General features: G+C 69.2%; 53 protein-coding genes and 1 pseudogene (1 of these 54 cut by a window edge). 31 read left to right on the top strand and 23 right to left on the bottom strand.

Translation table 11 applies throughout. From position 1 onward, the window contains the following. The first annotated feature begins 48 nt into the window (after positions 1–48). On the top strand, positions 49–960 hold the full coding sequence (locus tag ACGF8A_RS28495; protein WP_393113054.1) for a hypothetical protein: 912 nt from the start codon (positions 49–51) through the stop codon (positions 958–960). Positions 961–1245: 285 nt separating this feature from the next. Here the strand turns inward: ACGF8A_RS28495 and ACGF8A_RS28490 are convergent, their stop codons facing one another. From ACGF8A_RS28490 to ACGF8A_RS28460, 7 genes are all read right to left on the bottom strand, one after another. Further along, positions 1246–3015 carry a DUF2326 domain-containing protein gene (locus ACGF8A_RS28490; protein ID WP_393113052.1) on the bottom strand — a complete coding sequence of 590 codons (1770 nt, stop codon included), beginning with the start codon at positions 3013–3015 and terminating at the stop codon, positions 1246–1248. Further along, entirely contained in the window at positions 3003–3227 is a 225-nt protein-coding gene (locus ACGF8A_RS28485) for an ABC-three component system middle component 6 (protein WP_393113050.1), read from the bottom strand. Before ACGF8A_RS28485 ends, ACGF8A_RS28490 begins: the two co-directional genes overlap by 13 nt. Further along, positions 3224–3988, bottom strand: a complete 765-nt coding sequence (locus ACGF8A_RS28480) for a hypothetical protein (protein ID WP_393113048.1) — start codon at positions 3986–3988, stop codon at positions 3224–3226. The genes ACGF8A_RS28485 and ACGF8A_RS28480 overlap by 4 nt, the downstream gene beginning before the upstream one ends. A gap of 520 nt (positions 3989–4508) precedes the next feature. Beyond that, a complete protein-coding gene (locus ACGF8A_RS28475) occupies positions 4509–4886 on the bottom strand; it encodes a hypothetical protein (RefSeq protein ID WP_393113046.1) in 378 nt (125 codons plus the stop codon). Next, the gene (locus tag ACGF8A_RS28470; RefSeq protein WP_393113044.1) at positions 4883–5224 is read right to left on the bottom strand and encodes a hypothetical protein; all 342 of its coding nucleotides are present in this window, start codon (positions 5222–5224) and stop codon (positions 4883–4885) included. The genes ACGF8A_RS28475 and ACGF8A_RS28470 overlap by 4 nt, the downstream gene beginning before the upstream one ends. After that, complete coding sequence (locus ACGF8A_RS28465) at positions 5224–5655, bottom strand: ATP-binding protein (protein ID WP_393113042.1); 432 nt, start codon at positions 5653–5655, stop codon at positions 5224–5226. The genes ACGF8A_RS28470 and ACGF8A_RS28465 overlap by 1 nt, the downstream gene beginning before the upstream one ends. A gap of 46 nt (positions 5656–5701) precedes the next feature. Continuing rightward, positions 5702–6109, bottom strand: coding sequence for an NUDIX hydrolase (locus tag ACGF8A_RS28460; protein WP_393113064.1), 408 nt, complete (start codon positions 6107–6109; stop codon positions 5702–5704). 107 nt (positions 6110–6216) lie between these two features. On the opposite strand from ACGF8A_RS28460, the gene ACGF8A_RS28455 reads away from it, so the two are divergent. The 11 genes from ACGF8A_RS28455 to ACGF8A_RS28405 all read left to right on the top strand — a co-directional run bounded on the left by ACGF8A_RS28455 (position 6217) and on the right by ACGF8A_RS28405 (position 13989). Continuing rightward, positions 6217–7002, top strand: a complete 786-nt coding sequence (locus tag ACGF8A_RS28455) for a GntR family transcriptional regulator (RefSeq protein ID WP_393113040.1) — start codon at positions 6217–6219, stop codon at positions 7000–7002. 155 nt (positions 7003–7157) lie between these two features. Then, on the top strand, positions 7158–7514 hold the full coding sequence (locus ACGF8A_RS28450) for a hypothetical protein (RefSeq protein ID WP_362158382.1): 357 nt from the start codon (positions 7158–7160) through the stop codon (positions 7512–7514). Then, the gene (locus ACGF8A_RS28445) at positions 7514–8893 is read left to right on the top strand and encodes an FtsK/SpoIIIE domain-containing protein (protein WP_393113038.1); all 1380 of its coding nucleotides are present in this window, start codon (positions 7514–7516) and stop codon (positions 8891–8893) included. The genes ACGF8A_RS28450 and ACGF8A_RS28445 overlap by 1 nt, the downstream gene beginning before the upstream one ends. Positions 8894–8981: 88 nt before the next feature. Next, positions 8982–9641, top strand: a complete 660-nt coding sequence (locus tag ACGF8A_RS28440) for a DUF2637 domain-containing protein (RefSeq protein ID WP_393113036.1) — start codon at positions 8982–8984, stop codon at positions 9639–9641. Between the two features lie 12 nt (positions 9642–9653). Continuing rightward, complete coding sequence (locus tag ACGF8A_RS28435; protein WP_393113034.1) at positions 9654–9845, top strand: mobile element transfer protein; 192 nt, start codon at positions 9654–9656, stop codon at positions 9843–9845. Between the two features lie 15 nt (positions 9846–9860). Further along, entirely contained in the window at positions 9861–10055 is a 195-nt protein-coding gene (locus ACGF8A_RS28430) for a hypothetical protein (RefSeq protein WP_393113032.1), read from the top strand. A 25-nt stretch (positions 10056–10080) separates the two neighbouring features. Beyond that, entirely contained in the window at positions 10081–10329 is a 249-nt protein-coding gene (locus ACGF8A_RS28425) for a SpdD protein (protein WP_393113030.1), read from the top strand. Positions 10330–10482: 153 nt separating this feature from the next. After that, positions 10483–11778 carry a replication initiator gene (locus tag ACGF8A_RS28420; protein ID WP_393113028.1) on the top strand — a complete coding sequence of 432 codons (1296 nt, stop codon included), beginning with the start codon at positions 10483–10485 and terminating at the stop codon, positions 11776–11778. Beyond that, positions 11771–12010, top strand: a complete 240-nt coding sequence (locus ACGF8A_RS28415; RefSeq protein WP_073934353.1) for an AlpA family transcriptional regulator — start codon at positions 11771–11773, stop codon at positions 12008–12010. Before ACGF8A_RS28420 ends, ACGF8A_RS28415 begins: the two co-directional genes overlap by 8 nt. Further along, positions 12010–13242, top strand: coding sequence for a tyrosine-type recombinase/integrase (locus tag ACGF8A_RS28410; RefSeq protein ID WP_393113026.1), 1233 nt, complete (start codon positions 12010–12012; stop codon positions 13240–13242). The genes ACGF8A_RS28415 and ACGF8A_RS28410 overlap by 1 nt, the downstream gene beginning before the upstream one ends. 561 nt (positions 13243–13803) lie before the next feature. Further along, positions 13804–13989, top strand: coding sequence for a hypothetical protein (locus ACGF8A_RS28405; RefSeq protein WP_393113024.1), 186 nt, complete (start codon positions 13804–13806; stop codon positions 13987–13989). A gap of 80 nt (positions 13990–14069) precedes the next feature. On the opposite strand, the gene ACGF8A_RS28400 is transcribed toward ACGF8A_RS28405, so the two are convergent. Next, the gene (locus tag ACGF8A_RS28400) at positions 14070–14831 is read right to left on the bottom strand and encodes a phosphoglyceromutase (protein ID WP_393113022.1); all 762 of its coding nucleotides are present in this window, start codon (positions 14829–14831) and stop codon (positions 14070–14072) included. A gap of 203 nt (positions 14832–15034) precedes the next feature. Between ACGF8A_RS28400 and ACGF8A_RS28395 the strand changes: the two genes are divergently transcribed. The 3 genes from ACGF8A_RS28395 to ACGF8A_RS28385 all read left to right on the top strand — a co-directional run bounded on the left by ACGF8A_RS28395 (position 15035) and on the right by ACGF8A_RS28385 (position 19995). Further along, positions 15035–16885 carry a stealth family protein gene (locus tag ACGF8A_RS28395; RefSeq protein ID WP_393113020.1) on the top strand — a complete coding sequence of 617 codons (1851 nt, stop codon included), beginning with the start codon at positions 15035–15037 and terminating at the stop codon, positions 16883–16885. A gap of 13 nt (positions 16886–16898) precedes the next feature. Next, positions 16899–18665, top strand: coding sequence for a stealth conserved region 3 domain-containing protein (locus ACGF8A_RS28390; RefSeq protein WP_393113018.1), 1767 nt, complete (start codon positions 16899–16901; stop codon positions 18663–18665). A 73-nt stretch (positions 18666–18738) separates the two neighbouring features. Continuing rightward, positions 18739–19995: an MDR family MFS transporter gene (locus ACGF8A_RS28385; protein ID WP_393113016.1), complete on the top strand. Its 1257-nt coding sequence runs from the start codon at positions 18739–18741 to the stop codon at positions 19993–19995. Positions 19996–20004: 9 nt separating this feature from the next. Here ACGF8A_RS28385 and ACGF8A_RS28380 read toward each other — a convergent pair whose 3' ends face one another. Beyond that, the gene (locus tag ACGF8A_RS28380) at positions 20005–20460 is read right to left on the bottom strand and encodes a DUF2000 family protein (RefSeq protein WP_393113014.1); all 456 of its coding nucleotides are present in this window, start codon (positions 20458–20460) and stop codon (positions 20005–20007) included. Positions 20461–20509: 49 nt separating this feature from the next. On the opposite strand from ACGF8A_RS28380, the gene ACGF8A_RS28375 reads away from it, so the two are divergent. Further along, positions 20510–21325: an AraC family transcriptional regulator gene (locus ACGF8A_RS28375; RefSeq protein ID WP_393113012.1), complete on the top strand. Its 816-nt coding sequence runs from the start codon at positions 20510–20512 to the stop codon at positions 21323–21325. Here ACGF8A_RS28375 and ACGF8A_RS28370 read toward each other — a convergent pair. Together ACGF8A_RS28370 and mshA are read right to left on the bottom strand one after the other, a co-directional pair. Then, the gene (locus tag ACGF8A_RS28370; protein WP_393113010.1) at positions 21286–21810 is read right to left on the bottom strand and encodes a YbjN domain-containing protein; all 525 of its coding nucleotides are present in this window, start codon (positions 21808–21810) and stop codon (positions 21286–21288) included. The two genes, ACGF8A_RS28375 and ACGF8A_RS28370, sit on opposite strands and share 40 nt — an antisense overlap. Positions 21811–21824: 14 nt before the next feature. Continuing rightward, positions 21825–23165 carry a D-inositol-3-phosphate glycosyltransferase gene (gene mshA, locus ACGF8A_RS28365; protein WP_393113008.1) on the bottom strand — a complete coding sequence of 447 codons (1341 nt, stop codon included), beginning with the start codon at positions 23163–23165 and terminating at the stop codon, positions 21825–21827. 320 nt (positions 23166–23485) lie between these two features. Here mshA and ACGF8A_RS28360 point away from each other — a divergent pair, with 320 nt between their 5' ends. The 3 genes from ACGF8A_RS28360 (at position 23486) to ACGF8A_RS28350 (ending at position 27300) form a co-directional block, all read left to right on the top strand. Further along, a complete protein-coding gene (locus tag ACGF8A_RS28360; protein ID WP_393113062.1) occupies positions 23486–24277 on the top strand; it encodes a class I SAM-dependent methyltransferase in 792 nt (263 codons plus the stop codon). A 298-nt stretch (positions 24278–24575) separates the two neighbouring features. Beyond that, entirely contained in the window at positions 24576–25661 is a 1086-nt protein-coding gene (locus ACGF8A_RS28355) for an NlpC/P60 family protein (RefSeq protein ID WP_393113006.1), read from the top strand. A gap of 286 nt (positions 25662–25947) precedes the next feature. Further along, a complete protein-coding gene (locus tag ACGF8A_RS28350; RefSeq protein WP_393113004.1) occupies positions 25948–27300 on the top strand; it encodes a PP2C family protein-serine/threonine phosphatase in 1353 nt (450 codons plus the stop codon). Between the two features lie 77 nt (positions 27301–27377). Here the strand turns inward: ACGF8A_RS28350 and ACGF8A_RS28345 are convergent, their stop codons facing one another. The 4 genes from ACGF8A_RS28345 to ACGF8A_RS28330 form a co-directional block, all read right to left on the bottom strand. Further along, entirely contained in the window at positions 27378–27710 is a 333-nt protein-coding gene (locus ACGF8A_RS28345) for a DUF2516 family protein (RefSeq protein WP_393113060.1), read from the bottom strand. Positions 27711–27879: 169 nt separating this feature from the next. Further along, positions 27880–28473 carry a hypothetical protein gene (locus ACGF8A_RS28340; protein ID WP_393113002.1) on the bottom strand — a complete coding sequence of 198 codons (594 nt, stop codon included), beginning with the start codon at positions 28471–28473 and terminating at the stop codon, positions 27880–27882. Between the two features lie 61 nt (positions 28474–28534). Continuing rightward, complete coding sequence (locus ACGF8A_RS28335) at positions 28535–29086, bottom strand: helix-turn-helix domain-containing protein (protein WP_393113000.1); 552 nt, start codon at positions 29084–29086, stop codon at positions 28535–28537. Between the two features lie 202 nt (positions 29087–29288). Beyond that, complete coding sequence (locus ACGF8A_RS28330) at positions 29289–30014, bottom strand: class I SAM-dependent methyltransferase (protein WP_393112998.1); 726 nt, start codon at positions 30012–30014, stop codon at positions 29289–29291. Between the two features lie 202 nt (positions 30015–30216). On the opposite strand from ACGF8A_RS28330, the gene ACGF8A_RS28325 reads away from it, so the two are divergent. The 9 genes from ACGF8A_RS28325 (at position 30217) to ACGF8A_RS28285 (ending at position 41685) form a co-directional block, all read left to right on the top strand. Then, positions 30217–30930 (top strand): TnsA-like heteromeric transposase endonuclease subunit, encoded by a 714-nt coding sequence (locus ACGF8A_RS28325; RefSeq protein ID WP_393112996.1) that lies wholly within the window; start codon positions 30217–30219, stop codon positions 30928–30930. A gap of 347 nt (positions 30931–31277) precedes the next feature. Next, complete coding sequence (locus ACGF8A_RS28320; RefSeq protein WP_393112994.1) at positions 31278–32987, top strand: Mu transposase C-terminal domain-containing protein; 1710 nt, start codon at positions 31278–31280, stop codon at positions 32985–32987. A 71-nt stretch (positions 32988–33058) separates the two neighbouring features. Then, positions 33059–34030 (top strand): AAA family ATPase, encoded by a 972-nt coding sequence (locus ACGF8A_RS28315; protein ID WP_393112992.1) that lies wholly within the window; start codon positions 33059–33061, stop codon positions 34028–34030. Between the two features lie 3 nt (positions 34031–34033). After that, on the top strand, positions 34034–34972 hold the full coding sequence (locus ACGF8A_RS28310) for a TniQ family protein (RefSeq protein WP_393112990.1): 939 nt from the start codon (positions 34034–34036) through the stop codon (positions 34970–34972). Between the two features lie 235 nt (positions 34973–35207). Then, positions 35208–35801, top strand: coding sequence for a DinB family protein (locus ACGF8A_RS28305; RefSeq protein WP_393112989.1), 594 nt, complete (start codon positions 35208–35210; stop codon positions 35799–35801). Positions 35802–36245: 444 nt separating this feature from the next. Then, positions 36246–36881 carry a TnsA-like heteromeric transposase endonuclease subunit gene (locus ACGF8A_RS28300; RefSeq protein WP_393112987.1) on the top strand — a complete coding sequence of 212 codons (636 nt, stop codon included), beginning with the start codon at positions 36246–36248 and terminating at the stop codon, positions 36879–36881. Then, positions 36881–39148 (top strand): transposase, encoded by a 2268-nt coding sequence (locus ACGF8A_RS28295; RefSeq protein WP_393112985.1) that lies wholly within the window; start codon positions 36881–36883, stop codon positions 39146–39148. Before ACGF8A_RS28300 ends, ACGF8A_RS28295 begins: the two co-directional genes overlap by 1 nt. Continuing rightward, a complete protein-coding gene (locus ACGF8A_RS28290) occupies positions 39120–40385 on the top strand; it encodes an AAA family ATPase (RefSeq protein WP_393112983.1) in 1266 nt (421 codons plus the stop codon). Before ACGF8A_RS28295 ends, ACGF8A_RS28290 begins: the two co-directional genes overlap by 29 nt. Beyond that, complete coding sequence (locus ACGF8A_RS28285; RefSeq protein WP_393112981.1) at positions 40378–41685, top strand: TniQ family protein; 1308 nt, start codon at positions 40378–40380, stop codon at positions 41683–41685. Before ACGF8A_RS28290 ends, ACGF8A_RS28285 begins: the two co-directional genes overlap by 8 nt. A gap of 106 nt (positions 41686–41791) precedes the next feature. Here the strand turns inward: ACGF8A_RS28285 and ACGF8A_RS28280 are convergent, their stop codons facing one another. Together ACGF8A_RS28280 and ACGF8A_RS28275 are read right to left on the bottom strand one after the other, a co-directional pair. After that, complete coding sequence (locus ACGF8A_RS28280) at positions 41792–42532, bottom strand: VOC family protein (RefSeq protein WP_393112979.1); 741 nt, start codon at positions 42530–42532, stop codon at positions 41792–41794. Between the two features lie 163 nt (positions 42533–42695). After that, complete coding sequence (locus ACGF8A_RS28275; protein WP_393113058.1) at positions 42696–43274, bottom strand: DinB family protein; 579 nt, start codon at positions 43272–43274, stop codon at positions 42696–42698. Between the two features lie 101 nt (positions 43275–43375). Between ACGF8A_RS28275 and ACGF8A_RS28270 the strand changes: the two are divergent. Beyond that, positions 43376–43632: pseudogene (locus ACGF8A_RS28270) on the top strand (helix-turn-helix transcriptional regulator); the annotation flags it as partial. A gap of 17 nt (positions 43633–43649) precedes the next feature. Here ACGF8A_RS28270 and ACGF8A_RS28265 read toward each other — a convergent pair. Further along, the gene (locus tag ACGF8A_RS28265) at positions 43650–44120 is read right to left on the bottom strand and encodes an HAD domain-containing protein (RefSeq protein WP_393112977.1); all 471 of its coding nucleotides are present in this window, start codon (positions 44118–44120) and stop codon (positions 43650–43652) included. Between the two features lie 256 nt (positions 44121–44376). Here ACGF8A_RS28265 and ACGF8A_RS28260 point away from each other — a divergent pair, with 256 nt between their 5' ends. Next, positions 44377–45225, top strand: a complete 849-nt coding sequence (locus tag ACGF8A_RS28260) for a nitroreductase/quinone reductase family protein (protein ID WP_393112975.1) — start codon at positions 44377–44379, stop codon at positions 45223–45225. A 156-nt stretch (positions 45226–45381) separates the two neighbouring features. Here the strand turns inward: ACGF8A_RS28260 and ACGF8A_RS28255 are convergent, their stop codons facing one another. From ACGF8A_RS28255 to ACGF8A_RS28245, 3 genes are all read right to left on the bottom strand, one after another. Further along, a complete protein-coding gene (locus ACGF8A_RS28255; protein ID WP_393112973.1) occupies positions 45382–47670 on the bottom strand; it encodes a phosphotransferase family protein in 2289 nt (762 codons plus the stop codon). 274 nt (positions 47671–47944) lie between these two features. Continuing rightward, positions 47945–48667, bottom strand: a complete 723-nt coding sequence (locus ACGF8A_RS28250) for an HAD family hydrolase (protein WP_393112971.1) — start codon at positions 48665–48667, stop codon at positions 47945–47947. Between the two features lie 26 nt (positions 48668–48693). Next, entirely contained in the window at positions 48694–49575 is an 882-nt protein-coding gene (locus tag ACGF8A_RS28245; RefSeq protein ID WP_393112969.1) for a GntR family transcriptional regulator, read from the bottom strand. A 160-nt stretch (positions 49576–49735) separates the two neighbouring features. Between ACGF8A_RS28245 and ACGF8A_RS28240 the strand changes: the two genes are divergently transcribed. Further along, positions 49736–49924: a hypothetical protein gene (locus ACGF8A_RS28240; RefSeq protein ID WP_393112967.1), complete on the top strand. Its 189-nt coding sequence runs from the start codon at positions 49736–49738 to the stop codon at positions 49922–49924. A gap of 22 nt (positions 49925–49946) precedes the next feature. Here ACGF8A_RS28240 and ACGF8A_RS28235 read toward each other — a convergent pair whose 3' ends face one another. Together ACGF8A_RS28235 and ACGF8A_RS28230 are read right to left on the bottom strand one after the other, a co-directional pair. Continuing rightward, on the bottom strand, positions 49947–50861 hold the full coding sequence (locus ACGF8A_RS28235; protein WP_393112965.1) for a winged helix-turn-helix domain-containing protein: 915 nt from the start codon (positions 50859–50861) through the stop codon (positions 49947–49949). Between the two features lie 404 nt (positions 50862–51265). Beyond that, on the bottom strand, positions 51266–52106 hold the 3' portion of the coding sequence (locus ACGF8A_RS28230) for a GNAT family N-acetyltransferase (protein WP_393112963.1). 410 nt of this gene lie beyond the right edge of the window; the window shows 841 of its 1251 coding nt (coding positions 411–1251); its start codon lies off the right edge, out of view; the stop codon is at positions 51266–51268.

The raw sequence follows: 52106 nt of genomic DNA, 5'->3' as shown, positions 1-52106 counted from the left end.
CGTACAGTGCGGTCACGAGGGTGTTCAAGTTCGTCGTCACAAACGATCATGAACACCCTCTCTTGGCGCCCGCAGGCATTCGGAAAGACTCGTCTAGCCCAGACCAGTTCAGATTTGCTGCGCGCGTTCCGAGAGCACGCCAGCCGCGCGGTAGAGCTGCCGGCCGGGGTAGTGCCGGGCGGTGTTTGGGCCCAGGAAGCCGAAGCTCTCAGTGCCATGCCTGAGGGGCCAGAGCGGGATGCCCGATGGAATCTCCACCAACTGTTGGTCGACGCATGTCGGCTGGTCTGGGCACATGTGCTCGACCACGTTCGTGCGCTGGAGCACGATTTGATGATGTCGCCGCCTCCGGTGTGGTCGCCGCTGACGTTGTGCCGCGCGACTCTGGAGGGCGCGGCATTCGTCGGTTACCTAAGCAACCCGGCTGTGTCGGTGGGGCAGAGGATTGCTCGGGCGGCCAGTCTGCGGGTGAAGGAGGCTCAGAACCAGAGCGGTGCGGCTGCGGTGCTCGGCCCGGAGGAGCAGGCCGCAGCCGTACGTGACATCGCGGAGGCCGAGCAGCTGGTAACCGCTGCGGGGGCTGTACAGCAGGTCAACCGGCGTGGGCGGCTGACCGGGTACACGGTGGACGGGGAGTCTGCGCCTCTCGACCACAGCATCTCTGCGGAGATCAAGGCGTTCCTGCCGCCGTGGAGCACGAGTTCGTATCCCTTGGTTTCCGGTGCAGCGCATGGACGTCCGTGGATGATCGCGCGAGGGCGCTCGGCAGACGGTTCCTGGGCTGGTGAGGCCGCTACTGTGCTGGCTGCGCTGATCACCGTCATGGGTGCGTTGGAGGCAGGCGTCGACGTGTGGGGGGCCTACCTGGGGCGGGACGTCAGTGCCGTCCTTGTCGCGATGGAGGAGGCGCGGATGTCGTTCCTGACGGACTCGTTCGGCCTGGCGTACGCGCTGTCCTGAGCGGTCGGGCGGACAGCGCCCGGACCAGGGGCGGGGCTCGGGCTGTGGCGGTCAGCGCGAAAAAATAAGACAGGACGGGGCTCCGTGAAACTGGGCTGGATTCGGACCTGTGCACACGGCTCCGGAGCCCTCTTTGTTTTCAAGTAACGTTGCTGTTCACAGCCTCACTGACACAAAAGTTCGTGACAGATGAGCGCCCCTACAGTCACCGTGGGCGCGGAGGGCCCTGGAGTGCATGTCGTAACGGCATCTCAGCCATAGATCTCAGAAGGTGCCACTAGCCTATTAGGAAACCGTCTGACCAAACCGGAATCCCAGCAGGGCGTCTTCTGGTCGCGCGTCTCCGAGCTGTAGCCTTACATAGTTCTCCCATTGGAGGCCGATCTCGTGGAGATCTGAGATTGGCAAGTTATCGCTGTTGATGAGCGCAATGTACTGGAAATCGAGTTGTTCGCACGCCTGCTTTCCAAAGTCCAACGCAAGGGCGATCTGACGCTCATCGACACCTTCGAAAAGTAGACTGTCATGCAATAGGAATCCGGGACTAACCATTGCCCTCTGCCACACCTGAGCGAGCGCAATATCGTAGGAGTAGATACTCATCAGATCCACTCCATTTGAGCCGCGGCGTTGCATCTTAGTCTCGAAAACAAAGCCATTATCATTCAGGCCAAAATTAATTTCCCCAGGTTGGCCGTAGAGATACTGCGTCACTTCCACAAACTTTGATGTAACGGACGACCATTTTGGACGCCGCTCTGCGCGATCCAGCAGCGCTCGACTGAGCAAAGCTTGACGACCCGAGGCGACTGTCGCTTCTTCGGCTGCGGAGCTCTCTAGTTCGGCGATCCTCTTTCCGATTTCTTCGAGGCGTTCCTGGGTCCTACCCAGGCGGAACTGCAACTGTCCGAGATCCTCGACTGCTCCACCCTCGTTGAGCATGCGAATCAAGTCTGCCCGCTGACTATCCAGATCGTTTAGGGTGGTTGAGATTTCACTAGCACGTGCCCGCAGGCGCGCTACCTCATTTTGCAAGTATTCTCGCCGGTGTCCCGTTACCTCGTTATGGAATCGGATAACATCGGTCAATTCTCTGCTTACGTTGTCGGGAAACAGGAGGCCTGCTTCACTGTAGATGTCCTTTACCCGATTAAGGTCGCCCGGTGACTCGGCTGACATCTGTTCCTCATATCGGGCAATCTTCTGTTTCAAGATAGATGACTCGTTCACGAGTTCACGCATCTCGGTCGTCAAATGCTGTGTCTGTTCCTGAACTGCTGCATATTCAGGAACGACACGAAAGTGGGCTACCTGATTGCGTAGACGTTGCTGGTCGGCAAGCAGTCTTACTTGTTCGTTCTCCAAAGCGGCCAGAGTGGAGCGTTTGTGAACTGTTGAGTCCTGTGAAGGTACGCGAACCTTCTTTTCCTGATCCTTGAGCACCTGCCATTCGGATGCATGGCGCCAGTTGAGTCCCACAAGGAACGCGTTATAGACCTGCTTCTGGTAACTGCGAATCTGGCGTGATGTGGTGAACGGATCAAGATACGCATCTCGTCCCGATCGAGCGAAATACGAAATGAGCGCACGAAACGTTGGTGAGTATTTTTCTGCTGTCGTCTCCTCGGATAGATTGAAGCAGATTTCTCCCAAGATTTCTTTCCAGCTCTTGACGGAGATTTCAATGTCCCCATTCAGGGACACTTTAGCTGCATCCATCGAGGGCAGGTCGCGAGCAGAGTTGGTTAGGGTAACGACGGTCGGCTTATCCAACGAGCGTCGTACGGTGAAACTTGAAAAACCGTACTCTAGATCGAGGGAAAACTCCCATTCATCCCCCCGTAGTTGATGGATTACGTTCTTCTGGGTTACAGAAGAGCCGAGGCAAAAATGGATGATCTCAACGAGGGTGCTTTTTCCTACGCCATTCCGTGAGTCGCGATCGCTAGAGGCCGCACTACGCTCGGCCACGATCAGATTCAAGCCATCCTCGAATGACACCTCGCGGAAGGAGTCCTTATTTGCCCCTACCTTCCTAATCTTTAGCGACGCCATGAGAGAGTTCCCTTGTCTAGTTCGACAATTCCGACTGTGTACAAAAAGTCAAGACAAAGGATGAACCTCTCGTACGAGATGTCGAATCCACCCTCGCGAATTTCATCCCACAAGGAGGAAACGGTTGTGCTGTCCTTACGCAATGCCAGGATTGAACTTGCCTGACCTAAGATAGAATTTTTGGTGTTTACGTACTTGTTTGGCGCAATCATGATGTGGTCTCAAAGATGTCGCATACCTGAAATAGGTGGGCTAACACAGCTAGGCCTGCCGCATGGCGCTCGAAGTCCGCTGAACCGCCAGCGGCGAAGCTTTCCATTAGCAGAAAGAGTCCATCGCCTTTGATTCCCGTGTTTCGGTGCCTGTCATATTCGTACCTGAATCCCGCGATCAGCCTCGGCGGAAAGTCCGGGTCTACATGGGTGACCATACTTTGCAGGTACTCCGCCACGAGTGGAGCTTGCATTAGCCCCATTGTGATCTTCTTAGAGCTGCTAGGGCCAAGATCGTTGAGACTAATCTTTTCGCGAGGCGGTAGCGAGTTAAAGGCTGTCGAATCGGCGAGTTCGCTCGAAATAAGTCGACTGCAGACGACCTCAAGTTCAGGAAACTTGATATCGCTCATTTTGTTCTCAAGATTCCCATCCACCCAATCAAGATGCTCCTTCTTCATCGCCCTTAGCACCTCATCGGGGTAGTCGGCCGGCTGGCCGTCCACGAGTCTGTGGCAGGCCGCACATAACAGCAATAGGTTCTCGAAACTGTTCCGTTGTGTATCGGATACAGTCGAGTCGGCGCGCGGCCCGTCGTTCGAGAATGCCACGATATGCGCAATATCGCCCACAATCGTGGTGCTGCTCTGTTTCGTGGCTGGATAGATGAGCTTTCTCCGGCACGATGGAAAGGCGCAGCGACCAGCGGCAGAGCCGAACAGCTGCTTGATCGTCTGCTCTGTGTAGGACCTTGATGCCATGCTCCCCCCAACTTCTCTGCTACCAGGCTATGTTCATGTGCCGACCAGTGCTAGATCCACGCTGGCTCATCGCTCTGGCCGGTCCTGCAGAGCTGGGCGGCGGCTTGGGAACCAGCCAGTCTTAGCAACGCTCCGAGTGCGCTGCCGGTCACTTGTGGACTGAGGTCGGCGGAGCGGGTTTGGCCGGTGGCCTGCCCGGTCTGGGGTCGAGCATGATCAGGGGGCCGTACGCTGGTTGGCAACTCGGGCAGGCTTTGGGCCTGACCGCAATTAGCACGAGTGGCCCCCTGGTCTTGCTCGACGCGGGACCCTGACCGGGGAGGTGGCTAAAGCCGTGGAGCCGACCGCCCCCGCCACGGCGTACCCCTTCTCTGGCATCAGGTGGCTGCATGCTTTGAGCGCGGCACGGGCGCTGGCCGGGCTGGAGCGGGACGGAGGCAGGAGCGCAGGCCCGGCCGGGGGCCGGGCCGCGTGCGGGGAGCGAAGCGAGCCGCCTTGAACCCGTAGAGAAAGTTGTAACTCAGTCTGTGCAGTGCGGCTCAAAGCTGTGTGCGCATGCTGGGAGTTCAGCTTCCTGCCGGTGTGCGAGGGGCAGGAAGATCACTGGGCGGATGGTCCAAGTGATGCGGACGTGGGCGTGCGTGATGGTCACCGTGCACGGCTCGGAGCGCAGGAGAGCCCTGCGGGTTTCGGCGCGCTCTTCGTGCAGCCATGTCCACGCTTCGTCCGACGCGTCAGAGTCGAGTGCCGGTGAGATGGTGCGCAGAGCGATGGCGACCCATCGGTCCGCCTGGGGTGCCGAGTACGCGTCGAACGATGCCAGGAGCGCCGGCCCTCCTGCGCCGGTGACGTCTTCGGTCCAACACTCGCACCAGTAGCCGCGGGTGGGCCCGTTCATGAGGTCGCTCCCACCGGGTAGGCCAGCACCACGTAGCGGGTGCTCTCGTCGTAGAGAGTGAGTTGGTAGCCCGTGCCTGTGGTCAGGTAGGCGAGGGCTCGTTCGTGCTCGGCCTCGTCCGTCAGCCAGTGCAGGCCCGGCTGTGCGTGTGCGGTGTCGAGCTGGTCGGCGATGTGCCGCGTGCGCTCTTGTAACCAGCGCAGTGCCAGGCGCGGGCTCGTGGCGTCGTGTGACCCCAGAGGGATGGAGCGGATCTCGTTCAGCGGGTAGGCGACGGCTCGGCACAGGTAGGGACGGCTGCGGCTGCCTGTGCTCAGCGCTACGGAAGGGGCGGACATCAGCACGGGTGCCCTCCTGCCGGTCCGGCCTCGGTGAAGAGTTCCGCGGTGACCGTGTAGCCGCCGTGGCTGTCGTGGACGACGACCCGGTGGGCGAGCGCGCTGACCATGCCCAGGCCCCGGCCGTGCTCGGCCTGCTCGTCCTGGTGCTCGACCTTCGGGGCCGTGCCGGTGTCGCCCTCGTCCGTGACTGACAGGGCGACCACCTGCGGGGAGACCGCGAGTGCCAGGTGGAAGCTGCCCGTCTGCTGGCCGCTGGCGGTGTGGAGGATCGCGTTCGCGCTCAGCTCGCTCACGATCAGCTCTGCGTCCTCGGCCAGAGGAGAGCCGCGCAGGATGTCCCGCGTCCAGCGGCGGGCCCGGCTGACCTCTTCCGGGAAACCTGGGCAAGTCAGTCCCCAGGCCCTCACCGTACTCGTATACTCGTGCATACAAGTTCCTTCATGCTGGTAGGCCGCCATGTGCAGCGGGTTCGGGCTAGACGAGTTTCACGCCGTCGTGGGCGCGGATGGCCGGCGGGGACGCCGCGTCGAGTGCGTCAATGACGCGGATCGCGTACGCCTCGTCGGCAAGTTCGGAGACTTTGTCGCGGGTGACCCAGCGCAGGGCTCGGGTCTCGTCCCCGGTGGTGGGCGTGCCGTCGGCGGCCTCGCAGCGGAAGACCAGCGAGACGATCAAACCCGTCATGTTCTTGTAGACGCCGGTCAGGGTCGCCGGAAGGGCGATTTTGATGCCGGTCTCTTCGAGGACTTCGCGCTGAAGGGCCTCGGGGATGGTTTCCTCGCGTTCGAGGATTCCGCCCGGCGGCTCCCAGTGACCGTTGTCCCGGCGCTGGATCAGGAGGGCCCGGCCCTGGTCGTCGACGACGACTCCGGCCACGCTCACGGAGTGCGGGCGTTCTGTGCTCACGTTCCTCGGCCCTCTCGGCTGACTAGGCTCTCCACCGTAGCAACAAAACTCGCCCACTCGTCTAGATACCTAAAGGAGTACGCATGGCGTCTCTACCAAGCATTCTCGGCGGCCTCGACCCGACCAGTGATCGTGCGGTCTTCCGGCAGATCGCCGACCAGCTGCGCGAGGCCATCGACCGTGGGCGCTTCAAGGAAGGGGAGAAGCTGCCCTCAGAGGCTGAGCTGGTCGAGCACTACGGCGTTTCCCGGATGACCGTCCGGAACTCCTTCTCGATCCTCCAGGGCGAGGGCCTGGTCCACGCCGAGCACGGCAAGGGCGTCTTCGTCCGGCCCCGGCCTCCGGTGCGCCGCCTCGCCTCCGACCGCTTCGCCCGGCGCCACCGCGAGCAGGGGAAGTCCGCGTTCATCGTGGAGGCCGACGCCGCCGGCAGTCACCCGAAGGTCGACAGCCTGGAGGTGAAGGAGGAGAAGGCCAGCCAGGACATCTCCACCCGACTCGGTTCCGTGCGGCGCGTACTCGCCCGGCGTCGCCGGTACCTGCTCGACGGCCGGCCGGTCGAGTTCGCCACGTCGTACCTCCCCCTCGACATCGCCCGCGGTACTCAGATTGCCGAGCCCAACCCTGGCCCCGGCGGCATCTACGCCCGTCTCGAGGAGCTGGGCCACCAGCTCGACCACTTCGAGGAGGAGATCCGGGCCCGGATGCCCTCGCCGTCCGAGGTGAAGACGCTCCAACTGGCCTCCGGCGTGCCGGTGATCCACCTGATCCGCACCGCCTTCGACACTGCGGGGCGGGCCGTGGAGGTCTGCGACACGGTCATGGCCGCGGACGCCTACGTCCTCTCCTACCAGCTTCCGGCGACCTGATCGGCGGTGCGCGAGGCCACTTCTCCGGACTCGTACACCCCGACACGCATACTCGTATAGACGAGTGGGCAAGTTGTGTGGCAAGGTAATCTCGTTCCCGGCGTCGTCGGGTTCGAAGGATGCACCTTGTCTAGACGAGTAGATGGGAAGAAGCCTTGCGCACCATCCGTGTGGAGACCTCGGCCGCGACGATTCTGCTGACCGAGGCGCCCGAGCCCAAGGTCCGCGACCGGCAGTCGGGCGAGATCGCGAAGGACGCCGTCAGCGGTGAGGCGCTGATGACGATCGGCGTCGTGTACATCGAGGAGGGGGAGTCGTCCCTGATCAAGGTGACCGTTCCGGAGAGCGGGGTGTCAGAAGGGCTTGCCCTCGGTGCCCCGGTCTCCCTGCCGGGCCTGGTCGCCCGGCCGTGGGAAAGCGTATTCAACGGCCAGCAGCGGCACGGCATCGCCTTCCGGGCCGCCGCCGTCACTCCGGCCGCCTTCCCGGCCGCCGTGGGGGCCACGGCCTGATGACCGACCTGTCAACGCTTCTGGAGGTGGGTGGTCCCGTCGTCACGCTCGGCGGTGGGGCCGCCTACGCCCGGGCGCGACACCCCGGCGTCTACTGGTCCACGGTCGGCTTACCGATAGCCATGGTCCGGCTGCTCAGCTCCTACGGCTCCGTCATGGAGGCGTGCGGGCTGACCGTGGCCCCCTCCCGGCTGCGGGTCCTGGCGGTCAAGGCCACCACCCGCCGTGAGGTCCGGCCCGTACCGCCGCGTCGGGGGATCATCCGGCCGACGACGACGGGGCTGCGGGTCCGCCTGCGGCTCGCCCCGGGGCAGGAACCCGCCGACGTGGCCGCCTCCGCCGAACGGCTGCGGCACGCCTGGGGCGTCCACGCCGTCTACGTGACCACGCTCAAGCCGGGCGTGGTCGAACTGCGGCTCGTCGGCTTCGACGTGCTGCGGCGGGTGCGCATGCCGCGCAAGCTCCGACCGGGCCTGCTCCGGGTGCCGGTTGCGCTGCGCGAGGACGCCACCCCGTTCGTACGCGACTATCGCACCGTGCCGCACCAACTCGCCCTCGGCGCCACGCTGTCCGGCAAGTCCATGTACCTGCGTCACCTCGTCGCCGGCCTCGCCCATCAACCCGTCGCCCTGGTCGGCATCGACTGCAAGCGGGGTGTGGAACTGGCGCCCTTCGCTCCGCGCCTGTCGGCGCTCGCCACCGACCCGGAGCAGGCCGCTGAGCTGCTGCCCGTGCTGATCAAGGAAATGGAGGACCGGTACGACCTGATCAAGGCCCGGCAGGGCATCGCGCCGAGCACGCCTGACGAGGAGATCACTTCCGACATCTGGGGCCTGCCCGAGCACGAACGTCCGGTGCCCGTCGTGCTGTTCGTCGACGAGGTGGCAGAACTCTTCCTCGTCGCCACGAAGAAGGACGAGGAACGCCGGGACGAGATGGTCACCCAGCTCATCCGGCTCGCCCAGCTCGGCCGGGCCGCCGGCATCTACCTGGAGGTCTGCGGCCAGCGCTTCGGCGCCGAGCTGGGCAAGGGCGCGACCATGCTGCGGGCCCAGTTGACCGGCCGCGTCTGCCACCGCGTCAACGATGCAGCCTCCGCCAAGATGGCACTCGGCGACATCGCCCCCGAGGCGGTCTCCGCCGCCTGCGCCATCGCCCCTGAACGACCCGGCCTCGCCGTGGCCGGCGACACCTCCGGCGGCTGGTTCCGCATCCGAACGCCGTACCTCTCCCTCGGCGACGCGGCCGAGACCTGCCGCGAGTCGGCCCACCTGGTCCCCGACCTGCCCGCGCTCAAGCCCTTCCGGCCCGACGTGCCCGCACGGCCGCCCGCCGAGACACCGGGCCCGGTCGTGCGGCCCCGCCCGGTGACCGACTGACTCGCGTCCGCACTCACCCCCGGTCGGCGTGACCGCCTCACGCCATGTCCCTACCCCTCCCATGCCCGAATCCGGAAGGAGCCGCAGCATGCGCGCCCACCTGGCCCGCGTCGACGCGGTGCTCGTCCAAGCGGTCATCGCCGCCGCGCTGTCCTTCGCCCACCTGCACGACATCGCCTCGGCGGCCGGACAGGACGGGTGGAAGGCGTGGGCCTATCCCGTCTCGGTCGACCTGCTGCTCGTCGCCGCCTGGCGCCGGCTGCGGTCCGGCGACGCAAAAGCGGCCGGGTGGTGCTGGTTCCTGATCGCGCTCGCCGCGTCCCTCGGCGCGAACGTCGCCACGGCCGGACTGCTCGATCTGGAACACGTGCCGGCCTGGCTCCGCATCCTCGTCGCGGGCTGGCCCGCGGTCGCCTTCCTCGGCGGAACCCTCCTTGTCCACTCGCCGCCGACCACGCACGACGGAACCGGTGACGCCGTGGAGCAGGAGGAGCCCGCGGACATCGAGGACCACGAGGACGCGCCCGATCCCGCCCCGGAACCCCCGGCGCTTCCGGCAGTCGAGTCGGCACCAACTCCGGCTCCGGCCTCGCCCCCGGTCGCCGTCCCGGCCGCCCTGGTCGAGCACGCCCGCAAAGTCGCCGCCGAGCACCACGCCCGCACCGGAACGGCCATCGACATCCCGACCCTGCGCGCCCGCCTCGGCGTCCCGCCGCCCATGGCCGACGCCATCGCCGCCCAGCTCTGAAAGGAGACCCAAGTGAGCGCCAACCGCCGCTTCCGCTCCATCACCCGCATCGGCCCCGTGCAGGTCGGCACGTTCTACGACGGCCGCGGCCGGGAGAAACACACCGCCGCCTGTACCGCCCCGCGCTGCGGCTTCTCCGCCGACTACGACAGCCGGGCCGCCGCCGAGTTGGCCGCCCGTACCCACCGCTGCCCCGTCCGATGAAAGGACCCGCACACCGTGACCGTCAGCCTGCCGCTGGTCGTCCTCCTCGGCTTCTTCGCCTGGGGAGCGGTCAAGTTCCTCGGCGTCCGCACGTGGATCGTCGTCCTGATCGCCCTCTTCGGCTTCTGGCTCTCGCACACGTTCATGGCCCCGGCCATCGAGTCCGGAACGCGCTCCGGCGTGGACATCGCCAACGGCTCACATGACTAGACGAGTAGATAAGGAGAGCTGCGCTGTGTTGCTGCCCAAGTACCCCGACAGCCCGACGCCGCCGCCCGCGCACGTCCACCACACCGTGGCCGACCAGGTGCCCGCGCGGCGGCCGGTCCCTCAGATCTCCGTCAGTACCGGAGCGGTCGCGGCCGTCCTCGTCGGCGGCGTCGTGCTGACCGCGCTGCTGGCCGCCGTCGCCGTCTCGGCCATCTCCGTGGCCGTCGCCGCCGTGGTCCTGCGCTCGCTGCTGCGCGACCAGTACCGCCGCTGACGCACCGGACCCCCGGGGCGGCCTCGATACCGCCAAGCATCCGCCGCCCCGGGGGCCGTCTCCCTCCAGCCGGACCAGAAGGAGAAAGCCATCATCACCCGCGCCACTCCACCTCCGCTCCGCGAACTCGGAGAACTGGCCGCAGTCGGCACCATGCCCGCACTCCTGCGACAGCTCGCCGGCCTCGGCGGCTGCACGCACCCGATCCGCCTCGACGGCCACCGCACCGAGTACGACGTGAACACCCGCACCGGCGAGATCGGCAACGTCCTCCACCACCTCGACTCCTCCAGCCTCCCGGCCGGTCACCTCCTAGTCCGCTGCAACAACCGCCGCACGACCCGGTGTGCGGCCTGCGCCGAGGTGTACCGCCGCGACACCTTCCACCTGATCACCTCCGGACTGCGCGGCGGCAAGGGCGTCCCCGAACGCGTCGCCGCACACCCGCGCGTCTTCGCCACCTTCACCGCGCCGAGCTTCGGCCCGGTTCACAACCGCCCCACCGGCCCGGCCGGTTCGGTCCGTCGCTGCCGCTGCGGCATCCGCCACGACGAGGAGGAGCCCGCCCTCGGTACCCCGCTCGACCCGGACACCTACGACTACGAAGCGGCCGTGCTCTGGAACGCGCACGCCGGTCCGCTGTGGCGGCGCTTCTCCATCTACCTGCGCCGCGAAGTCGCCAAGCGTGCTGGCCTCACCCAGCGGGCCTTTCGCGAGTACGCCCGGGTGTCCTTCGCCAAGGTCGCCGAGTACCAGAAGCGCGGGGCCGTCCACTTCCATGCCGTCATCCGCATCGACGGCCCCGAGGGCGGCGACACCCCGCCTCCCGCCTGGGCCACCGCCGAGCTGCTGACCGACGCCATCCGGGCCGCCGCCACTGCCGCTTGCGTGGAGGGCCCGGTCATCGACGGCCGGGCCCACGCCTTCGCCTTCGGCCGTCAGCTCGACGTCCGCACCATCCGCTCGGCCGACTTCGACGGCGGCCAGGAGCTGACCGAGCGGGCCGTCGCCGCGTACATCGCCAAGTACGCCACCAAGGGCGCCGAGACTGCCACGGGAGCTCTGGACCGGCCGCTGAAGTTCCTCGCCGAACTCGCCCAGCTCGACATCAGCGAGCACGCCCGCCGGCTCATCCGCACCGCCTGGACCCTCGGCGCCCGCAAGGACCTCGAACACCTCCGCCTGCGGACCTGGGCCCACATGCTCGGCTTCCGCGGCCACTTCTCCACCAAGTCCCGCCGCTACTCCACCACCCTCGGCGCCCTCCGCGACGCCCGCACCGAATGGCGCCGCGCACAGGCCCGGGCAGCGGCCGAGACCGACCCGGACACGACCCTCGTCCTCGCGCACTGGGTCTACGCCGGGACCGGCCTCACCGACGCCGAAGCCTGGCTCGCCGAAACCCTCGAACCCGCTCCCGGAACGGAAGGAGAGCCCACCCGTGGGTAGCCGTCGCCTCGCTGTCGCGGAAGCGGCCTCCGAGCCGCGTGGACTGCCGTCGCGGTACCTGACTCCTGACGACCTAGTGGCGATGTTCGACCTGCCCAGCGTCGAGACGGTCTACCAGTGGCGCCGCAAGCGCACCGGTCCCCGTGGCTTCCGGGTCGGCCGGCACCTGCGCTACGACCCTGCGGACGTTCAGGCCTGGGTCGAGTCCTTGCGCGAAGGGGCTGCCGCCTGATGGCCGGGCACATCCAGGACCGCTGGTACCGGACCGAGACCGGCCCGGACGGGAAGGTGCGCAAGGTCAAGTCCGAGCGCTACGGGTCGGGTCTCCGCTATCGCGCTCGGTACGTCGGCCCAGACGGCACGGAGAAGTCCAAGAGCTTCCCCGACCGTCAGAAGCGACTCGCTGATCAGTGGCTCGCGCACACCGAGGCGGACATGGCGCGCGGCCAGTACATCGACCCGCGCGCGGCCCGGATCACCTTCCAGCAGTACGCCGAGGAGTGGGTGACCCACGCGCCGGACCCGAACACTCAGGCTTCGATGGAGTCGCAGCTTCGGCTGCACGCCTACCCGTACCTGGGTTCGCGCCCCCTGGGTTCCTTTCAGCCCACTCACATCCGCGATTGGGTGCGGCAGCTTCAGGAGAACGGCGTCCGTGGCTCGTATGCCCGGACGATCTACTCCAACGTGCGTGCCGCTCTGAGCGCGGCCGTGGACGACGGGCACCTTCCCCGGAATCCGTGCGCCGCTCGATCAGTCCGTCCACCGACTGTGGACAACAAGCGCGTCGTGCCCTGGACGCCGGAACGGGTTTTCGCCGTCCGGGCTGGCATGCCCGAGCGCTTCCAAGCCATGGTCGACCTGGGCGGCGGCTGCGGGCTCCGCCAGGGCGAGATCCTGGGCGTGGCCGTCGACGCGATCGACTTCGAGTCGGACACCCTCCACGTGGTCCAGCAACTGAAGCTGAGCCGCAGCAAGGCCGTGTTCGCACCGCCGAAGGGCGGCAAGCTGCGGGACGTGCCGCTTCCCGGCCCCGTCGCCGATGCGCTCCGGGCGCACATGAAGCGGTTCCCGCCGGTCGAGATCACCTTGCCGTGGAAGGTGGCGGACGGCCCTCCGGTGACCAAGCGGCTGATCTTCACCGGGCCGCGCGGGGGGCACGTCTGGCGTACGTCGCTCAACGAGGAGGCGTGGAAGCCGGCGCTCGCCGCGGCGGGCGTCATCCCCGTGCCCGAGCGGGGCCGTCCATACGCGGAGTCCCGCGAGAACGGCATGCACGCCCTCCGCCACTTCTACGCCTCGCTGCTCCTGGACGCCGGCGAGAACATCAAGGCCCTCGCCGAGTACCTCGGCCACTCGGACCCAGGCTTGACGCTCCGCGTGTACGCGCACCTGATGCCGTCGAGCCAGGAACGGGCCCGGAAAGCCGTAGGTGCAGTGTTCTCGAATAAGTTCACGCAATAAGAGTCCTGTAACAGGCTTCCGCTGTAGATACAGACGTGACAGTTAAACGCAGAGCGATAACCTTAAACAAGAGAGCCGAATAGCAGCGACTAAATAGCTTCACCAATAGATGGCGGATTAGATCGGCGCAATAGTTAACGGACTAGGTTCCCGGGAGTGGGCGTGTAGAGCCCTCCCCGGCCCCTTCGGCGGACCCTTGAGGGCCGCAACATGCAGGAAGAACCGCTGATAACCCATCAAGAGCCGTCTGCCGGGCTATGCTTGACCGCGTCGCGGTCAAGCATAGCCCGGCAGACGGCTCTTCCCTCGGCGTACTGGGCACGCTGGCGCCACTGTCGTTGAATGCCTCGCGACCGACATCCCGCACCACGTTCACGGCGCTTCAATCAAGAAGCTCACCCACCCCAGACGGGGAATTCACTGGTCCACACCACCCCCAAACGCAATTTGCGCTGCGGCGGTTTTCCTCAATAAGGTGCGCATGCATTTCGGGCCGCTCCCGGCCAGGGGAGCGGCCCATCCCATCGATGCGTTTCGGTAGAGCACTCAACGGGAGGAACCATGCTCGCACGTCCGCTTCTCACCATCACCATCGCCCCGAACCCGGCGTCACTGCCGCTGCTCGGCGGTTCCGTGGCCTCGCTGCCCCTCTGGTCGCCCGTCCCGCAGACCGCCGCCTGGGCCGTGGGCTTCCTGGTCGCCTTCCGGGTGCGCGTCCGACTGATGCGCCGCACCACCGAGGTCTGACGGCCCAGAGGCGGCCCGGGCGCAGCAACAGGCCCCCTACCCGCGAGAGAGTCGCAGGTAGGGGGCCTGGAGGGCGAAGGTTACTTCTTCTTGCCCTGGTTCCTGACCGCCTCGATCGCCGCCGCGGCCGCCTCCGGGTCGAGGTAGGTGCCGCCGGGGACGACCGGCTTGAAGTCGGCGTCGAGTTCGTAGGACAGGGGGATGCCCGTGGGGATGTTCAGGCCCGCGATGTCGGCGTCCGAGATGCCGTCGAGGTGCTTGACCAGGGCGCGCAGGGAGTTGCCGTGGGCGGCGACCAGGACCGTGCGGCCGGTGAGGAGGTCGGGGACGATCGCGTCGAACCAGTACGGGAGCATGCGGACGACGACGTCCTTCAGGCACTCCGTCTGCGGGCGGATCTCCGGCGGGAGGGTCGCGTAGCGCGGGTCGGAGAACTGGGAGTACTCGGCGTCGCGGTCCAGCGCGGGCGGCGGGGTGTCGTAGGAGCGGCGCCACAGCATGAACTGCTCCTCGCCGAACTCGGCGAGGGTCTGGGCCTTGTCCTTGCCCTGCAGGGCGCCGTAGTGGCGCTCGTTCAGACGCCACGAGCGGTGGACCGGGATCCAGAGGCGGTCGGCGGACTCCAGTGCCAGCTGTGCCGTGCGGATGGCGCGCTTCTGGAGGGACGTGTGGACCACGTCGGGCAGCAGGCCGGCGTCCTTCAGCAGCTCACCGCCGCGCGTCGCCTCCTTCTCGCCCTTCGGGGTGAGGTTGACGTCCACCCAGCCGGTGAACAGGTTCTTCTCGTTCCACTCGCTCTCGCCGTGGCGGAGGAGGATCAGCTTGTACGGTGCGTCGGCCATGGCTTCGAGCCTACCTAAGCCGGAGCGGCCCGAGGGGCCCGAGGGGCGGCGGCCCGAAAGGGCCCGTGTGGCCCGGAGCACGCACCCGCCGTGTCCACCTTCCGGCTGAATATTTGGTTAACTCCTACGCAACCCTCCCCCACAGTCGACTGTCTGTTCATCGCAGGACCGGTATGGGGGTACACGAAAAGGAGCTCTGAAACGTGACCGTGCGTTCCTTTGCGCGGCGGATGAAACCGCGAGTCGAGCGGAAGGCCGCCGAGCGGGTGTGGCAGCTGCGTACCATGCGGCGGCGCCGCAGAGCAGCGGTCGGCGATCCGGTTCTGCGCCCGGTGGCGGTGCGAGGCCAGAAGCTGTACGGCCGGGTCGTGACCCGGTTCACCGCCGCCGAGGCGGCCGCCGCCAACCTCGACCTGGTGGTCTCCGCGCTGGAGCAGGAGGGGATCTCGTACTTCCTCGTGCCGGCCTCCCGGGTCCGTCACACCGTGGGTGTGAACGCCGGGGACCGGGAGCGGTTCCTGGCCGCCCTGGAGGCGCGGAACAGCGGAAAGGCCGTGTTCATCGGCAGGCCGGTGTCCGGCGGCCAGCTCAAGCACCCCGCGCTGTTCCTGGACGGCGTGCTGCCCGCCAAGCTGCGTACGGCCCCCGTGCTGCGGATCGGCGAGAACCACCTCGGTCCCGCCGGCCAGCTGCTCGCCGGGCCCGAGCTGGCCTGCGACGTCGAGTTCTGGGAGGACGGGGCCGAGCTGCTCGCGACCGAGCAGGGGGAGCAGCGCCTGGCGAAGGTGCAGCCGCAGGCGTCGGAGGACGTCTTCCGCGAGTCCCTGATCACGCCGCGCAACAACGGCGTCACGGACGTGCTCCCGGCGGCCGAGCAGCAGCCCGCCACGGTGCGGGTCGGCGACCGGGAGCTGCCGAGCTTCGCCCCGCTCACCCTGCCGACCGTGAATCGCGTCACTTTCCCGGTGGACGTCGTCTACACCTGGGTCGACGGCGAGGAGCCGGAGATGCGGGCCAAGCGGGCCCGGTACCAGGGCCGCGGCACGGCCGAGATCCTGGCCAAGGAGACCAACGCCTCCCGCTACACGAGCCATGACGAGCTGAAGTACTCGCTGCGCTCGCTGGCGATGTACGCCGACTTCGTCCGGCACATCTACATCGTCACGGACGGCCAGAAGCCGCACTGGCTCGACGACTCGGCCGAGGGCATCACGGTCGTCGACCACCGCGACATCTTCCCCGAGGGCGTGCTGCCCGTCTTCAACTCGCACGCGATCGAGACCCGGCTGCACCACATCCCGGGGCTGTCGGAGCACTACCTGTACTTCAACGACGACGTGTTCGTCGGCCGCCGGATCACCCCGGAGCACTTCTTCCACGGCAGTGGCCTGATGAAGATCCCGGTGTCCCCGCTGAAGATCGGCATCGGCAAGCCGCACGCCGAGGAGACGGCCACCAACTCCGCCAGCAAGAACGTCCGCGCGCTGCTGCTGGAGAAGTTCGGCCGGATGACGACGAACAACTTCATGCACACCCCGTTGCCGCAGCGGCGCGAGACGCTGCTGGAGCTGGAGGAGCTGTTCGCCGAGGACGTCACCCGCACCATGGCGTCCCGCTTCCGCTCGCCCACGGACATCGCCATGACGGCGCCGCTGCTGTACCAGTACGCGCTGATGACGGGCCGGGGCGTGCCCGGCAAGTTCGGCTTCCGGTACGTCAACATCAGCCGTCCGGACGCCGACAGCCGCCTGGACGACCTGCGCGAGAACCGCCGCTTCGACTTCTTCTGCCTGAACGACGTCGACGTGCCGCCGCAGGAGCGGGAGCGGGTCAGCGTCCGGATGCACCAGTTCCTGGAGAACTACTTCCCGTTCCCCAGCCCGTACGAGAAGCACGGCGAGAAGCACAGCGGGACCCACGGCGGGCAGCACGGCGAGAAGCAGACCGGCTCGCAGTCGGGGACGCGGACCGAGTCGCCCACGGCGAAGTCCGTCGGCAGGCAGGCCGGGGAGCCGGCGCAGCAGCCGGCCGTCGGCTCCGAGCAGCAGCGCTGACAGGGCCACGGCCATGGGAATCCGTCACCGTCTCGCGGCGCGCCCGGGCCTGCGGGCCGCCCGGGACCTGGCGCTGCGCCTCCGGCTCCGGCTGCCGGCCCGGCTCCGGGCGCTGCGCGCGTCCCGGGCCCGCCGGCGGCTGCGGGCCGACGTCCCCGGCCTGCGCCGGGTCTCCTTCGGCCCGGCGCGGCTGTACGGGCGTACGGTCACCGGCTACACCGCGGCGGACGCCGCCGCCGCGGATCTGGAGCAGGTGTGCGCCCTGCTGGACGCGGCCGAGGTGCCGTACTTCCTGGTCCCCGCCGGCCAGGGGCACGCCGGTCCGCGTCAGGTGGTCGGCGTCGCGGAGAGACACCGGGGCACGGTCCTCGACCGGGCGGCGCGGCACTTCGCCCGCACGGCGGCGTTCGTCGGTGCCGTCGGCCCGGACGGCACCGTCACCACGGCGGTGCTGTGGGCCGACGGGGCTCTGCCGCGTGCGCTGCGGCGGGCCGCCGTGCTGCGGACCGGCGAGGTGCGCCTCGGCCCGCAGGGGCAGGTGCTGGGCGGTCTGGAGTCGGGCTGCGACATCGAGTTCTGGCGGCACGGTGGCGACCTGGGCACGGACCCGGGCCATCTGACCGTGCCCGGCGTCCAGTTGCCGGACGCCTTCGAGGCGGCGCTCGTCGCACCGCGCCGCAACCCAGTCTCCGAGGTGCTCCCGGTGTCGGCGCAGCGGCCGGCCGTGGTGGAGGCCCGGCGACGCAGCGTGCCGACGTTCGCCCCGTTCGCCGAGCCGCGGATCGACGAGGTGTGCTTCCCCGTCGACGCCGTGTACACCTGGGTCGACGGGGAGGACCCGGCGATGGCCGCGAAGCGGCGCGCCCATCAGGCGGCCTCCGGCAACGTCATCGCTCCGCGCGAGACGGGCGACTCCCGCTACACCAGCCATGACGAGCTGAAGTACGCACTGCGCTCGCTGGAGATGAACGCCGGGTTCGTCCGGCACGTCTACCTCGTGACCGACTCGCAGGTCCCCGACTGGCTGGATCCGCAGGCGGAGGGCCTGACCGTCGTCGACCACCGGGACATCCTCCCGGCCGACGCGCTCCCGGTCTTCAACTCGCACGCGATCGAGAGCCGGCTGCACCACATCCCGGGCCTGTCGGAGCGCTATCTCTACTTCAACGACGACGTCTTCATCAACCGTCCGGTGGGTGCCGAGCACTTCTTCCACGGCAACGGCATCGCCCGCATCCCGCTGTCCCCCCTGAAGCTGGGGGTCGGCGACCCGCACCCGATGGAGCCGGCCCCGAACTCGGCGGGGAAGAACACCCGCGAGGTGATCCGGCGCTTCCACGGCCGCCAGATCACGCACAAGTCGCTGCACACCCCGCATCCGCAGCTGATGGCGGTGATGCGGGAGATGGAGCAGCTCGGCATCGAGGAGCTGGAGCGGACCTCGTACTCACGGTTCCGCTCCACCACCGACGTCGCCCCGGCGTCCACGCTGCACCACCACTGGGCGATCGCCACCGGCCGGGCCGTACCGGCCGACTACCGCTTCCGCTACGTCCAGCTGGGCACACCGGACATGCGGCGGCGGCTGGCCCGGCTGGAGGCCGGCGAGGACGTCGACTTCTTCTGCCTCAACGACGTGGACACCGACCCGGCGGAGCGGGCGGCGGCACAGGCGGCCATCCATGCCTTCCTGGAGCGGAAGTATCCGTTCGCCAGTCGCTTCGAACGGGCGGCGGAAGTCGCCCCGCAGCCCTCTCGACTGACGCTCCCCGTCAATTGAGTGGCGGGCCTGCGGATCCCGTTTGTAAGTTGTGGGCTCCGCTTGCGCCGCTTACAGCTGTGGGGGATCCGCGATGTCGCCAGCCGCCCTGAGACGTGCCGTCCGGGAGAGCGTCTCAGGGCTCCCCCGCGAGTTCTGGTGGCTGTGGGCCAGCACGCTGATCAACCGGCTCGGCGGGTTCGTGGCCACCTTCATGGTCATGTACCTGACCATCGACCGCGGCCATTCCGCCTCGTACGCCGGACTGGTCGCGGCGCTGTACGGCCTGGGCGGCGTCGTCCTCTCCCTCGGCGGCGGCGTCATGGCCGACCGGCTGGGACGGCGGCCGACGCTGCTCATCGCCCAGTCGTCCATGGCGGTGTCCGTCGCGCTGCTCGGGTTCGTGCGCCATCCGGTGGCCATCGCCGCCGTCGCCTTCCTGGTGGGCGCGGCCTCCAGCGCCTCCCGTCCGGCCGTGCAGGCGATGATGGCCGACATCGTGCGCCCCGAGGACCGGGTCCGCGCCTTCTCCCTGAACTACTGGGCGATCAACCTCGGCTTCGCGATCTCCTCCACCGCCGCCGGCTTCATCGCCGAGGTCAGCTACCGCGCCGGCTTCCTGCTGGAGGCGGGCATGACCATGATGTGCGCGATCGTCGTCTTCGTGAAGCTGCCGGAGTCCAGGCCCGACCGGACGGCCACGGCCAAGCAGGCGGACGCCGTGTCCCTGGGCACCGTGCTGCGGGACGGCCGCTTCATGGGTGTCGTGGGGCTGTCCTTCCTGCTCGCGCTGATCTTCCAGCAGGGCTCGGTCGGCCTGCCGATCGCGATGGGTGAGGCCGGCTTCACACCCGCCGACTACGGCCTGGCCCTCGCCGTCAACGGCGTACTGATCGTCGCGCTCCAGATCCCGGTCACCCGCTTCATCGAGCACCGCGATCCCCGGCGGCTGCTGATCGTCTCGTCCCTGCTCGCCGGGTACGGCTTCGGCCTCACCGCCTTCGCCGGCTCGGTCGGCCTCTTCGCGCTCACCGTCTGCGTGTGGACCCTCGCCGAGATCGTCCAGGCGCCCACCCAGACCGGCCTCGTCGTCGCCCTCTCCCCGGACCAGGGCCGCGGGCGCTACCAGGGCATGCACACCATGTCCTGGTCCGTCGCCGGCCTGATCGCGCCGCTGATGTCGGGCCTCGTCATCGACCGGTTCGGCGCGCAGTGGCTGTGGGGAACGTGCGCGGTGCTCGGGACGGCGGCGGCGGTCGGGTACAACTTCCTGATGCGCCGGCTGCCACAGCGCGAACCGGCCGCGGGTGCGGTGCCGGCGCCGGCGAAGCCCGAGGTCGGCGCCGCGTGACCGACGGCCTCACGGGTGCATCCGGGCGCCCTTGAGGGCCTTGTCGACGGCATTGCGCGGACCGTGGACCGCCAGCCCCACCAGGTCCAGCTCCCCCGTCGGCACGGCCCGTACCGCCGCCCGGTTGTCCCGGTCGTTGCCCGTCGCGAACAGATCCGAGGTGAACACCGCGCGCGGGAGGGCCCGCGAGAGCACGCGCGCGTGGGCCGCGGTCAGGGTCTCCTCGGTGCCCTCGAAGACCAGCACCGGCTGGCGGAACATCGGCAGGTAGGCCACGCCGTCGGCGTCCTCGTAGGGTTCCCCGATCACCTCGGGGACCCCCCGGCCGAGGCCGCTGACCAGGAAGGCGGTCACGTTCAGGCGCTGCCAGGTCTCCAGGTCCTCGCGGAGCAGGACGGCGATCTTGGTGTCGAAGCGCTCGAAGCGGGTGGCGCCGTCGGCGCGGACGGGTGCGGAATCGTTCATGTCACCAGCCTGCCGACCGCCGTACGGCCTGGTCTTGTACGTTCTTTGCATGGCCCAGCAGCGGGAGGTCGCCGCCTGGCGGCCGTCCGTCCCGGGCGTCGTCGAGGTCTTCCACGCCCACTTCACCGAGCACGCCTATCCGATGCACGTCCATGAGGCCTGGACGCTGCTGATCGTGGACGACGGCGCCGTGCGGTACGACCTCGACGGGCACGAGCACGGCACCCCCCACGACACGGTGAGCCTGCTGCCGCCGCACGTCCCGCACAACGGCTCGGCCGCCACCCCGCACGGCTTCCGCAAGCGGGTGCTGTACCTGGACGGCCCGCTGCTCACCGACGAGTTGATCGGGCCCGCCGTCGACGGGCCCGACCTGCGCGATCCGGTGCTGAGACGGCGCGTCGGGCAGTTGCACGCGGCGCTGGCAGGCCCCGGTGACGAACTGGAGGCCGAGAGCCGGCTGACGCTGATCGGGGACCGGCTGCGCGCCCATCTGCGGCCACGGCTCGCCACCACCGGCCCGCGCGCCGACCCCGCCCTCGCCCGGCGGCTGCGTGAACTCCTCGACGGGCGGGTCGTCCACGGGCTGTCGCTGGCCGAGGCGGGCGCACTCCTGCAGGCCCACCCCGCCCATCTGGTACGGGCGTTCAGCGGGGCGTACGGCATCGCGCCGCACCAGTACCTGAACTCCCGGCGCGTCGAGCGCGCCCGGCGGCTGCTGCTGGCGGGCGTCCGCCCGGCCGAGGCGGCGGCCGCGACCGGGTTCCACGACCAGGCCCATCTGACCCGGCACTTCCGGCGGCTGGTGGGCGGGCCCCCGGGACGCTACCGGGAGGGCGCGCCGCCCTCGGGCTCCTCGCGCTGAATCAGGTGCGCGAACGCCTCCAGGTTCCTGGTCGACTCGCCGCGCGAGACCCGCCAGGCGTACTCCTTGCGGATCGCGGAGGCGAAGCCCATCTCCAGAAGGGTGTTGAAGGCGCCGTCGGCGGCCTGGAGGATCTGCCCGAGCAGCCGGTCGACCTCGTCCGCGGTGACGGCGGCGAGCGGCAGCTTGCCGGTGACGTAGATGTCGCCGAGCGGGTCGACGGCGTAACTCACGCCGTACAGCCTGAGGTTGCGCTCCAGGAGCCAGCGGTGGACGGCGGGTTCGTTCTCGTCGGGGTGGCGGATCACGAAGGCGTTCAGCGACAGCGAGTGGCGTCCCGCGATCAGGGAGACCGTCGTCGACAGCTTGCGGGTGCCGGGCAGCTTGACCACGTAGTGGCCGGGCGTGGGGCTCTCCCACTCCAGCTCGGCGTCCTTGAACACACCCTCGAGGACCTGCGCGGCCCGCTGCTCTGCATCGCCCATGGCGGCAGCGTACGTCAGGCGCGCTGGGCCCGGGCGCGGCGGCGGTGGGACTGCAGGGCCGCCGAGTAGACCTCCGCCGTGGCGGCGGCCGAGGCGTCCCATCCGAAGGAGCGGGCGTGGCGGGCGGCGGCCGCGCCGAACCGGGCACTCAGCTGCGGGTCGTCGGCGAAGTCGCGCAGCACGCGCGCGTACGCCGCCGGATCGTGCCCCTGGACGAGGAAACCGGTCGCGCCGTCCCGCACGGCGACCGGGAGCCCGCCGACGGCGGCGGCCAGCACCGGCGTCCCGGCCGCCTGCGCTTCGATGGCGACCAGGCCGAACGATTCGCTGTACGACGGCATGACCAGCACGGACGCGGCCCGGAACCAGTCCGCGAGCTGGTCCTGGCCGACGGGCGGGCGGAACCGCACGACATCGGCGATACCGAGGCGCGCGGCCAGTTTCTGCAGGCCCTCCGGCCTGGCGAGGCCGCTGCCGCTGGGGCCGCCGACGACCGGGACGACCAGCCGGGAGCGCAGGCCGGGACGCTCGTCGAGCAGGACGGCGACCGCGCGCAGCAGCACGTCCGGGGCCTTCAGCGGCTGTATGCGGCCCGCGAAGAGGGGGATCAGCGCGTCCTGCGGCAGGCCCAGGCGGGCGCGGGCGGCGGCGCGGCCGTCGGCCGGGTGGAAGCGGTCGAGGTTGACGCCCGGGTGCACCACGGCGACCTTGGCGCGGCCGGCGGCGTAGTGCCGTACCAGCTCGTCGGCCTCCTCGGCGGTGTTGGCGATCAGCCGGTCCGCGGCGGCCACGATCTGGGTCTCGCCGATGACCCGGGCGGCGGGCTCGGGCGTGTCGCCGTCGGCGAGGTTGGCGTTCTTGACCTTGGCCATGGTGTGCATGGCGTGCACCAGGGGGACGCCCCAGCGCTGGGCGGCGAGCCAGCCGACGTGCCCGGACAGCCAGTAGTGCGAGTGCACGAGGTCGTAGTGGCCGGGGCGGTGGCCCGCCCAGGCCTGCATCACACCGTGCGTGAAGGCGCACAGCTGGGCCGGGAGGTCCTCCTTGGCCAGGCCCTCGTAGGGGCCCGCGTCGACGTGCCGGACGAGTACGCCGGGGGCCAGCTCCACGACGGGTGGGAGGGCGCCGGTGGTCGCGCGCGTGAAGATCTCGACCTCGATGTTGAGGGCGGCGAGGCGCTGGGCGAGCTCCACGATGTAGACGTTCATGCCGCCCGCGTCGCCGGTGCCGGGCTGGTGGAGCGGTGAGGTGTGCACGGAGAGCATCGCCACGCGGCGTGCGCGGCGGTGCCCCAGGCGGAGCCGCGAGGGGGCCGCCGGCGAGCGGCGACCGAGCCTGCTGACGTATTGGCTCACGTGCCGTTCCTCCCTGCCGCGGGCATGCCTGACCGAGGACGCCGGGCCCTCCGAACCTGTGCAACACCGGAGGTGAGTGCTCCATTTCCGGTGGTTGGTTTTTTGCTGAATCATTACCGCCGGTCGCTCAACCGTTCGACACACGGAAGCGTTCCGCCACCACCTGGACGGAGATGTTCGACACACGGAAGCGTTCCGCCACCACCTGGACAGACACGTCGGCGAAGCGATGCTCACGCGCCCCTACCCTCGTACGTATGACAGCCCGCGCCACGCCCCTCCCCCACCCTCGGCTTCGCCCGAGCGGGGCGGCCCCTGTCGTGGGGACGGTGACGCGCGGGACGACCAACCCGAACCGGCTGCGGCGCATGGACCGCTGGATCGCCGCCACACACGGCCACGAACTGCGCCGCGCCGCCGATCCCGTCGCCGTCGACCTCGGCTACGGCGCCGCTCCCTGGACCGCCGTCGAGCTCCTGACGCGGCTGCGCGCGACCGCCCCGCACGCGCGCGTGGTCGGCGTCGAGATCGAACCCGCGCGCGTGGCCGCGGCGCAGCCGTACGCGCGCGAAGGGCTCGCCTTCCGGCACGGCGGCTTCGAGATCCCGCTCCCCCGGCAGCCCCATCTCATCCGCGCGGCCAACGTCCTGCGCCAGTACGACGAGGCCGAGGTCGCCGGCGTGTGGGCACGACTGTGCGCGCGACTCGCGCCCGCCGACCCCGTGCGGGGTTCGCGGGGCGGGCTGCTGGTCGAGGGGACCTGCGACGAGATCGGGCGGCGGCACGCGTGGGTCGCGCTCGGGCCGGAAGGCCCGCGCACGGTGACCTTCGCGACCCGGCTCGGCTCCCTGGAACGCCCCTCGGACCTGGCGGAACGCCTGCCCAAGGCGCTGATCCACCGCAACGTCCCGGGCGAGCCGGTGCACGCCTTCCTGCGTGACTTCGACCGCGCCTGGGCGGCCGCCGCGCCCTACGCGTCGTACGGCGCCCGCCAGCGCTGGATCCGGGCCGTGCGGGACCTGACGGCCGACTGGCCGGTCACGGACGGTCCGGCTCGCTGGCGGCAGGGGGAAGTGACCTTGTCCTGGGGGGCGTTGGCGCCGCGCGGGTGACAGGCCCGCGCACCGCCCGCTTGAGCGGCGCCCAGCGGCGCTGCCCTCGTCGCCCGCGGGTGAGCGGCGCCCGACTGCGTTGGCGCCCCGGCCGTTCGGCTTTTCCCCCTCGTTTCCCCGGCGAGCCGGATCTCACGGAACGATCTCCGTGAGTCGTTCGTCACAAAAGGCGGGGGGATCGTCGTGCGACGGCCGGAGTGGGGGAGGGAGTCACTGCCTCTGTCGTTCTGCGCCACGGCATGGCACGATCGCCCGGGCGTTCGATGTTACTGACGGGCAATCAGTTTGGGGGCAGGGTATGGCGGCCAGGGGCAAGCGCGGTCTGACGGCGGCAGCGGCGACCGTGGTCTGCGCGGTCGCCGTGCTGGCGGCACCCGGCATGGCGTTCGCGGCACCCACGCCGCCCCCCACCCCCTCGACCACCCCGGGCCGGGCTCCGGCCACGAACGAGGAGCTGGAGGCCGTCCGCAAGCAGCTCGACACCCTCTACCGCGAGGCCGCCTCCGCCACCGACGCCTACAACGCCGCGGAGGAGAAGGCCGAGCGGCAGTCCGCCGAGATCGTCGCGCTGGCGAAGCGGATCGTCGAAGGAAAGGAGGAGCTCGCCGAGTTGAAGCGGCGCGCCGGTGCAGCCGCCGCCGCCCAGTACCGCACCGGTGGCCTCCCGCCGGAGGCCCATCTGATGCTCAGCGACAACCCGGGCGAGTTCCTCGACGGCAGCGGCCGGGTCCGCCAGGGCGAGCGCGCCACCGGGCACCTGCTGGCGCAGCTGACCCGCACCCAGCAGGATTTGGAGCAGTACGCCAAGGACGCCTCCGCCCAGTGGAAGAAGCTGGAGGCCGGCCGCGAGGCGAAGGCCGCCGCCCAGAAGAAGATCGAGCAGCGGATCGCGGCGGCGGAGAAGCTGGAGTCCCAGCTGGAGAAGGAGGAGAAGAAGCGCCTGGCCGAACTGGAGGAGCGGGCCGCCTACGCCGCGCAGACCGCCTGGCTGGGCTCCGGAATCCTCGACGAGCTGGACGGCACCGCCACCGAGCAGGGCCGCAGGGCCGTGGAGTTCGCGACCGAGCAGATCGGCAAGCCGTACGAATGGGGCGCCGAGGGCCCGAAGACGTACGACTGCTCCGGTCTGACCTCCCAGGCCTGGGCGGCGGTAGGCAGCGCCATCCCGCGCACCTCGCAGGAGCAGTGGAAGCAACTGCGGCGCGTCGGCATCGAGGACATGCGCCCCGGTGACCTGATCATCTACTTCGGTGACGCCAGCCACGTCGGGATGTACGTGGGCGACGGCGCGATGGTGCACGCGCCGCGGCCGGGGCGGGCGATCACGATCGCGGGGGCGGGCTCGATGCCGATCCTGGGCGTCGTAAGGCCTCTGACGGACTGAGGGGCCGGTGCGGCAACGCCCCGTGGATCGCGGTGACGTGGCCCACGTGACCCACCCCACCCGCCTTCGCCGCCAAACCCACCACCGACGTGACCTTCGTCATCCCCGAGCGGGCGGCGTCCTGTCCAACTGCGGTACGGAACGCGGCATATGACAGTGGCCGATCCCCGAGCGGCGTGCCTCACACCATTCCACTGCGGCGCCGACACCCGCTATGGTCCCGGTCGGTGGGTCGAGGTCCCTCGCACCCGCCATGCCCTCGGGGGGAGGGAAGGAACCCAGGACAATGCCCGTACCCGTACCGCGGCAGAGAGCGATCCCGGCCGTGGAGAGTGGTCAGGCGCAGGCCGCGCCCGCAGTCCGCGGCCTCTCCGGTGCATCCGGTGATCCCGGTACTGAGGCTCCGCGCAAGGAAGCGCACAAGGAAGAGAAGGCCCAGAAGACCACCACCAGCACGACCACGGACACCAACCTCACGCTGCTGCTGATCGAGGACGATCCCGGCGGCTCCCCGATCGTGCCCGAGATGCTCGACCAGGCCGGCAAGCCGATCAGGGTCCGCACCGCCCGCAACCTCACCGAGGCCGAGCGGCTGCTGACCGACGACGTGCACTGCATCCTGCTGGACCTCGCGCTGCCCGCACCCGGCCGGGCCGACGACGGCGACGACGAGCTGTACGTCCTGCGCCACGTGCTGGAGCTGGCGCCCCGGCACGCCGTCCTCGCCCTCACCGCGTCCGGCGACTCCGAGCGCGGTGCCCAGGCGGTGCGCGTGGGCGCCCAGGATTACCTGTTCCGCGACGAGCTGGACGGCCGGCTGCTGAGCCGCGCGATCCGCTACGCCGTGGAGCGGAAACGTTCCGACACGGCCGAGCGGCGGCTCGCCGAAGGCCGTCTGCGGGCTCAGGAGAACCGCCGGCTGGAGCGGGGCCTGCTGCCCACGCCGCTGCTGCACGGCTCCCCGCTGCGGTTCGCCGCCCGCTACCGCCCCGGCCGCTCGCGCGCGCTGCTCGGCGGTGACTTCTACGACGTCGTGCGCACTCCGGACGGCACCGTGCACGCCATGATCGGCGATGTCTGCGGACACGGCCCCGACGAGGCGGCACTCGGCGTGGAGCTGCGCATCGCGTGGCGCGCGCTGACGCTGGCGGGCCTGTGCGGCGACGAGCTGCTGAACACCCTCCAGCAGGTGCTGGAGCACGAACGCCCCGACGACGAGATCTTCGCGACCCTGTGCACGGTCGACATCGCGCCGGACGGCCGCCGCGCGGGCCTGTGCCTGGCCGGTCACCCGGCGCCGCTGATCGCCCGCGCGGGCCGCCCGCCGCGTCTGCTGCCGTACGACAACAACGGCCCCGCCCTCGGCCTGCTGCCGGGTGCGCGCTGGCCGCGGATGCAGGTGGAGCTGGGCCGGGAGTGGAGCCTGATGCTCTACACCGACGGCCTGATCGAGGGCCACACAGGCCAGGGCCGCGAGCGGCTCGGCCAGGACGGCATGGTGGAGATGATCAGCCGACAGCTGTCCCAGGGACTGCGCGGGGAGCAGCTGCTGCGGGAGGCGGTCAACGAGGTCCGCGAGCTCAACGGCGGCGAACTCGCGGACGATGTGGCCGTGCTGCTGCTGGACCGGGTGCCGTAGCGGCGGGGCCGCGGGGGTGAGCCGGGGGAACGCCGCCGGCCTTCACAGCCCCGGGGGCCGCACTCCGACGGGGGCGGTCACCGTCCGCCGTTGTACGGGCCGTACGGGCCGTCGCTGCTCGAACCTCGGCGGGCACGGCCACCGCCCGGCAGGCCGCGCAGGGCCGGGCGTACGTCGACCATGTACACGATCGTCGCGATCAGGCCGATGATCGGCAGGAACGACAGGATGTTGAAGATCAGGTTCACCACGAAGGCGAGCCCGAGGACGATCAGCCAGAAGGGCTTGGTCTGCTTGCCGGCAGCGCGGTAGGCGTCCTCGCGACGCGTGGCGGCGTCGATCAGTGCGAAGCCGCTGAAAAGGATCAGGGCCATGCTCAGCAGCCACATGAACCCGGCGAATCCCTGCATCAGCACAACGTCCACCACCCGTATCGGCTAGTACCTACGCGGTCACCGTACCCGCAACCGGCTTCCCGCTACCCGCAGAACGGGCCGGGCACCCCAGGAGTGCCCGACCCGTTACCGATCACCCGTCCGTGTCACCGGGCGGGACCGCGGACTCCGTCCGCGCGGGGTGTCACTTGGCCGACGGCGTGGTCTTCTTCGCCGGGGTCGCCTTGCGAGCGGCCGGAGCCTTCTTCGCGGCGGGCTTCTTGGCCGTGCCGTGCTCGGCCGGGGCCGTGGCGGGCTTGTTCGCCTTGGCCTCGGCCGGCTTGCTCTCCGGCTCGACGGCGATGGCCAGCTCCTCGATCTCCTCGGCGGCCTCGCCCCGCCAGGTCCGCACGGCCTGCTCACCGTGCTCGGCGACCTTCTCGTAGGTCTCGCGGGCCTTCACGGCGTACTCGGCGGCCATGCCGACACCGCGCAGGGCGAGGTCCTGGGCGGTCTCGCCCAGCTTCTTGAGGTCGGAGTCGAGGGAACCGAGGAACTCGTTGACCCTGGTCTGGACGTTCTCCTGCGTCTCCTTGACGCGGGCGGTGGCCTTCTCCTGGACGGCCTTGGGGTCGGTGTTGCGGACGGCGTCGATGCGGGCCGGTGCCTCGTTGCGCAGCTGGTCGACCAGGCTGGGCACCTTCTTGGCCTGCTGGAAAGCCAGATCGGCGGTGCCGGCGGCGAAGTACAGCGGCCGCGGGTCGGTGAGGGTCTTGCGCAGGTCGTCGGTGATGGCCATGGTGCTGGTCCTCCCGGTGGCTTTCTGTGAGGGTTTCGGGGCCCCGCCGCGTCCGGCCGGCTCAGCCGGCGGATCGCTGCTGCGGGTCGGCGTCGCTGCCGTCGGCAGAGCGGGTGTCGCGTACGGCGCCGTCGCCGCTGCCGCTGCTGCCGTCGTCGTCTCTCGCGCCGCTGCGATCGCTGTCTCTCATGCCGTCGCGACTGTCGCTGCGGTCGCTGTCGTCACTCGGGTCACCGTCCTGCGCCGCGCTCACCCTGCCGGCCTCGAAGCCGTTCTCCTTGCGGAACGACTCGTAGACCTGGAGCAGCACCTGCTTCTGCCGCTCGTTCAGCGTGGGATCGGCGAGGATGACGGCGCGCGTCTCCACCTCGTCCCGGTCCCGCTCGGCGTCGAGGATCCCGGCCCGCACGTACAGCGTCTCGGCGGAGATCCGCAGCGCCTTGGCGACCTGCTGCAGCACCTCCGCGCTCGGCTTGCGCAGCCCGCGCTCGATCTGGCTCAGATACGGATTGGACACCCCGGCGGCGTCGGCGAGCTGCCTGAGCGACAGCTGCGCGTTGCGCCGCTGCTCACGCAGATACTCGCCGAGATTGCCGACGTTGAGCGATGCCATGCCTCCACCATGCCGCGCCCTGCTAACAATTGCAAGCAAGCCGCTTGCAAGAGTGCGCCACACCACTCGTACGGCAGCACCGGGCGCCCCGCGGGGCAGTGTCCGTTCCCGGCGCTTGTGAGGGTTTCCCGCTGGATCTGATCGGCGAAGTGATCGAGTCCCAATCAATCTGCGCGGCGAGCTTCTGGTGGGTTGGCTTGGCCTACGGCCGTCGCGCGACGAAGACGAACTCCTTGCCCGGTCTGTCGGGCGCGTCGCGAACGCCCTCCACCTGGTAGCCCTGCGCGATCAGCTCTGTCTCGACCTCCTGCCGCTCACGGAAGCGCAAGATGGAGTCCGACGTAAGTACCTGCCCGTCGGCAGCGAACACGTAGGTCCAGCGGAACGTCACCAGCGGCTCGCTCACCTCGATCACCTGGACCCAGCTTTCGACGGAGCCGACATCCGGAATCTCCGTCACGCGATATGAGGCTTCGCGATTCCACTCTTCCCAGGCGCGTCTGGCTGGATCCCGGGTCTCGAACACCAGACGACCGCCAGGCTGTAGTGCTGCGTACGCGCCGCGCAGGGTCTCGTGCCATGCCTGCGGATCGATGATCTGCTGGGCGGCGTTCGCGGTCATGGTTGCCAGGTCGACCCGCATCGGCGGGAGTGTGGCGGCATCGCCACAGATCCAGCGCACTCGCTCGCCGCCCGGCTTGGCTCGGGCCACGTCGATGGACGCCTGGGCGGGATCGACGCCGACGACCTCGATCCCGCGTTCAGCCAGCAGAAGCGCGAACACACCCGTTCCACAGCCGATGTCCAGCACCTGACGTGCCCCGAACTCCTCCGTCATCTGGACGTACGCGTCGAGATCGCTGCGATCGGGGTCGAGTGGGTCATAGATCGCGGCGAGCCGTGGATGCCCGAAACACTCGTCAGCCATGCGGCCGAACGTATGGGGAAGCTGCGCTGCCTGCCTAATCAATTCCCGTGGCTGCCACCGGTTATGGCGCCCGCGTGACTCAAGGTCTCCAATCGTTCACCCGGATGAGGGGATTGGTCCCGTTCTTTCTTATCAGTCCCGCTTCTTCTGCACAGTGGCTCTCATGGGGGCACAAGGGACCGCCCAGCAGGGGCTGTCAGCCGTGAATCAGTTCGAGGTCGGGTGGCGGGATGACGGGGGTGAGCACCAGCGGCCGTTGGCGGATGCGGTTTCGGTGGCGTTCGAGGCGGGGTTTCCGGTGCGGGGGTTCCCTTCGTATCGGGGGCAGCGGCATTTCCCGGGGCTGTACTGGTCGGCGACGACCGGCGGGCATGTGGGGTTCGAGTCCTGGCTGGAGCGGGATCATGCGATGCTGCTGGACTTCACGCCGGAGGTCACCGGGCTGTTGTCGCAGCCGTTCTGGCTGTTCTGGGAGGACGAGCGGGGCAAGCGGGTCTCTCATGCCCCGGACTACTTCGCACGGTTCGAGGACGGGCGGGGGCTGGTGGTGGACTGCCGGCCGCTGGAGCGGATCGACGCGCGGTCGGCAGTGAAGTTCGAGGCCACGCGGGCGGCCTGCGCAAGCGCCGGATGGGGCTACCGGGTGGTTGGCGAAGTGGATGCGGTCCGGATGGTGAATGTCCGCTGGCTGGCGGGCTACAGGCATCCTCGGCACGGTGCCGCGGAGGGCATGGTGGAACGGCTGCTGGCGCTGTTCTCGGTGCCGTCGCCGCTGGTGGGGCAGGCTTCGCTGGCGGGTGATCCGATCGCGGTGCTGCCGGTGGTCTTTCATCTGCTCTGGCAGGGGCGGCTAGGGGCGGATCTGTCGATTCCGCTGACGGATACGACGCTGGTGTCGCGGGTGGAGGGGCGGTGACCGGGCGTCCGGGGCTGCGGGCTGCCCTGCGGGTCGGGGACCGGCTCCGACTGGATGACCGGCTGCACACGGTGGTGGGCCTGTCGGGGACGACGGTGCGGTTGGTCGATGAGACAGGCACGGTGAGCCTGGTCCTGCTGTCGCATCTGCTGGCGGCCGACGGATTCGAATTCATCGATCAGGGCGAGGGTCCGCCCCGGATGCCTCCGTTTGCGCTCTTGGACGTGGTTCCGAAGCAGGAGGCGGACAGGGCCGCAGCCTGGGAACGGCATGTGACCGAAGTGGAGTTCGGCCGGCCGGTGGATGCCGGCGCGGATACTGCCCCACGCCCTGAGTATGACCCGACCGTGCGGACGCTTCAGGAGCGTGAGGCGGCCAAAGCGGCCGAACTGAGCGCGCTGGGCTGGAAGGTCAGTGCGGTCACGGTCCGCCGGATGCGCAAGCGCTACCGCGAGCAAGGGCTCTGGGGGCTCGTGGATCACCGCAAGACCCGGTTGTCGACTCCGACCGGGCGAGCGGATGAACGGGTGGTCGCGGCCGTCGCGGAGGTGCTGGCCGCGCAGGTGAATGAGTCCACGGGCACGCGGGGCCGGCTGCGGCGCCGGGTGGAGGCTCTGCTGGCCGAGCGGCACGGGCCGGGGGTGGTGCCGATGCCCTCGAAGTCGGCGTTCTATCGGTTGGTCGAGGCGGTAAGCGCGGGCACGCACGCCTTCGGTGAGGCAACTTCCCGCCGGTCGCAGGCCCGTCGTCCGCAGGGGGTGTTCACACCGTCCTCGGCCTGCCGTCCGGGCGAGATGGTGCAGATCGACACGACGCCGCTCGACGTGATGGTTGTCCTGGACGACGGGGTGACGGGCCGGGCCGAGCTGACGATCGGCATCGACGTGGCGACGAGAACGATCTGCGCCGCGGTGCTACGGCCGGCGGGCACGAAGGCCGTGGATGCCTCCTTGCTGCTGGCCAAGATGCTGGTCCCTGAGCCGATGCGGCCGGGTTGGGCGGATGCCCTGGCCATGTCAGCGACGCTCATCCCGCATGCCCGGCTGCTGGACATCGACGCCCGGCTGGAGCAATCAGCCGCGAAGCCCGTGATCGTTCCGGAGATGATCGGCATCGACCACGGCAAGGTGTTCGTGTCCGACGCCTTCCTCTCGGCCTGCCGGTCCCTGGGCATCTCCGTCCAACCCTCACGGCCCGCGACACCGACCGACAAAGGTGTGGTGGAACGGACGTTCTCATCCATCAACACCCTGTTCTGCCAGCACGTCGCCGGTTACACAGGCTCGAACGTGACCCGCCGCGGGGAGCGGGTCGAGGCGGTCTGGACGCTCACGGAACTGGCCGACCTGTTCCAGGAGTGGATCGTGGCCTGCTGGCAGCAGCGGCCGCACGACGGACTGCGCAGTCCATTCCTGCCAGGCAGGGCCATGTCACCCAACGACGCGTATGCCCTGCTGGTCGCCCGGACCGGCTACCTGCCGCTGCCGCTGAGCGGGCAGGACTATCTGGAGCTGTTGCCGGCGGTCTGGCGCTCGGTCAACGACTACGGCATCCGCATCGACCACCGCACCTACAACTGCATGGAGTTGAGCCCACTGCGGCGCCGTCCGTCCGGTGTCGACGCCAAGGGCGGTCTCTGGGAGGTGCATTACGACCCCTACGACCTGTCCCAGGTCTGGGTACGTGACGCCCGCACCGGACAGTGGATCACGGCCCCGTGGACGCACCGGCACCTGGTTTCCGCGCCGTTCGCGGACTTCACCTGGCGCAGGGCCCGCGAACTGCTGACCCTGCGCGGCATGGACGACACCGACCAGGCCGTGGTCGCCTCCGCAGTCGAGCAGCTGCTGACCCGGGCGGAGACCGGTCCGGACCGCAGGGTCGCGGCCCGCACCCGGGCCGCTCTGGAACCCGCCCGGCCGATCGCAGCTCTTCCGCCCGCACCGCCGGGCGGGTCGGACAGCCAGGAAGACGAGGAGGACACCGGCACGAACGTGCCGTCGAATGTCATCCCCTTCGGGATCTTCGACGCCTTCACCGACGGGAACCGCCTGTGACCGATCAAGTGCCGACTCCGGCCGAGAACCCGTACGCGACGCTGACCACCAAGGAGGGATGGCGGGCATTCGTGGACGAGCATCCCGAGCCACCCCCGCCGCTGGCTCCCGGCACGGTGCTGGACGCGGACGAACTGGAGTCCCGCAAGGAGTCGCGGATCGACTACCACACCCGGTCTGTCGTGGTCGCGACCCCGACGATCCTCAAGGTCGTCACCACCGGCCGCAAACGCATCCTGCTCAACCGCCACCAGGTCTCCGCCCGCCGGGGCCTGATCGTGTCCGGTTCCTCCGGCACCGGGAAGACCACGGCGATCACCCAGCTGGGCAAGAACGTCGAGCAACTCGCCCGCCGCCGCAATCCCGGTGGGGCCCCGCCGCTGCCGGTGGTCTTCGTCACCGTCCCGCCGGGCGCCACCCCGAAAATGCTCGCGGGCGAGTTCGCCCGGTTTCTCGGTATCCCCCTGCATCACCGGATGAGCCAGGTCCAGATCACCAACGCCGTCTGCGACCTGCTGGGAAAACTTGGCACCACCCTGGTGCTGGTCGACGAGATCCACAATCTCGACCTCACCACCCGGAGCGGCGCGGAAGCCTCCGACCAGCTCAAATACCTCTCCGAACGGATCGCCGCGACCTTCGTCCTGGCCGGACTCGGCGTCGAGACCAGCACCCTGTTCCAGGGCATCCGGGGCCAGCAGATCGCCGGCCGCTACAGCGTCGTCCCCTCCAAGCCATTCGGCCGCCGCAGCCGCGCAGACCGCGAGCAGTGGCAGGCCCTGATCGCCACCATGGAAAGCTCTCTGCGGCTCGATCGCCATCAGCCCGGGACTCTGCTTGGCCTTGAGGCTTACCTGCATGAACGCACCCGCGGTCTGATCGGCAGTCTGTCCCAGCTGGTCCGCGAGGCTGCGGTCGACGCCATCGACTCCGGCACGGAAAAGATCACGAAACGCGCGCTCGACACGGTGGAGCTGGATCACACCGCACAACAGTCCCAGCCAGCCCCCGACAAGCGCGGCCGCAAGCCGAAGGCGGCCTGAACCGTGGATGTCTGGGAGGCTCCGGTCCGGCTCCTTCCCGTCCCGTTCCCTCCGGTCCACGGGGAGGTCCTGGGCTGGTATCTCAACCGTCTGGCCAGAGCTAACTGCACGACCGCAGGCCGGATCGCCCGGTCGCTGGCCCCCACCAGCGGGCACATGCTGGTCAGCACCCGCACCGATGCCCTGCGCAACTGGGGGCCCTCCGTGCTGCCGCGGCTCGCCGTCATGACGGGCACCTCGGTCGAGACCCTGAAGCGGTCACTGCCCGGCCTCGCCCGGCTCGCCGCACGAGATGAGGGAGAGATCATCCGCCTCCGGCGTGATCTCTATGTCGTCTGTCCGCACTGCATGCGCCGCAAGGGCATCACCAGACCGATCCTGGCGCATCTCCCCGTCGGGCGTCAGCTCTGCACCAAACACGGCATCTGGCTCAACGGCAATACCCACTACCGCCTCGAACGGCTACCTGAGGTGATCGTCGCGCAACACCGTCACCAACGACTGGCCAGACGCTTCCCCCGCACCATCGAGGAGGCCACCGCCGAGACCCGGAAGATCGTTCACAGCTGGCTCATGATTGACAATCAGCGTCAGCTGCAACTGCGGTGGCAGGGGAGGATCCGGACACTGCCCCAGCAGCAAACCCGGTACTCCAACCTCATCCGACGCAAGCGTGACGCCCGCGAACTCATCGTTACCTACCCCGAGTTCGTGACATTGCTCGGCATGCTCGCCAACCCGCGATGGCGCCGGCTCCGCATGCCCGACAGCAAACTCGTCTCGCCTGAAGAACACCGGAACACAATGGCTGAACTGTTTGCCGAGGCCGAGCACCGGCTGGCCCTCACCACCCTCCGCAAGATGCCCGGCACGAAGAAGATCCACCACGACCCCCTCTTCCGCTGGGCAGACCCCAAGGGACGCGCCTGGCCCCAGCCCTGAAATCTGGGGACGGCCCACATCGACTGTCCCGCCAGATCTGAGCAGCCCCAGCTCAGCACGCCAGCACCTGATCAGATCCAACAGGACATCGCTACAACGCGACTTGGGCAGAACCGCGCAACCATCCCCAGCGGGACATCCGAGGCTCACCCAGTCCCAGCCGAAGTGAAACCCACCAGATCAGAGCCGCAACGGCAGATCACTTCCAACGGGAACGGACAGGCAGACTGGCGCCATGACCGCAACGGACACGAAAGCCGATCTCCACTTCTATCTGCAGTCCGCCCGCGACGCCCTGCTGTGGAAGCTGGAGGGGCTCCCGGAGTACGACATCCGCCGCCCCCTCACGCCGACGGGTACCAACCTTCTGGGCCTCGTGAAACACGCGGCGAGCGTGGAGTTGGGCTATCTCGGCGACACCTTCGGGCGGCCCTCCGGTGAGCCGCTGCCCTGGCTCGACGAGGGTGCGGAGGTCAACGCGGACATGTGGGCCACCGCCGGCGAGTCCCGCGAGTTCGTCGTGGGGCTCTACCGCCGGGCGTGGGCGCACGCGGACGCGACGATCGACGCCCTGGCGCCGGACACCCTGGGCAAGGTGCCGTGGTGGCCCGACGGCAAGGACGAGGTGACGTTGCATCACGCAGTCGTCCGCGTGATCGCCGACACGCAGCGGCACGCCGGGCACGCCGACATCCTCCGGGAGCTGATCGACGGAGCCGTGGGGATGCGGGAGGACAACACCAGCATCCCCACGGGCGATTCGGCGTGGTGGGAGGACTACCGGGGCCGGCTGGAGCGGGCGGCCCGGGAAGCGGGCGGGGGCATGTGACGGCCGGAAGGGCACGCAGGCGAGAGTTGCGCACCCGGCTGTGACTTCCAGCGTTAGCTGTCACCTGGACGGTCTCCGATCTGGGGCGTTCTCTCGTGATTCCAGCTCTTTCTGTCACCAGATTCACGCGGTAGTTGTCACTTGCGGGCGTTTCTAGGCCGAGTTGTCACCAGGTTCGGAGACTGCCCCGCTTGGCGTTCTCGGCGGTGGTCATGTGGTGGTGTGGACGGAGCGCATTCCCTGGTACAGCCACCGTCCCCGGCTGCGGCTTGGGGCGGTGGCCTGTGGTCGCACAGCTGCTGGTGGGAGGACCTGCTCGTTCCGGTGCCGGTGGCGCCGGGCAGGGCCGGGCTGGATCTCGGGGCGGAGTGGACCCGCCGCTGGACGGCGACTTGGCGGACAGCGGGCGACGAGGTGTCGTGCACCGTGCGGGACCTGGCTGACATGCGTATCGCGGACGGCACGCCGATGCGCTGGTTCTCCTGGCGCCGGGCCCAACGCCATCGCCCCAGCCTGCAATTCCTCGTCAGTACCGGTCGTCATCACGGGGCCGAGAGTCTGGAGGAGGCCCGCCTGCTCCTGGTCCTCGACTTCGCGGCTGACCTTGTCGACGTGCTGTCGCAGCCCATGCGCCTGCGGTTCGACACGGCGACCGGACGCAGGGGGCACATTCCGGACTTCCTGGCGGTGACCCGGGCTGACGTCTGGCTGATCGACGTACGGCCGCGGGCGCTGATCGCGCCGGAGGATCTCGAGGCGTTCGCTGCGACCGCCGAGGTTGCGTTGGCCTGCGGCTGGCACTACACCGTCGTGGCGGGCTGGAGGAGTCATGTTGCCGCGGCGGTCGATGCCTTCTCCTCTCAGCGTCGGCCCCTGTCTGACCCGCTCGGGATACGGCCGGTGCTCGTGGCGGCAGCTCGCGAGGGCGGCACGTTCGGGGAACTCGCCGACACCACCTCGTATCCGCCGCTGGCTCGTGCTCAGCTTCTGCACCTGCTCTGGCACCGGCGTCTCGGCACGGACCTGGGCCGAGCGTTCGGTGACCGGTCCGTGGTGATCAACCCCGCCGGGGAGGCGTGATGAGGACGGCGGCCGTCCTGGACCTCTCGCCGGGTGCGGCCCTGGTGCTGGACGGCAGGGAATGGACGGTCGAACGCCGTGAGCCCGAACTCGGCAGGGTCCACCTGGTCCGCGACGACGGCATCCGGCAGCCGGCGACCTTCCGCTTCCTGGCTAACCATCCCAACTGCCGCCCCTCGTCCCGGACCGCGGCTCAGGGATCCGGCCGGGGCCGGCAGCCGACGACAGTGCAGGACTTGGAGCCGGGACGACGGGAACTCGCCGCCTTGCGTCTGGCCCACATCTTGGAGGTGGAGACCGGATTCCGCAGCGGCGACCCGCTGCATCCTGGTCCGGGTGAGCCGAAACCGGAGTACGACCCGGCCACCACAACACTCACCTCCCGTCGTCTGGCGAAGGTCGCCGAACTGGCGTCCATGGACCGCCAGCAGGCGAAGCTGCTGGGCCTGGACCGGGTCGGCTACCGCACGCTGATCCGCTGGGACCGCCGACGCCGCGAGGCCGGACTGGTCGGCTGCGCGGACGAGCGTTGGCTGCGCGAGAGCGGGGGCCACCCCAGCATCACCGAGGAGATCCGCGAGGCGATCTTCGCGGTCCGCGCGGAGACTCTCCACCGGTCGAAGGTGACCATGCGGACCCGGACACGCATGATCCACCAGTACGTACGCGAGACCTTCCCCGACCGGGACATCGCTGTCCCCAGCTACCAGACTCTCTGGGTGGTCTGGCGCGAGTGGTTCGGACCGGGTGGGTCCCGCCAGCGCTACGCGCGCTCAGCCGAACTGCCGTCGAAGAACGGGCACGTGCTCGTTCACAGGCCCGGACAGGTGATCGCGCTGGACACCACGGTGCTGCCCGTGATGGTCCGCGAGAGCGTGTTCGGCGACCCGGTGAAATGCCACCTCACCCTCGCGATGGACGTGCACACCCATTCTCTTTGCGCCTTCCGCCTCACGCTGGTCTCCGACCAGTCGGTGGATGTCGCGATGCTGCTGCGGGACGTGCTGCTGCCGCTGCCCATGCGGGCCGACTGGGGCGAGGAACTGGAGTGGCCCTACCCCGGCCTGCCCGCCGCGGTGGTTGCGGAGTTCGCCGGGCACAAGGTCGCGGGACTGCCGTTCTTCGCCCCGGAGACCGTGACCACGGACCACGGTTCCGTTTATCGCAACCACCATCTGGTCGACGTCCAGCGGGCACTCGGCTGCAACATCCTTCCCAGCCGCGTGCTGCGGCCCACGGATAAATCCGCCTGCGAACGGGCGTTCGGGGCGATCCGGGCACTGCTGTTCGAGCAGCTGCCCGGTTACACCGGCGTCGACCCCGCCGACCGCGGAGCCGACCCGGAAGGCGATGCGGTGCTGACCATCGACGAGATGGAGCACGTGATCGCCACCTGGATCGTTGCCTGTTGGCAACGGCGCAGGCTCGGTGAGCACGCGCCCAGTTGGGACCCCGGTGGCGATCACAGCCCCAACTCGCTGTTTGCCGCCTCGTTCGCCCAGGCCGGCTTCGCGATGGAGATCCCCTCGGCGGAGCTGTTCTACGAACTGCTGCCCGCTCACTACGTCCGGAAGATCGATCCCCGGCGCGGGGTGAAGATCCGCGGACTTTGGTACGACGCGCCGGTCCTGGACCCCTATCGGGGCCAGCGCTCGACTCGCGGTGGACAGCACAAGGGCGAGTGGGTGATCCGCCGGGACCCCAGAGACCGCCGCAGCGTGTTCTTCCAGGACCCGCTCACCCACGACTGGCATCCGCTGCCCTGGACCGGACTGCCGCCCGACGGACAGGCGCCCGCCTTCGGCGATGCACGCGTACGCGAACTGCTCAAGAAGGCCGAAGCCTGCGGGCTCAGGCCCCGCACAGACGACGAACTCCTCCCGGTTCTCCTGGAGTTGCTGGGCTCCCGAACCCCGGTGAGCCAGTGGAAGACCCAGATGGCGAAGTCCGCGCGGACTGAGCATGCCCGCGAGGTCGTCCAGGCCGCGGCCTCCCAGGCTGACCGGCCGCCGGAGAAACCAACACCTCAGTCCGTCGCGGTGGCTGCTGCTGGGGACGCTGTCGTCACTTCCTTGCGCTGGCCGGACAGGAAGCGTCAGGCCGCGCAGAGCATCGACAGTCACAGGCGGCACCGACGCGAGCAGGCTGTCCGGGGCCGGCCAGAGTCGCCGCCTCCCCTGGGCGAGGCATACCGGCAGCGCGATCTGTTTCTCCTGCCTGAGGAGGACGAGGAAGAGGATGGCCATGGCGGACCGGACACCGGATGAGAGCGGGATCGTCCCCTTCCTGAGGGCTGGGCCGCCGCCGGATCGGACCAGGGTCGAGGGCTGGCAGCAATGGCGGGAACGGCGGAACACGTTCATCCCGGCACCGCGGCTCTCCGCGGAGGAGTACGCGGCGATGAGCCCGAGACGAAAGGCGCTGCACGACCTGCACCGGACGGCGACGCACGTGAACATGGGGCTGCTGGAGACCCCGATGAACGCGAAGGTCACCAAGCTGATGCGCGGGCGGCTGCGGAACAACGCGCTGAACTTCGAGCCCGGAACCCGTGACGGACTGATGATCAGCGGTGGTGGCTACCTCGGAAAGACAGAAACGGCCTGCGATGCCGCGGCCACCTTCGAGATGTTGTGGCGGGACCTGCACCGGCAGCTGCTGCCCGGCCCTGTGCCTGGCACGCGGGATCTGTTCGTGCCCGTCGCCTACTGCCGCACCCCGGTGCGGGCAACCCCGAAGGGGTTGTGCGCGGCCATTTTGGACTTCTACGGGGCGCCGCTGCCGAAGACGCTGAACGGCATGGTCCGGACCGTGCGGGCCTCGTTGCGGGATCATCAGACGACGGCCTTGCTGCTGGACGACATCACCAGGCTCCGGCTTCATCGCGAGGACGACCAGGACACGCTCGACCTTGTCCGGGAACTGATGGATCTCAACGTCACGCTGGTGCTGATCGGTGTCGACATCCCCCGGTCCGGACTGCTGCGGAGCGGCTACCCCGATCCCCGCACCGGGCAGTGGGTCTTCTCGCCGGTCAAGGCCGGCAAGAGCTTCAACCCGTCGGCCGCTGAGCAGACCGAGCGGCGGTTCAATCTGGTCGATCTCGACCCGTTTGACTATGACACCGCTGAGGGCATGACCGCGTTCATCCAGCATCTGGCGGGGATCGAGGACCGTTTGCGGCTGCTGCGGGCCCGGCCGGGGATGCTCACTGAGGGCGAGATGCCCGAATACCTCTTCCGCCGCACTCGCGGAATCGTCGGGCTTCTCAAACGGCTGATCGAGGACGGGTGCACCGAGGCGATGGAGTCGGGGGCAGAGGAACTGACCCCGGAGTTGCTGTCGACGATCGAGATCAAGCTGGGAAACCACGACGACCGCGACCCAACGGCCGGCGAGATTCCCGAAGTTCCCCACGATGTCCCCGTCCCTGCTCGGAAGGCACGCAAGAAAGGCCGCAACAGCGTCTTCGACGACCGCGGCGGGAGCGTGGCCGGTGGTTGAGCCGTCCGGGCTGTCCGACCTGCGGCCGTTGCCGCGGAGCCTGGACCCGCTGGAGGACGAATCGTTGCCCGGCTACCTCCTGCGGCTGTCCCACCGACTGAACATCGGACCCGGACCGCTCGTCCTCCGCGCTGGCCTCCCCAACAGCCGGAGGGACAGGACAACCCTCATCCGTATCCCTGTCTCCTTCGCGGTCAGCCTGGATGAACCGGACATCACCGCCCTCTGTCACTCCACCCGCTTGTCACGCCGGGAGGTGGACGGCCTGTTGCTCGCCTCACTCGGCAGCCGCTACGGGGCTCTGAACCCCGCCTACCGAGGTCGGCAGCCTCACCGACGCCGGGACAGCTTCAGCACCAAACGTCTGCAATACAACAACCCATGGGTTCTGACCACGCGAACGCAGTACTGCCCGGACTGCCTCGCGGGAGACGGCTCCGAGATCCAGCGGAGTCTGGGTGGTGCCTGGCGCAGGCTCTGGAGGCTACCGCCGGTCTTCTGCTGCCCGAGCCACGAACGGTTCCTCCGGCGCTACTGCCACCATTGCGGAGAGCTGGTCCAGAACCGTCACAGCAACGATCTCATCGCACGTCCCCGGGACAGCGAGCTGCATCCTCTCCAGTGCAGGGGGACCCCGCGACAGGGTGAGCTTCGGGCAGCGAGCCCGGCCTGCGGAGCCGATCTCACCCAGGCCCCGAAGGACACAGAGCCGATACTCGCGGATCCCGGATCGCGACAAACCCTCTTCGCGCTGCAAAGAAGGTTCCTGTCGTTCCTCTCCCCAGACGGCCCCAAAGAGGTCAGCAGCGTCGGATGGATCATTCCCACGGCGCAGTACTTCCAAGACCTCCGCGGCGTCGTCGCTCTGATCTTCATGACTTGGCCGCAAGCCCGGCCCCACGCAGCGACTCCTGAACTGGCACGGGCGATCGACGCTGAGGCCGCACGGCGCCACGGGCTGTTCCATAGTCGCGGCGCGGAGCCGCGGAAGAACCTGCGCTCGACCGCATACACCGACCCTCCGGACGACCCCGTCGTCACGGGCGCCGCCCTCGAAATCGCGGATCGCCTGCTCCGCTCACCCGATGAAAATGCCGCAGCCGAACTCCTCGTCCCCCTCGTCGAGGAGGCCAAACGGATCCACCAGCCGATCAGCTACCCCCTCCGCAGCCCTTGCGGCGCTTCGATTCCGCTCCTGGTCGTCCTCGCCTACCACCCCCGAGGCAGCCGAAGCCGCCGCGACCACATCCAGCGCATCGCGGAAGGACATTCCATCCGCGCGACGAGCAGTTGTGACTGAGCTGAGCGGTGTGGTCGGCGAGCACGCCGAACGCGCCCCGACGCAGCAGCTCTCGGCGCCCCGGATCGACCTGGATACCGACCACCCACGGGGTCAAGGCTCCGTGTTAGGACCGGGCGAGGACGCAGAACTCGTGACCCTCAGGGTCGGTAAGACACGTCCACGGGACGTCGCCCTGGCCGACGTCGAGGTCGGCGGCGCCGAGGGTCCGAAGCCGGGCGACCTCCGCTGCTTTGTCGTCACCAGGGTCCGGCACCAGGTCAAGATGGACGCGGTCCGGCACAGTCTTCACGTCGGGCGAGCGGAGGAACTCAAGATACGGGCCGACCTCCTTGGCCGAGCGCCACACCGCATGGTCGTCCGTCACCTCGTGCAGGGTCCAGTCCATCGCCTCGTCCCAGAACCGGGCCATGGCTCGCGGATCCGCGCAGTCGACCACCACCCGGGCGATCGGCCCGGTGTCCCGGTACATCTCCCGAGGCTCCAACACACAGAACTCGTTGCCCTCCGGGTCAGCGAGGACCGTCCACGGCACGTCACCCTGGCCCACGTGGGCGGGCGTCGCACCGAGAGCTTTGAGACGCGCGACCAACTCCGTCTGATGGGCCGCAGAGGTGGTGGCGAGATCGACGTGTACACGATTCTTTGTCGCCGCCTTGGGTTCCGGGACGGCAATGACGTCGATGCACACGCCGACCGGGTCCAGCCAGTCGAAGCCGACGGGTTTGGCGGCGGTCGCGCCCGATCCCTCGCCGCTAACGCTCCAGCCAAGCGCCTCCGCCCAGAACCGGCCAACAGCCGAGTCATCAAGAGCCTTCATGTTCACCAGGACAGGTCGCAGCGTCATGCCAGCGATCCTATGCACCCGCTCTGCAAGTCAGAGCCGTGACAACAAGCGCTGGAATGTGACAGCTAACGCTGGAAGTCACACCGGCCTGGGAGCCTCGGACCCGCGCCGCGGGGAGCCCTGCCTCTGAGCCCTGCGCCCTTCTCCCTTCCGGCCCACCGCGTCAGGTGGACGTCTGCCCGTCGAGCGCCTCGCGCAGGATGTCCGCGTGCCCGGCGTGCTGGGTGGTCTCGGCGATGAGGTGCAGCACCACCCCGCGCACACTGCGCACCGCTCCCGGCTCGTTCCACGGCGCCTCCGGAAGCGGGCGCGTCGCCGACAGGTCGGGGATCGATGCGAGGGTCTTCTCGCTCGCGGCGGCGACCTCCTCGTAGCGCCGCAGGATCCCGGCCAGCGTCTCGCCGGGCTGCATCGCGAAGTCGTTCTGGTGGTCGATCATCCACTGCGGCACCGCGCGTGCGGTACCGGCGGCGAGGTCCGCCCAGGTGACACCCTCGGGCAGGTCGAAGTTCATCGCGGAGCGCCCCTCGACCGCGAAGCGCATCCACGACTCCTCCATGGACGCGACGTGCTTGATCAGTCCGCCCAGGCACAGCGCGCTCACCGTCGGGCGTTCACCCGCCTGCTCGTCGCTGAGGGTCGCGCGTCGTCCTGAGGGGGCGGCTCGCGCGGTCGCGAGGGCGGCGAGCAGGTCGGTGCGCTCGTCGTGGGGAGCGGAGGCGGGGGTGGTGTCGGCGGCCATGGTGGTCGGGCCCTTCCGGTCGTTCTCGGATTTCGGCACGGATTCACCGTCGCACCGGAAGCGGTCAGGGTGTGGCCGCTACTCCGGGCAGGATGCCGGGCATGCCGAAGACCTCAGCGCGACTGCTGTCACTGCTCTCCCTGCTCCAGGCGCGCCGGGACTGGCCGGGCGCACTGCTGGCCGAGCGGCTGGGCATCAGCCCCCGCACCGTGCGCCGCGACGTCGAACGCCTGCGTGAGCTGGGGTATCCCGTCGTGACCGTCAAGGGCCCCGACGGCGGCTACCGGCTCGCCGCCGGCAGCGACACCTGCCCCCGTTGCTGTTCGACGACGAACAGGCGGTCGCCCTGGCCGTCGCCTCCGGCTGACGGTTCGGTCACTTCCCGCGCACCCACCCCGCCACCACACCGAGGTCCGCATCGGTGAGCCCCACGCGATGGTCCACGCGATGCAGCAGGGCCCGCCCGGGGTGGTGGGCGGTCACCCAGTCCCGGTCGGCCGCGCCGATCTCGTCGTCGAGCCACACGAAGGGCCGGCCCGCCCAGGCCACGAGCGGCCGCGTCTTCCAGTGCAGCGGGCCTGGCCGCTCGGCCTCCTCAGGCCAGTCCACGACCGGCAGCGGGGGCAGGCCGAGCCGGGGCGCCATGGCCTCGTTCGCCTCGTCCAGCCAGGTGGTGGCCCACACCAGTTCGCAGCCCAGCATCCGCAACCGCGGCCCCAGCGCCGGATCGACCCTGCTCAGCAGCGGGTTGCCGGCGCCCTGCCCGGAGGGCGTCTCGTACACCGGATACGGATACGCCGACCCGAACGGGAGCAGCGTGCCGTCGATATCCAGGAAGAGGAGCATCGACTCCAGGCTACAGTTGCCCCCATGACTGCCGGGTTTGCGGCCAAGTGCCGCGAGCGAGTTGGGTGCCCGGCCTCTGAATGAGGCCGCGGCGGGCCAGGAGTCCGCCGATCTCTCTCCGCGCGTACGCGCGCGTTTCCATCACAGATCACAGATCACAGATCGCAGGTCCGAAATGACCGATCACCGATCACCGATCACCGATCACCGATCACCCGTGACGATCAGGAACCGGAGAGAGAAGAGAACTGCGAACATGCCCAACGACACAGTCAACGACTTCAACCACCAGGTCATCGAGGAGTTCCGCGCCAACCGGGGCCGCGTCGGCGGCTACTTCGAGGGCGCCCGCCTCATCCTGCTCACGACCACCGGCGCCCGCACGGGAGCCGAGCACACCACCCCCGTGGCCTACCTTCCCGACGGCGCCGATCGCATCCTGGTCATCGCCTCCGCTGGCGGCGCTCCCTGGCATCCCGCCTGGTACCACAACCTGCTCGCCCATCCCGAAGTCACCGTGGAGAGCGGCGCGTTCACGTACCGGGCGCGGGCCGAGGTACTGAAGGGCGAGGAGCGCGACCAGGTTTTCGCACGGGCCGTCGAGACGGACGCCGGCTGGTCGGAGTACCAGCGGAAGGCGGGCCGGGTGATACCGGTCGTGGCGCTGTACGAGATCGCGGGCGGCCCGCCGAACATCAACGCCGGCTCCATGGGCGAAGCGATCAAGGTCGTCCATGACGCCTTCCGGCGTGAACTCGCCCTCATCCGCGAGGCGATGAGCGCAGTAACGGAAGGCGGCAGCCCTCTCGGCGCCCAGTTGCGCGTCAACTGCCTCACCTTCTGTCACGGGCTGCACAACCACCACACCGGCGAGGACCTCGGCCTGTTCCCCTTCCTCGCCGACCGCCACCCCGAGGCCGCGCCCGCCGTCGCACGTCTCCGCGAGGAGCACGAACGCATCGCCGCCCTGGTGGAGGCTTTGCGCACCGCCCTCGACACGGCGGACCCGGCCACCGCCCGCGCCGAGGTCGAGCGCCTCACCCGGGAGCTGGAGGCGCATCTTACGTACGAGGAGGAGCAGTTGCTCCCCCTGCTCGACGCCTGACGTCCGCACGGCGGGGCGCCTCCGGGAAGGTCACCCTGGAGTCGCCCGCCCTCAGAACGGCAGCCCGCGCGCGTGCACCGCGTCCAAGCGGGGCGATGCGGTGCAGGACGAGGCATCCCTGGCCGGGAAGTAGCACAATGGCGTCGGCTTGGAGATCTAGGCAGCGGCAACGATCTCGGCGGCCGGCACGGCGTCGAACTCCTTCTCCAGGAACAACCCGGTCGCCAGGTCCGACACCACCTGATACATCCGCTGCTTCTTGCGCTCACGCAGGGCCCGGGTCAGGCAGGGGCCGGCCGTCGGGCGGAGCGGCAGACCCAGCGAGCCCATGGCGGCCACCAGGGTCATCGCGTACGAGTCCACCGCCCGCCGTACGTTCGGCGCGTCGAGGCTCGCTCCGGTCACCAGGCGGTCGAGGTCGACGTACGCCGAGCGGATGATCTCGATCCAGCGATAGACCCGCCAGTCCTTGCGCCAGTCACAGGTGTAGGCGTCGGGCAGCCGGCTCTCCCAGCGGCGGAACATGCGGTCCCGGATCTCCGGCCGGGTGGGGGTGAGGTGCATGTGCCGGACGAGGTCGTAGAGGGGGTCGCCGACCAGGGCCATCTCCCAGTCGATGATCGTCAGGGCCGGCCAGTCGTCCCGGCGCACCAGGTTCCACGGGTTGAGGTCGCCGTGCAGCAGGGCGGGCTTGCGCGGACGCACCTCGTAGCGGGCGAGGATCTCGTGGAGGCGTGCCGCGTCCGGGAGGCCGAGCAGCCGCGCGAGGTGCTGGGACTCCTTCGGCAGATCCCGGACGAGCGCGACGAGCTGCCCGCACAGCCAGGCGTGGAAGCCGCCGTCGCCGGCGGTCGGGTCGACCTGCTTGTACTTCACCTCGGTCAGGGCGCACAACTGGTCGACCAGCCCGTCCGCCTCGTGCGGCAGCAGGCCGTGCACCGGGTGGTTCGGCGGACGGTCGATGTCGCGCGATCCGGCGTACGGCCCCACGTAGGTGTGGACGGTGAAAGGTTCACCCTGGTAGCCCCTGCCCAGGGCCAGCGCCCTCGGTGCCGCGACCGCGACCTCCGACTCCTCGATGGCCCTGAGCACGGCGTGCTCGCTGAGGTAACTGGGCTCACGACGGCAGAGGTTCGCCACCTTGCGGCGTACGACCACGGGGAAGTCCACCCCGTCCACCCGGACCACCGAGTTGAGATGGGCGGCGCCTTTGAACACCCGGCCGGCGGGGGCGGCGCCCTCCTCCCGCAAGGCGTCCGTCACCGCCCTGCGGGGGAAGTCGGCGCGTTCCGGCACCCGCTCGTCCGGCGTCCAGCCGAAGGCCCGCGCCAGTGGTTCGCGGACACCGGTGAGCGCCGCGAGCCGGGATGCCCGCCAGCGGAAGAGGATCCGCTCGATCTCCCGGGGTTGGGGCACGTCGCTGAGCCCGAGCGGTTCCTCGGCCGTGCGCAGGGCCAGCCGTACAGCCGCGGTCGCGTCCCGCAGGCTCTGCTCGTCGCAGGAGTCCTCCAGCGAACGAGCGGCGCGCACGACGTCCGGATAGACGGACTGGGCACGTTCGAAGGCGAGGTAGTGCCGAAGGTCCTTGTGCAGCCCGTGCACGGCGGCCGGGCGGATCCGCCCCATCGCCTCGGCCCACGCCTCGATCACTTCCGGCACCTGGAAGGCGGGATAGCGCATACGTACGAGGTGGATGGCGAGGTCGTGCAACGGGTCGCCGTAGGTGGCGAGTTCCCAGTCGGCGCAGAGCAGGGGCGGTTCGCCGGACGCCGGCACGATCAGGTTGTCACGGTGCAGATCCGTGTGGAGCAGGCTGTACGGCCGCCGCGTCATGGCCGGTACGCGCTCGCCGAGCCGCACCATGGCGTCCTCCGGGACACCCAGCGCCTTGAACAGACCACCGAACACGGACCAGTTGGGCTTCCTGATCTGCTCGTCCGCGAGGCGGGTCAGGGTGCGCAGAAAGCCCCGGCTGTCCGTGTCGTTGGCGGGCCAGCGTGCCGGGAGGGGCGGCAGCGCTTTCCGGCGCACCTGGGCCATCGTGGCGAGCAGCCGGGCAGCCGCTTTCAGCGGCATGCGGTCCAGGGGCTTACCGTTTCCGCAGACCTCGGAGAGCGGTACGCCGTCGACATGGCTGTGGATGGCGAAACCGTCCCCCTTGAGGAGGCACTGCGGCACGTCGGGCAGGGCGCCGCCGACCGCGTCGAGGATCCGGGCCTCGTCCTGCCAGGTCCGGATCACCAGCGGTAACGCGTCGTCGCGCCGGATCCGTACGATCACGGGCGTGCCCGGCGGCCTGCCCAGCAGCCGTGCCAGGTCCGTGGTAAGGAGCCGCACATGGTTGCGGTTGTGATGGCCCCTGCCGGTCCTCCCGCCCTCCACCGCGCCCGCCACGAAGGCCCCGACGGCCGGGGGCAGGTCACCGTCGGCGCGCGCCCCGCGCATTCGCCGAGGAACAGGGCGTGGGCGCACTGGCCGCTCCGGGGTCTTCGCGCGAGGGGTGGACGGGTCGGGCAGAGTGGTGTACGGGCAAAGATGTGTACGGGCAAACGGTAGGGCCCACTCACCTTCCGCACGAGCGGAGTCGGCGCGGACGTCGGCTCGACGAGTGGTGCGCCACTCATGTGGGTGATGCCGTTCGAGCGCGGCCGGTTCGCCGACTCACCCGTACGGTTGTGAGCGCTTGCTCATGCGGTGGTCGCATGCTAGCGCACGCCTCTCACCGTCCGGTCGACTCCACCACTCGCAGCACCGGCTCCAGCGACCCGACGACGACCGTGGCCCCGGCGTCCCGCAGAACGGCGGCCTTACGCGCGTTACGCGCGTAGCCCAGGAAACCGGTGCCGGCCCGCGAGGCCGCGTGCAGGTCGGACGGTGTGTCGCCGATCATCAGTGCCTCCCCGGGGGCGGCCCCGACGGCCGTGAGTGCCTGATTCAGGCAGTGCGGGTGCGGCTTGAGCCGAGCGAGGTCCCGGGTGCGGCCGTAGATGTGCGGTGCGAAGCAGGGGAGCAGACCTCGGCCCTGCAGATAGCTGCGGGCCGTGCGCGCCGAGTTGTTGGTGGTGACGGCGAGCCGGGAGCCCACGGCCTGCCACGTGCGTATCAGCCGGTCGGCGTACGCGGTCGGCCACGCGGAGGACGCCGCTCGCAGTTCCTCCTTGGTGAGGCGTTCCTCCAGCTCCGCGATCAGGTCGCTGCCAGGATGCCTGCTGTCCACGGCACGCAGGATGTCGTGCGGGTCGCGGGCCTGTCTCTCCTGCTCCGGCAGCAGGCCGCCCAGTCCCCGTTGGTCGAGCCACTTCACCAGGTCACGCGCCACGTCCTCCGCCGAATGCCCGGCGAACAGGCGGCAGATGGGGCCGTCGAAGTCCCACAGGACGACGCGGGCGCGGGCGATCAGCCGGCGCAGGGCCTCGGTCTCGTCGTCGGTCTCCGCAGTCACATGATCAGCCTGCGTCGCATCAGAAGTCACTCAAAGAGTGTCAGGTCCGTCGTGATGGTTTCCCAGAGGGCGTTGAACCACATCTGCGATTGCTCCACGAACGCCGCGTCCCGGCGGCCGGCGTCCTGCTCGAAGGAGAAGAGGAGGGACTCGCTGCCGAGGACGTCGTACATGTCCAGGGGTCCGGTGCCGTCGTCCTCGGCGCGGCGGGTGACCATGTAGTACGCGATCAGGGCCTCCTCGCCGTTGAGCAAATAGAGCTTCACCGGCGGTGTGAACGGCAGCGCGCGGAAGGTGACGTGGACGTCGATGCCGTGCGAGGCGCGCAGGGAGCGGAGGTTGTGCTGGAGGACCTGGCCCTGGGCGTTGCGCTGGGACAGCCAGCGCCTGTGGACGGGGTCCTCGTCGCCGCCGCCCTCGACGGAGATGGGGAAGGCCAGGTTGATGTCCCGGGAAGGCAGCAGGATGCGCACGTCGATCGACGTGGGGCGGACGCGGCCCTCGTGGATCGCGCGGACCGGTTCGCTCAGCGCCAGCATCAGGGTCTCGGCGGTCAGGCAGGCGGCGTCGATGCGGACGTGCGGGGCGGAGAACGCGGCCTTGAGCCGCGGAGCGAGGCCGACCATCGTGGGCTGGGGCTCGCTGCTCGCCACCGCCGGTGCCGCGATGCGCGGCGGGCTGCCCTTGCTGACGTTGCTGAGCAGTCCGTCTTCCTGGAGTGCGCGCAGGGCCTGGCGGACGGTGCCGCGCTCCACACCGAACTCCTCGGCGAGTTCGGCCTGCGTGGGCAGGCGGTCGCCCGCCTTGAGGGCGCCGCCGCGGATGCGCTCCCGCAGCGTGTCGGCGATGTTCTGCGGCGAGAGCCTTCTGCTGCCGTTCACTGCCACGTTCTCCTGAGTCACGACCAAACGCTACAACTCAAAACCATCTGATGGCAGTTGCCTGCGAGTTGTTTATGGATATCTGCCAAGTGGGGACAACTCAAGCAGAGTTGGTTGCCAACTTCGCGCTACCTCAACCGAGTTGACGGAAGCTTTGCCTCCCCGGCGGCCAGAAGGGGGAACCACCGTGCCGGCCCTCGCTCTCCTCTCCGCAGTCTTCGTCGTCGGCTTCGAACAGGTCGTCGCCTGGCAGTACGGCGCCACCGGCGTCGTCGGCCTGCTCCTGCTCACCATAGGAATCAAGGCGAAGAGCCCGACCGTCAGCTCCATCGGGGCGGTCGTGCTCGCACTCCTCGTGACCGGCCCCGCCATGTGAACGACCCGCACCCCGGGAGGCGTCAGTTCGTGAGCACCAGCTCCGAACTGATCGTCTCCCACAACGCGTTGAACCACAGATGGGACTGCTCCACGAACGCCGCGTCGCGCAGCCCCGCGCCCTGCTCGAAGGCGAACAGCATCGACCGGGTGCCCTCGGCGTCGTACAGCTGGAGCTGTTCATGGTCGATCTCCTCCTCGCGGCGCCCGAGCGTGTAGTAGGCGAACAGCGCCTCCGACTCGTTGAGCAGGTAGAGCTTCACCGGCGGCGTGAACGGCAGGGCACGGAAGGAGACCCGCACGTCGATCCCGTGCGTGGAGCGCAGCGCCAGCAGGTTGTGCTGGAGCACCTGCCCCTGCGCGTTGCGCATCGCCAGCCACCGCTGGTGCAGCCGGTCGGCGTCCGCCGGGTCGAGGTCCACCGGTGCCGGGAAGGCGAGGTCTATGTCCCGGCTGGGCAGCAGGACACGTACGTCGACCCTGGCCGGTCTCAGCTCACCCGCGTGGATCCGGCGCAGCGGCTCGCCGATCGAGAGGGTGAGCGATATCGACGTCAGGCACAGGGCGTCGATCTCGACGTGCGGCGCGGCGAACGCGGCCGCCACCCGGGGCGCGAGGGCCACGGTGGTCGGCTGGGGCGGGGCTTGCGGGCCGGCCGGCGCCCAGCCGGGGTCGGGGGCCACCGTCGCCGGGCTCCCTTTGGACACGTTGGTCAGCAGCCGCTCCTGCTGCAGGATGCGCAGCGCCTGCCGGACCGTCCCCCGGTCCACACCGAACTCCTCCGCCAACTGCGCCTGCGTGGGCATGCGCCGGCCGGGCTGCAGCACCCGGTCCCGGATCCGCGCGCGCAGTTCGTCGGCCACCTCGCGATGTGACTTCTGCGGCTGCTGTGGCCGCTTCCGTCCGTTGACGGGGACGTGTTCGCGCTCCACGGCCAAACACTACAACTTCCCGCCATCTTGCGTCAGTTCAGAAGTAGGTGGTTATGAGACGCTTCCAAGTGGAGATAAGTGAAGTGAAGTTGGTCGCCAACTTCGGCAATATGGTCAAGAGTCCCGAGGGTTGGCCACCAGGGCGGACCGTTCGAAGGGGGACCAGGAACACCATGATCGGCGGCATCCGGAGCAGTGCTCCTGGTGATGCTGCTCGCCCAGACGGGCTGACCGGGCTCCCTTCCGGAGGGGAGCCGGGAGCTCGGTCGGTCCGCCCAGTCACAACCGCACAGTCACAACTGAACAGTCACAACCGCACAGTCACAACTGAACAAGCAGAGGGACAGCCACAACTGAAGAGCACGCTACGGACAGCGAGAACCGTCCACCGTCGCCGGCGGAGGGGAGTACTAGAACAGGTCCGGGCACCAAGGCCGCCTGGACGTGCGCAGCAGGGCGTCGGCCGAACGGGCGGCGCCCGCTCGTTCTTCCCGCACCCGGCCCAGCGCGGCCAGCCGCACCGCTGACTCGTCACCCAGCCACAGCGCCGCCAGATCGGCGACGTCCAGCGTGAGATCGGCGCTCGCACTGCTCGGCACGCAGGAAGCGCCCTGCTCGGACGCCTCCAGCCGGTACCGCCCGCCCGCGAACCCGCCCGCGTCGACGACCTCCAGCACCAGCGCACCCGACCCCTCGTACGTCCGCGCCTGGAGCGCCCGTACGACGTCCAGCACCCGCACCCACAGCCAGTCGGCCTGCTCGGTCAGGCGCGCGGCGCGCGGGTCCGGCAGGAACATCGGCAGCAGGTCGTCCGGGGCCCGCCAGCCCGACTTCACGTGCGTGATCCAGTCGATCGAGCACAGGAAGTGCCACAGGGCGCGCTCGGCGGCCGGCGTCACCGCGATCAGCCAGTTCACGTCGGCCGTGTTCTGCGGCTGCTTGCCGTGCCACTTGTCGTCCGACTCGTAGGAGACGAGCCCCTCGACCTCACCCGCGGCCGAGCGGTACAGGGCGTAGTAGGGCTCCGTCCACGAGCTGTGGAAGCGCGCGGCGCCGGTGTTGATCCGCCACCACAGCTCGCTGCGGCTGACCGCGCCCGGCTGGGTCCGGCGCAGGCGTTCGTGCAGCTCAGGGCCCAGCTTGCGGACGTCCTCGGCGTCCACCAGGTCTATCCGCCCGCCGTCCTGCGGCCCCGACCACCGGCGGTCGAGGCCGGTCCGCGGTACGTCGACGGTCCACTCGGCGGCCGTG

Origin of the sequence: Streptomyces sp. NPDC047706 (genome assembly GCF_043204795.1) — a bacterium.
Lineage (GTDB): Bacteria > Actinomycetota > Actinomycetes > Streptomycetales > Streptomycetaceae > Streptomyces.
This window is presented reverse-complemented; position numbering and strand designations above follow the sequence as displayed.

Coding starts and splice junctions, on each gene's coding strand:
- ACGF8A_RS28390 (WP_393113018.1), top strand. CDS start 16,899: ATGGGAATCCGTCACCGTCTCGCGGCGCGCCCGGGCCTGCGGGCCGCC.
- ACGF8A_RS28305 (WP_393112989.1), top strand. CDS start 35,208: ATGACCGCAACGGACACGAAAGCCGATCTCCACTTCTATCTGCAGTCC.
- ACGF8A_RS28355 (WP_393113006.1), top strand. CDS start 24,576: ATGGCGGCCAGGGGCAAGCGCGGTCTGACGGCGGCAGCGGCGACCGTG.
- ACGF8A_RS28335 (WP_393113000.1), bottom strand. CDS start 29,086: ATGGCATCGCTCAACGTCGGCAATCTCGGCGAGTATCTGCGTGAGCAG.
- ACGF8A_RS28445 (WP_393113038.1), top strand. CDS start 7,514: ATGACCGACCTGTCAACGCTTCTGGAGGTGGGTGGTCCCGTCGTCACG.
- ACGF8A_RS28420 (WP_393113028.1), top strand. CDS start 10,483: ATGCCCGCACTCCTGCGACAGCTCGCCGGCCTCGGCGGCTGCACGCAC.
- ACGF8A_RS28370 (WP_393113010.1), bottom strand. CDS start 21,810: ATGGGCGATGCAGAGCAGCGGGCCGCGCAGGTCCTCGAGGGTGTGTTC.
- ACGF8A_RS28495 (WP_393113054.1), top strand. CDS start 49: ATGAACACCCTCTCTTGGCGCCCGCAGGCATTCGGAAAGACTCGTCTA.
- ACGF8A_RS28440 (WP_393113036.1), top strand. CDS start 8,982: ATGCGCGCCCACCTGGCCCGCGTCGACGCGGTGCTCGTCCAAGCGGTC.
- ACGF8A_RS28260 (WP_393112975.1), top strand. CDS start 44,377: ATGCCCAACGACACAGTCAACGACTTCAACCACCAGGTCATCGAGGAG.
- ACGF8A_RS28455 (WP_393113040.1), top strand. CDS start 6,217: ATGGCGTCTCTACCAAGCATTCTCGGCGGCCTCGACCCGACCAGTGAT.
- ACGF8A_RS28280 (WP_393112979.1), bottom strand. CDS start 42,532: ATGACGCTGCGACCTGTCCTGGTGAACATGAAGGCTCTTGATGACTCG.
- ACGF8A_RS28385 (WP_393113016.1), top strand. CDS start 18,739: ATGTCGCCAGCCGCCCTGAGACGTGCCGTCCGGGAGAGCGTCTCAGGG.
- ACGF8A_RS28300 (WP_393112987.1), top strand. CDS start 36,246: ATGCGTATCGCGGACGGCACGCCGATGCGCTGGTTCTCCTGGCGCCGG.
- ACGF8A_RS28295 (WP_393112985.1), top strand. CDS start 36,881: ATGAGGACGGCGGCCGTCCTGGACCTCTCGCCGGGTGCGGCCCTGGTG.
- ACGF8A_RS28350 (WP_393113004.1), top strand. CDS start 25,948: ATGCCCGTACCCGTACCGCGGCAGAGAGCGATCCCGGCCGTGGAGAGT.
- ACGF8A_RS28470 (WP_393113044.1), bottom strand. CDS start 5,224: ATGTCCGCCCCTTCCGTAGCGCTGAGCACAGGCAGCCGCAGCCGTCCC.
- ACGF8A_RS28275 (WP_393113058.1), bottom strand. CDS start 43,274: ATGGCCGCCGACACCACCCCCGCCTCCGCTCCCCACGACGAGCGCACC.
- ACGF8A_RS28330 (WP_393112998.1), bottom strand. CDS start 30,014: ATGGCTGACGAGTGTTTCGGGCATCCACGGCTCGCCGCGATCTATGAC.
- ACGF8A_RS28405 (WP_393113024.1), top strand. CDS start 13,804: ATGCTCGCACGTCCGCTTCTCACCATCACCATCGCCCCGAACCCGGCG.
- ACGF8A_RS28410 (WP_393113026.1), top strand. CDS start 12,010: ATGGCCGGGCACATCCAGGACCGCTGGTACCGGACCGAGACCGGCCCG.
- ACGF8A_RS28255 (WP_393112973.1), bottom strand. CDS start 47,670: ATGCGCGGGGCGCGCGCCGACGGTGACCTGCCCCCGGCCGTCGGGGCC.
- ACGF8A_RS28465 (WP_393113042.1), bottom strand. CDS start 5,655: ATGCACGAGTATACGAGTACGGTGAGGGCCTGGGGACTGACTTGCCCA.
- ACGF8A_RS28475 (WP_393113046.1), bottom strand. CDS start 4,886: ATGAACGGGCCCACCCGCGGCTACTGGTGCGAGTGTTGGACCGAAGAC.
- ACGF8A_RS28485 (WP_393113050.1), bottom strand. CDS start 3,227: ATGATTGCGCCAAACAAGTACGTAAACACCAAAAATTCTATCTTAGGT.
- ACGF8A_RS28375 (WP_393113012.1), top strand. CDS start 20,510: ATGGCCCAGCAGCGGGAGGTCGCCGCCTGGCGGCCGTCCGTCCCGGGC.
- ACGF8A_RS28400 (WP_393113022.1), bottom strand. CDS start 14,831: ATGGCCGACGCACCGTACAAGCTGATCCTCCTCCGCCACGGCGAGAGC.
- ACGF8A_RS28290 (WP_393112983.1), top strand. CDS start 39,120: ATGGCCATGGCGGACCGGACACCGGATGAGAGCGGGATCGTCCCCTTC.
- ACGF8A_RS28490 (WP_393113052.1), bottom strand. CDS start 3,015: ATGGCGTCGCTAAAGATTAGGAAGGTAGGGGCAAATAAGGACTCCTTC.
- ACGF8A_RS28265 (WP_393112977.1), bottom strand. CDS start 44,120: ATGCTCCTCTTCCTGGATATCGACGGCACGCTGCTCCCGTTCGGGTCG.
- ACGF8A_RS28380 (WP_393113014.1), bottom strand. CDS start 20,460: ATGAACGATTCCGCACCCGTCCGCGCCGACGGCGCCACCCGCTTCGAG.
- ACGF8A_RS28345 (WP_393113060.1), bottom strand. CDS start 27,710: ATGCAGGGATTCGCCGGGTTCATGTGGCTGCTGAGCATGGCCCTGATC.
- ACGF8A_RS28480 (WP_393113048.1), bottom strand. CDS start 3,988: ATGGCATCAAGGTCCTACACAGAGCAGACGATCAAGCAGCTGTTCGGC.
- ACGF8A_RS28340 (WP_393113002.1), bottom strand. CDS start 28,473: ATGGCCATCACCGACGACCTGCGCAAGACCCTCACCGACCCGCGGCCG.